Raw genomic sequence first — 56841 nt, 5'->3', positions numbered from 1 at the left:
CGGCTTCGAGTCCCAGGGAATCGTTGACGGCCTTGAAGCGGTCGATATCCACAATAATCACTGCCGCCACGTTTTCACTGCTGTTACACAGCTGCACCGAAGCCTCCAGGCGTTCAAGGAGCAGCATCCGGTTGGGTAGTGAGGTCAGGGAATCGTACCAGGTCAGGAAATCGATGGTGTTCTGGGTCTTTTTGGTCGATGAAATGTCACTGAAGACCGATACATAGTGAGAGGTCCGGCCCTGTTCATCAGAGACTGCACGAATGGTTCGCAGCTCCGGGTACGTTTCCCCGCTCTTGCGCAGGTTGATCAGCTCACCTTGCCAGTAGCCGGTTTTTTGTACTCGCTCCCAGATTTCCGCTGACAGCTCGGGGCGTTTCAAACCCTTTCTAAGTTCTTCCTGGGTTCGATTGAGTACGTCCTCGGACGTGTAGCCGGTAATGCGGGTAAAGGCCGGGTTCACCGCCTTAATGGCGCCTGAAGCATCGGTCACCGTGATGCCCTCCATGGCCTGACTGAACACGGCGTCAAGCAGGACACCCTGGGGCGAGAAGGCCGGGCCATCGGGCCCTGCCCGCCCGGTCTGCACTTCGCTGGCTATGGAGGCGTCCAGCTTGGAGGCGGTATGAGACAAGCGCTCCATCATGCCATGTACCGAGAGGTGAGAGCGGATTCTGGCCATGACGACGGAGCGGTTGTATGGCTTGTGGATATAGTCCACAGCGCCCATCCGAAAGCCCTTTTCTTCGGACTCGCTGTCGGTGGCGGCAGTGACAAACAACACCGGGATGTGGCTGTAGTCCGGATTGCTCTTCAGGGCCTGGCAGACCTGGTAACCGTCCATGCCCGGCATCATCACATCCAGCAGGATGAGGTCCGGCATGGAGTCGCTTTCGATGAACTGCAGCGCATTGGCACCGCTCGTTGCGATGGCCAGTTCGTAGTCAAAGCGCAAGGTATCGGTCAGGATTCGCAGGTTGTTGGGTTCATCGTCGACCAGCAATATCAGGGGCTTGTCCGGCAATTTGCTGTCGTCCATGGCAAATCTCCAAAGTTGTACGTTTGTGCCATTAGTAAAGGTTAGACCATTTTCTGCCAGTGCCAATCATTTGGGCTCACCTTCAAGGTGACGAACAATGTCGTTCAGGGTGACAAGGGCACTCTGATATCGGAATTCGTCCAGTTCCATCAACAGGGTCCGGAACTGCTTACCCAGTACTGGGTGATTCACCTGGCTTTTCAGGCCACTGATATGTTCCGCCTTGGGCAGGCGGGAACGGATGATCTGTTGCTCAATGTCCGTCAATTGGAGTTGGATGTCGGTCTCCGCCATCGGCGCCGACTGATCCTGCTGGAGCTCCTGTGCCTGCTTAAGCCAGGGCTTCAACACTGACACTACGCGCTTCAGCTCTTCCTCCAGCAAAGGGAAGTGCATAACCCCTTCGCGGCAGCTCTTTTCAGCGGATTTGGTCAACTCTGTCAGTGGCTGCAGGCTGAGTGTGGCCGCCGAACCTTTCAGGGTATGCAGTACCCGGGGCATTTCGTCGGCGGAACCGTCCGAATGGCTTGAGGGCAAGCCGTCACCGTACTGGTTTACAAAGCTGGCGAGGAGTCGGATGGTCAGCTCATTATCGCCCTGGAAGCGGTCCAACAGATCCTGTGAATTGACCCCGAGACCGGCAGGAAGGACCAGTGGTGGGGTATTTGACATGGAGCCGGACAGCGCTGGCATGGGCGTTCCGGGGTGCTGGCTACCAAGCCAGCGGCAGAGTGTTGTGGCCAATACCTGAAAGTCGATGGGCTTGGCGATGTGGCCATTCATGCCGGCGGTTTTGGCCTGTTTGACGTCTTCCTCCATAACGGCCGCGGTCATGGCAATGATTGGCAGGTCCCGGTACGAGTACTCCTTGCGCAGCTGCCGACAGGCTTCGAAACCGTCCATATCCGGCATGTGCAGATCCATCAGGATCAGGTCATAGTCCTGCTGGTTAACCAGTTTCAGGGCCTCTTCGCCATTGCCGGCCGTATCCGCTGTCAGTCCCAGCTTGGCCAGCAGGGACAGCGCGACCTCCTGGTTCAGCTCGTTGTCCTCCACCAGCAGCAAACGGCTTCCGGCCACCATCGACTGCATGGTTGCCAGGTCGTAGGTGGGGTCTTGGGTGGCTGACAGAGCGGAGGAAGTCAGCAGATTCTGGCCGAGTTGGGTCAGGGTATTGAACAGGGCTGACGGGGTGATGGGTTTGATCAGGATCGATGGCAGGGTGGTGACTGGCGGTGTCAGAACCCGGCTCAGTGCCTGCTCCAGTTGCTCCTGTTCGTGGGCGGTTACTACGATAATCACCGGCAGCGGTGCTTCGGGCGACAGGTGGTTTTGCAGGGTGTTGACCAGCCAGACTCCGTCGTTGCCCGGCAGGATCCAGTCCACCAGGATCGCTTCGAAGGGAGAACCTGCCCGGACCGAGTCCAGGTAACGAGTAAGGCCGTCCTCTGCGGTGGCGACGTGTTCACAGACCACATTCCACGACGCCAGATAGGACATCAGCAGTGCTGCCGATGCCGGGTTGTCTTCAATCAGCAGCATTCGTCGCACGGGTGGCGTCCGGTTGCTCCAGTCGGTCACGGATTCCACGATCGGGAAAGAGAGGTCGAAGTGGAAGTCACTGCCGGCATTGGGTTTGCTCTCGAGCTGAATCGCGCCGCCCATGAGCTGCACCAGATTCTTGCAGATGGCCAGCCCGAGCCCGGAGCCGCCGTACTTGCGCGTGGTGGAGTTGTCGGCCTGGTCAAACGCTTCGAACAGATAGCCCTGTTTGTCGGCGGCGATACCAATGCCGGTATCCTTGACCGAGAAGTGGACGCGAGCGGTGTTGTTCTCCTGCGCTGCCAGCGTCGCCGACAAGGTTACCGACCCGGTTTCGGTGAACTTCAGGGCATTGCCGAGGAGATTGTTGAGTACCTGGCTGAGGCGGTGTTCATCACCCAATACGGTTCTTGGAAGTGCCGGGTCAATCCACACCAGTTGTTCGAGTTGCTTGTTGGCGAAGCCAAGCTCAAACAGCTGCATGGACTTTTTCATGACCTCCTCAATGGACATCTTTTGGGGGTTTACAGTCAGTTTGCCGGCTTCCAGTTTTGACAGGTCGAGAATGTCATTCAGCACCTGCAACAGCGCTTTGCCGGCGCCGCTGATCTTGTCGACGTAGTCCTGTTGAAGCCGGGTCAGCCCCGTGTCAGCAAGGATGGACAGCAGGCCGAGAACGGCGTTCATCGGGGTGCGGATTTCGTGGCTCATATTGGCGAGGAAGGCACTCTTCACCTCGGCCGCATGTTCAGCCGCCAGCGATCGTTCGCGCAAGGTGGTGTTCAGGGACTGGAGGGTTTGCCGAACCTGCATTGATTCGGTCATATCGGTGGTTAGGGAGATGAAGCCCTGGCGTTGACCCTGGCTGTCGACAAAGGGAATCAGGTTGACCTGAACCGCTCGATCCCGATTGTCGGCAAGACGTAGGGAAAGCTCAAAACTTTGTTTTTTCCCTTCATGAACACCGTCGAGGTGGTAGCGGTATCGCAGATAGGTGGATGAGCCCAGAACCTCTGCCAGGCTCATGCCCCGGAGTGTTTTGGGGCTGAGGCCAAGCCATTCCTCATGGGGCGCATTGGCGTACAGGCAACAGTCGGCATTGTCCCAGACCGACACCAGCCCGGGCAGGGCATTGGCCAGGGTCTTGATAAACAGGTTGTAGTCGGTCAATTCCTGTGTCTGTTGCTCGAGTTCGTGCTGTAACTGGTGAGCTTGCACCTGCCGCCGGTAGAACATCAGGGCGGGAATTGAAAACACCACCAGCAGCCCTATAAGTGCGGTGCCTGCCACTCGCCGGGCACTGGTATTGCGGGCAGCAATGGCAGCCGGGGGCTCGTTGATCAACAGGTAGAAGGTGGGCAGGCTGCCAGGATTGGGGGAGTCTGCCTCTGCGGGGGCTGGCGTTACTGATGACCAGAACCAGCGTCCGGAAGCCAGGCTGGCGGTCCCGTTGTTCTTGGATTGCAGTGCTTGCCACAGTTGGGGGGCGGTGTTTGCAAGGGTGTTATCGTGCTTCAGGACCGAGGCCCAGGGCTGGCTGGGGTCGGGGTGCAACAGCCAGTCGCTGCTGTTGCTGGCCACCAGGATACTGAAATCGCTACTGGTGAATTCGTTCAGGCGCGCGAGCACGTGGCCGATGTCGATGTTGATGATCAGATAACCATTATCCTGACCTGCGCCTTCGGGCAACCGAAGCGCGACCCTCAGGGCAGGGCGAAACGGTGTTTCCAGAATACCGTGTTCACGATTCAGGTCCGGCTTGGAGACGTAGACCTGATACGGAGCCAGCGCCATGGTTTCACGGTGGTAGCTATTGTCGCCTTTGTCCTGGAGGGCTGAGGAGGGCGTTTCTTCGACCGTGGTGTGGTCGGGGCTGATATCCAGGCGTACACCTTCCAGCCCATCAGACCGAATCCAGCGTACCTGGAAATAGTCGGGGTTCTGGTAGGCCAGCGGGTACAGGACCTGGGTAAGCAGCTCCCGTTTCCGTTGCAGGTCCGGTTCGTCAATCGCGGCCTGAACCAGGGGAGACTTCACAATGCCAGTGAGGTCTCGCAATGGCACGCTCAGGGCATCCCGCAAATGAGTACGGCTCTCGGCCAGCAGACGAGACGCGGTATAGTTTGCTTCCAGCTCTGCCTGTTGCCGCGATTGCTGATAGGTCTGCCATGTAATTAACAGAATCAGTGCCAGCATGGGAATGCACAGCAACAGTATCTGCGGCAACGTTTGCTGGTTTATGCCCTTGAGCATAGCGACGCCTCCCTGCGTAAACGTAGGTCAATCCTTTGGACGCAAGTCGTCAGATTTATCTGTAACTATGGTCGGGATTGAGCCGTTTGCAACCGAAAGTCTGAATGCGATTGATTGACAGTTTGTTCATCGAATAGTCGTGGTTGCCTGCTTCTTTGGTGTCAGCTGCCCGGGGGCGGCGACACAGCCATTTCGTGATCTGTTAGTATGCCGGCGTTTTTGTCCCCCCAATTCACTCCGGCTCAGGTGAACTAGCCATGCCATCGACCGTCATGGGCGGTTTCGCCCACAACTTCCTGGGCAATGCGCCCGTCTGGTACAAGCAGATTATTATCCTGTTCCTGATCGCCAACCCGTTGGTGGTCTGGTTATTTGGCCCGGGTGTTGCCGGCTGGTTGCTGGTGGGTGAGTTCATATTCACCCTGGCCATGGCCCTGAAATGCTACCCGTTGCTGCCGGGTGGGTTGCTGGCGTTGGAAGCCCTGCTGATTGGTATGACCTCGCCAGAGGCGGTGTACCACGAGGTGCTCAATAACTTCCCAGTCATCCTGCTGCTGATGTTCATGGTGGCCGGCATCTACTTCATGAAGGATCTGTTGCTGGTGACTTTCACCCAGATCCTGGTTGGGGTGCGTTCAAAATCGGCACTGTCGCTGCTGTTTTGTGCCGCCGCGGCCCTGCTGTCGGCCTTCCTTGATGCCCTTACCGTGACCGCAGTGATCATCAGCGTGGCAGTGGGGTTCTACTCGGTGTATCACAAAGTGGCCTCTGGCAAGGGCTACCAGCACAAGGACCACAACGCTCAGAGCGATGACCACGTGATCGAATTGCACCGTGAGGATCTGGAGGACTTCCGGGCATTCCTGCGCAGCCTGTTGATGCACGGCGCCATCGGTACCGCTCTGGGCGGCGTGGCCACCATGGTGGGGGAACCGCAGAACCTGTTGATTGCCAAGGTGGTGGGCTGGGACTTTGTCGGTTTCTTCCAGGCCATGGCCCCGGTGAGCCTGCCGGTGCTGGTGGCGGGATTGACCACTTGCTGGTTGCTGGAGAAGCTGCGCTGGTTCGGCTACGGCACCCGTCTGCCGAAACCGGTTCGTCAGGTGCTGGAGGAATTCGCTGAAAACGAGCGGACCAAGCGCACCAAGGCCGATAAGGCCGCACTGTGGGTGCAGGCACTGGCAGCGGCCGTGCTGGTGGTCGGACTGGCCTTCCACCTCGCCGAAGTTGGACTGATTGGCCTGCTGGTGATTATCCTGATTACGTCCTTTACCGGGGTGACTGACGAGCACCAGATCGGCAAGGCGTTCCAGGAGTCGCTGCCGTTTACCTCATTGCTGGTGGTGTTTTTCGCCATTGTGGCGGTGATCCACGAACAACACCTGTTCAAACCGATCATCGAGGCGGTACTGAGCCTCCCGGAGGCGTCCCAGCCGGGCTGGTTCTTCATCGCTAACGGCGTCCTGTCCATGATCAGTGATAACGTCTTTGTGGCCACGGTGTATATCAGTGAGGTCAAGGCCGCGCTGGATGCCGGTGAAATCAGCGAAGACCATTTCCGGGCGCTGGCAGTGGCCATCAACACCGGCACCAATCTGCCCAGTGTCGCCACGCCGAACGGGCAGGCCGCGTTCCTGTTCCTGTTGACCTCGGCCATTGCTCCGCTGGTGCGGTTGTCCTATGGCCGGATGGTCGTGATGGCGGTGCCCTATACCCTGGTGATGGGCTCGGTTGGCCTGTTTAGTGTCATCCAGATGAGTTAAAATCTCACCTCTCTGAATGCCCGCCGCTGGTTAATCTGTGACCACCGGTGGGCATTGTTCGTTGTGTACCCCAGAAATTCCCGGAACCGGTTATGTTGAAAACCATTAATAACGAGTGGCTGTCGAACATTCGCGGCGACGTGCTCTCAGGCATTGTGGTGGCGCTGGCGCTGATCCCCGAAGCCATTGCCTTCTCCACCATTGCGGGCGTGGACCCCAAGGTTGGCCTGTACGCCTCCTTCTGTATTGCGGTGATCATTGCCTTTGTGGGCGGCCGCCCGGGTATGATTTCCGCGGCCACCGCCGCCATGGCGCTGCTGATGGTGGATCTGGTCAAGGATCATGGCCTGCAATACCTGCTGGCAGCGACCATCCTGACCGGTGTGCTCCAGATCATTGCCGGTTACCTGCGCTTGGGGGAACTGATGCGGTTTGTTTCCCGCTCGGTGGTGACCGGCTTCGTCAACGCCCTGGCGATCCTGATCTTCATGGCGCAGCTGCCGGAGCTGACTGACGTGACCTGGCATGTATACGCCATGACCGCTGCCGGTCTCGGCATCATCTACCTTTTCCCGTTGTTGCCCAAGGTCGGCAAGGTGCTGCCATCTCCGCTGGTGTGCATCATCGTACTGACGGTGTTTGCCTACTTTATCAACCTCGATGTCCGCACCGTTGGTGACCTGGGTGAGCTGCCAACAACCCTGCCTATCTTCTTGTGGCCGGATGTGCCGATGACCCTGGAAACCCTGTGGATCATTCTGCCGTATTCTGCATCGATGGCAGTTGTTGGCTTGTTGGAGTCGCTGATGACCGCGACTATTGTTGATGAACTGACCGACACCACCAGCAACCGCAACCGAGAGTGCCGTGGCCAGGGTATTGCCAACATCGGCGCGGGCCTGATCGGCGGAATGGCCGGCTGCGCCATGATTGGCCAGTCCATCATCAACGTGAAATCCGGAGGGCGGGCACGGTTGTCGACCCTCACCGCCGGTGTTGTGCTGCTGATCATGGTACTGGTGCTGGACGAGGTCCTGGTCCAGATTCCCATGGCGGCGCTGGTAGCGGTGATGATCATGGTGTCCATCGGTACCTTCAGTTGGGAATCGGTGGTTAACCTGCGCAAGCATCCGTTGTCCACCAATGTTGTCATGGTGGTGACCGTGGTGGTGGTGGTGGCCACCCACAACCTGGCCTTTGGGGTGTTTGCCGGTGTGCTGCTGGCGGCCTTGTTCTTTGCGAATAAGGTCGGGCACTTTATGCTGGTAACATCAACGCTGGACGAAGCCAGCCGTACCCGTACCTACACGGTGGTGGGGCAGGTGTTTTTCAGTTCTTCCGAGAAGTTCATGGCCTCATTCGACTTTAAGGAAGCGCTGGATCATGTTGTTATAGACCTGAGCCGTGCCCATTTCTGGGACATCACCGCCGTCGGGGCCTTGGACAAGGCGGTGATCAAGTTCCGTCGTGAAGGTGCCGAGGTGCAGGTGCTTGGCCTGAATGAAGCCAGTGCTACCATCGTTGACCGCTTCGGTGTTCATGACAAGCCGGAAGCGGTGGATCAGTTGATGGGTCACTGACCGGCTAGCCCAGAGCGCTAACATGAACCCTGACAAGCCAGCTAATGAGGTTGCCATGAAACAAGTGGTTGGATGCATAGATGGATCAAGGGCTGCCACTGCGGTGTGCGACTATGGCGCATGGGCCAGCCAGCGGCTGGAAGCACCCCTGACCCTGTTTCATGTGTTGGACCAGGAGCGGTACCCGGCTGAAACCGACCTTGCCGGGAGTATTGGCCTGGGCAGCCGGGAGCACCTGCTGCAGGAACTGGCTGAACTGGACCAGCGTCGCAGCCGGGTGGCGATGGAGCAGGGCCGCCACATGCTCGAAGCCGCTGAAGTCCGGGTGCGGGAGCAGGGGGTGGAGGACGTGCATCTGCGTCAGCGCCATGGCGATCTGGCGGATTCTCTGCTGGCAATCGAGGAGACGACACGGTTGCTGGTGATGGGCCTGCACGGGGAAAGCAGCAGTGACCGTGATATTCACGTCGGCAGCCAGCTTGAGACGGTGATTCGCAGTGTGCACCGGCCAATCATGCTGGTGCCGGACGCCTTCGCGCCGCCGCGCAGTGCGCTGTTCGCCTTCGATGGCAGTCCGACCACCCTCAAAGCCTTGGAAATGCTCGCGCAGAGCCCGATTCTTCGGGGCTTGCCTGTTCATGTGGTGATGGTTGGTGCCGATACCGCCGACCGCTGGGAGCAGTTGCGACAGGCTGAGCAGGCGCTGTCAGCGCTGGGTTCTGACATCCATCTGGCGATTCGTGCCGGGGATGTTGAGAAAGAGCTGCACCGCTATCAACGTGAGCAGGACATTGACCTGCTGATCATGGGGGCCTATGGCCACTCACGGATTCGCCAGTTTCTGGTGGGCAGCACCACTACCCACATGCTGAAAACCTCGACAACGCCGTTGATTATTCTGCGGTGAAATGAGGGTGTTGAGCGCACATTTGTACGCCAAATATGATCTGGTTGGCCGCTTTTGCGAACCGATCTGTTAATCTTCCGACACTGCACCATAATAACGATAACCGGGGTAACGTGTGACCATCAGGATGAAGGCAGGCTTCTCGAAGGGATTTCGGTGGCGAAGGAGGCTCAGTTGGCCCGCGTTGCTGATTGCCCTGATGGCCTCGCTGTCCGGTACGGTGGCTGCAACGACGGTTGATACCCCGCTGATGATGGCGCCGCGCACCGAGTTGACGGTGGCCTATGTTGAGTTCCCCCCGCTGGAATACATCACCGAAGACGGCGAGCCGGCGGGCGAATTCGTCGAACTGACCCGCAAAGTGGCCGAAGAAGCCGGCTATGACCTGAAATTCATCTACTTACCCATCAGCCGTACCTACTTCTATCTCCGTAACGGCATGGTGGATATGTGGATGGGACTGACCGGAATCCCGGCACTGGATGGCTATGTCCTGGAGAGTGCCGTCAGCCCGATTTCAGCCACCCTGTCGGTGTGGTCTACGCCGCAAACCCCGCCGGTCACCCGTTACGAAAGCTTCCACGACAAAATCCTGATCCTGATTTCCGGCTACACCTACGGCGGCCTGCTTTATCAGCTGGAAGCCGATAACGACGTCAGCCTGACCTTTGCGCCCAACCATCTGGCGGCCCTCAAGATGTTGGAACGAGGCCGGGGCCATTACCTGCTGGACTACCAGCTTCCGGTCCGTGAAATCCTCAAACAGGAACCTTTCGAAGGTCTGCGGGAGCAGCCGGTTCGCACTCGCCATACGTCGTGGTTGTTCACCCGCAATAACCCGGACAGCAGTGCGCTACGGGACGCGTTTGACCAGGCCTTTCGCCGCCTGGTCGCCCGCGGGGAAGTGCCGCCGGAAGAAGGGCGGGTTCCGGACTTTAGTCTGCCGGGGCTACCGGTTGATCACTGACCGGCAGGGGTGAACTCGAGACGGATATCGCCATACCATGCGGTGGCGGATTCCCCGGTATTGTCAGCGTCTGACATGATGCCAATGCCTACAATGGCCGGCGGTGCCTTGCCAAACGCCTGCTGATAGTCAGCGACAATGTCCCGCTCCACGGTCACCCACTGGCCGGTCTGGGCCGGGCCGCTGTTGACGGCCACCATAACGGTTTCTTCGGCATAGGGGTTGGCAACGAATTCGCCTTCCGGCAGCCGGTTGGCCCAGATGTAATTGAGCGCATTCCCTGGCAGCTCCTCGCCAAACAACGCCTTCACCGCACCGCGCTTCACTCGCTCGAAGAAGCCGGCCTCGTCCTCCTCAAACTCGAACGCAACGTAAATCCGCGCCGGGTAATCATCTCCGGACTTACGGCGGGCGTCTCCAGCCTCATAGACATTGGATACTTTCCAGCGCCAGCTCAGGATCAACCGCTCACCGGGCTGAACGGACACCCGCGCGATCAGTCCCGAGGCACTGTTGTCTGCACGCGCCATCACCACCTGGGCATCGCCATCGGTGACCAGCTGGTACTGGCTGTGGCGGTCGATTTTGGGAAACTCGAGGGGTTCCCAGCTGTCGTTCAGTGTTGTGGCAGTTGAAAAAGGCTGAACCAGATGTGAGGGCTCAGCGACGGAGATCAGCGAAAACAGCGCGAAAAATGCCAATAGCGAGCAGCGTGTCATAGCCTCTTCAAACCAGTAGCGGGAAGGTGGGGGTCATTGCCCCCAAATATTGTCAGTCAAGGATAACATGGGGAAGGTATCGGGAAAGGTCCTGTGTGATAGGGCCTTGGTCTTCTCGTAGCGATATGCCTGCCGGCTGGTCGTCCACAAGCCATGAGCCAACGAGAGTATAGTGGCTGTCGAAGCGGGGGAGTGGATGATAGGCCTGAAAGATATGACCCTCGGCGCCGTAAGGGCCGTCGGCCTTGCGAACAGGCCTACCCTCCCGAAATATGGTGATGTTGGCCCCCTCTCGGGAAAACAGCGGCTTACGGACATATTCCCTAAGGTGTGTCCGGGCTTCTTCTTCGGTGAAGAAGGCCGGTAACAGGTTGGGGTGGTCAGGGAACAGAGCCCACAGTGCAGGCAGCAGAGCTTTGTTTGAAAGAATGGCTTTCCACGGCGGTTCCAGCCATTGGCACTCATTGCCCCCCAAATGATCAGCAAACTCTTCCCGTAGCATGAACTCCCACGGATACAGTTTGAATATCCAGTCTATGACTCGGTCATTGTTGTCAGTAAAGCGATTCTGGGCATCAATGCCAATTTCGTCGATGTAAAGAAACTCAGTCTCGATGCCTGCATCGCGAGCGCAATCTTCGAGGTAGGTGACCGTTCCTCGATCCTCGTCACTGTCGCGGCAGCATGATAAGTGCAAGACCTGTCCCTGCCTTTGCCTGGCGATATCAGCGAAGCGGGCTATCAGTTTTTCCTGCAAGCTGTTGAACTGGTCGCAGTCCCGCCGCAGCCGGCCTTGATCGACATTGTCCTCCAGCCATAGCCATTGCCAGAATCCCGACTCGTAAAGGCTAGTGGGGGTATCGGCATTGTTCTCGTACAACTTGGCGGGGTTGCGACCGTCGTAAGCGAAGTCCAGTCTGGAATAGAGACTGGGGTCCTGGCGTTCCCAGCTACGGCGGATAGTATCCCAGTGATGCGTGGGAATCTTGAACTTCTCCAGCCACTGCTCAGACTGAACCACCCGATCCACCACATGCAGGCACATTTGGTGGAGTTCGGCGGAGGGGGCTTCGAGATGCTGCTCAATCTGGTTCAGGCTGAACTGATAGTATGCCCGCTCGTCCCAGTAAGGCTGGCCGTATAGGGTGTGGAAATTGAAACCAAAATCCTTGGCCAGTTCACGCCAGTCGGTGCGTTCGGCGATTGGGTGTCGAAACATTTAGCCGCCCCAGCTCCAGCCGCCGCTACGGGAACTGCTGCCTGAACTCCAACTGCTGCTGCGGGAACTGCTCATACGGCTAACCGTTTGGCCAAACCCTCCCCGGGACAATGTGTGAGAACTTGTACTAAATGAGCGAGTTCCATAGCGTTGGGCATGGTCAACCTCACCCATGTTGTTAAGTTCGACCTTTTTTCCATCAATGGTATAGCGGCCAAATCCAGAGCGGGAGCCTTGGTCGTATCGAAGTAGTGGTTCTGCGACGAGGCTGGTCGAGCCTTTATAAAGGGGGCGGGCGAGAAACCCGCTCATTCGTGGTTGGGAGTAGTTGGTGTATGAATAATAACTCGAGCTGGGGCGTGTATAGTTATCGCAATTGCCTTCGCCAAATTCTGATTCGCAGTCTTCGTTGTTGCCATAGCGAGGCGCATAACGCGAGGCGGATTGCAGCGCTTCTTTGTAGACATACTCACATTGATTTGCCTGCTGGGGTAACCGTGCAGTGCAGTCCGCCGCAGTATTGAACACATAACCCCGCAGATTTTCCTCAGAACTGCAACCGCTGAGGATAACGCCGATAGCGGCGCTTAACGGCGCCAATGACCGTGCCCGGAACTGTTTGCGCATCCGGTGCAGGTTGATCGTGGATGTCCTTTTCATTTCAGCTCCCTCAGTAGCTCATACAGGCTGCGTTCAGCAGGCCAACAGCCACAGCGGTACCACCGGCAAGAACCCCGGCGCTAATTTCTCGTTCGACCAAGCGCTTGGAAAGACCTGGAATCATCAACCAGACAATGGCGTAAGCCACAATTTGAGCCACGAGAGCGATCGTCGCCCACACTAAAAAATCAAGAAACGAGCCCGAAAAGGCCGCTGCACCGCTCAGTGCAATACTGAACCCGAGGATGGCGCCGGTAAAAGCGATGGCTGCTGCAGTGTTACGCTCCTCTCGAACAAGCTGCCATTCCTTGTGTGGGGTTACCAGGGGATACACCCACTTGAACACTAATAACAGGAGCAGGGAGGTACCGAATGCCAGAAGGAAGTCGGAAATACCGGCGAGAGACTGGGGTAATGTAAATTCGTCCATAAATAGCTAGTTCCTTATTGGTCAGATAAAAACAGGGAGCCTGCGCTCAATTAGTTGGCCACCAACGCATTCCAGTCGGAAATGTCGATACGGTGGCTGGCGATGTAATAGATTCTGGTGCCGGGCTGGATGGTGTAATCGAGCTTTGGGTTGATCTCGATGGATTTGACCGTGGGCGCCTGGACACCAATGATCAGAGCGTCAAATTTTGCCTTTAATGGGTGCAACAGATCCCCGACCGTTACAGCGGGTAGGTCTTCGGGAACCGTCAGTGAAAACTGCGTCATTCCGCCTTCTACATTCAACAGGTCGTGATGAAGCGCGCTGGAGCCTGGATCAGCGGCGGCCTTTGCCAGCATTTCAACAGCAACTGATGGCGTACACTCGACGGTAGGACAGTGGTGGGTTAACAACTGACTTAATCGCTCGTTGTTAAAATAGGCGATCATATGAGCGGTCGGATTGAGCTGGTAGCAAAGCAGGGAACAGGTGAGGGTGATGTCATCTTCAGGTGTATCAATGATGATGCAGCTGGCCTTTCCCAGTCCGGTCCGTTGCAGTTCCTGCTCGTCGGTATACTGCTTCAGCCGGACAAATTGGATTCGCTCCGGCATGGGGTTTTCTTCGGGCGCACTCCCTGCCAGCACGATGGGCTTGTCCGTTTTACCCAGCAGCTGCTCCTTAAGCAGCAGCTCGAGCAGGTGGAGAGTGCGGGCGTCGTTCCAGCCAATCACAACGATATGGTCAGACAGTGTTTGGTAGTCCTTCAAGCCTTTAACTCCTTTTTGCCAGTGGTGCACGGCGAAGGCCCCGATACGACCAAGTGTGATCGCAAACAGGCTCAAGCCAGCAGGGATGATGAAGCCAGCGGTCCAGACCCTTCCAGACGCGGTAACCGGCGAAAAGTCGCCGTATCCAACCGTCGATGCCGTGACCACCAACCAGTAAATAAACCGGCTTGGTTGCACCAGGTCTGTTTCGCCGGCGATTAGCAATCCACACCACGCTAAGGCGATGTAACCCAGGAGCATCGCCGCGAGGTTATAGCCGGTGAGTTCTGTGAGGTAGCCGGACAAGAGCTTGCGTAGTTTACGAAGTATCGGCATCAGCAATGGTGCTTTCGGTGGCGGAAGAATGTCGTTATTGAGGACTGGCTTCGGCTTTTCCGGAGCACTGGGTAGGGACTAACGCCACACGTGGTGGAGTGAGTATGTGCGTGGTGTTGCACGCGAGGGAATACTGTCTGCATAGCCGAGTCCGTGGCCAGTTTGTTTACGCGGGTAAGCTCTCAATAAATCGAGCGGCGCTATTTCGCCGGAAACAGCGAATGGTGTCAAGGCGGCAGGTATCCTGGGTATTCTCGTACCCTGTCTTGTTGATCGTCCAGCTTGTGTATATAGTGTTTCAACCTTTGGTTATCTACTAGATGTTGTGGTTGTTTTGTGTGCAACGTCTGTAGCGGGAATCCGGTGAGACTCCGGAACTGACGCGCAGCGGTATTGGGGAACGAGCGAGGCATGGTGCCAGACACCAGACACTGACCGGACACGGTTGGGAAGTCGCCAAGCGAGGTGGTTCTGAAAACGAACCGAACCCCTGAGTCCGAAGACCTGCCAAGGGAACTAGGAGCCTCTGAATACTTCCTAGCGCGCCTCTGGCCGACAGGGCGTTTCACAATCAAGGCGCAACTTTGCCGGAATGTCGAGAACCTTCCAAAAAGTTGAAACGCAGAGTGTGGATCGCCCTGTCTGCCCCGCCGGGCGTGATTTTAAGCCTGCATCTGCAGCGTTGCAGCTCTTGCAAAGGGCTACGGCCATTTGCTGCGAACTGCGCCTTGCCCCTGCAGGCTTAAAATCACGCAGAGACGTACTAGGAAGTATCCAGAGGCTCCCTCTGCACCTTCGCGCTACAGGTGAGCAGGACAGGATTCAGCATGGGGTTTGCCTTTGTTTGGGGACAGATTTGAAATCTGTCCCCGCGCTGCTCTTGGATTCCTATCTCGCACTCCTGCCTACGCGAAGGCCTTGGACTACACGCGTATTCAGGAGACACAGCATGTCCACCGCCGCCCTGGCCGATTCCCAATCCCCGGCTTCATCCCTTCAGGTCATCAAACGCAATGGCACCCTGGTCAGTTTCGATCCGGCTAAGATTACCGTGGCCGTCACCAAGGCCTTCCTCGCCGTGGAGGGGCCGGAAGCGGTAGGCTCCGCGCGCATCCACGACAGCGTGGCACGGGTGACTGAGCAGGTGGTGCAGGCGATCAGCCGTCGCCTCAAGGCCGGTGGTAAGGTGCACATCGAAGACATCCAGGATCATGTTGAACTGGCGCTGATGCGGGCCGAAGAGCAAAAGGTGGCCCGAGCCTATGTGCTCTACCGGGAAGCCCATGCCCAGGAGCGAGCCAGCCGCGAGACTCTGGTGGAAGCACATCCGAGCCTGACGGTGAAGCAGGCCAACGGCCTGGTGGCGCCGCTGGATCTGGGGTTGATGAAATACCAGGTGGAGCAGGCCTGTGAGGGGCTGGACGGTGTGGACGCCGGCTCGGTGGTGGACGATGCCCTGAGAGGCCTCTACGATGGCATCCCCGAGGCCGATGTGCTGTCCGCCCTGGTGATGACCGCCCGTGGCCGCATCGAACAGGAGCCCGCCTACAGTCAGGTCACCGCCCGATTGTTGTTGGAACAGCTGCGCATCGAAGCTGGCGGAGCCCTGGAACTGCCCCGTCAGGAGCCGCTGCAGTCGGTTTATCCACAGGCCCTGAATGCCTTTATCCAGGCCGGTATACGGTACGAACTGCTGGACGAGGCTCTGGCCGCCTTCGACCTGGAGCGCCTGGGCGCCGCCCTGAAGCCCGAGCGGGACCAGCAGTTTGGCTTCCTCGGCCTGCAAACCCTGTACGACCGTTACTTCCTGCACTGGCAGGGCCAACGCCTGGAACTGCCCCAGGTGTTCTTCATGCGGGTGGCCATGGGGCTCGCGCTGCGGGAAGACGATCCCAACGCCCGCGCCATCGAGTTCTACAACCTGTTGTCGTCGTTCGATTACATGGCATCGACGCCAACGCTGTTCAACAGCGGCACCCGCCACTCCCAGTTGTCGTCCTGCTACCTCACCACCGTCGGCGACGACCTGGAAGAGATCTACGGCGTCATCCGCGACAACGCCCTGCTGTCCAAATGGGCGGGTGGTCTTGGCAACGACTGGACACCGGTCAGAGCACTGGGTTCCCACATCAAGGGCACTAACGGCCAGAGCCAGGGCGTGGTGCCGTTCCTGAAAGTGGTCAACGACACCGCGGTGGCGGTGAACCAGGGCGGTAAGCGCAAGGGCGCGGTGTGCGCCTACCTGGAAAGCTGGCACCTGGACATCGAAGAATTCCTCGAGCTGCGCAAGAACACCGGCGATGAGCGCCGCCGCACCCACGACATGAACACCGCCAACTGGGTACCGGACTTGCTGATCGAGCGCATGCGCAAGGATCAGGACTGGACCCTGTTCAGCCCCAGCGATACCCCCGACCTGCACGACCTCTACGGCAACGCCTTCCGCACCCGCTACGAGGCATACGAGGCCATGGCCGCCCGTGGCGAACTGCCGCTGCATAAAACCATCCCCGCCAAACAGCTGTGGCGCAAGATGCTGACCGTGCTGTTCGAGACCGGCCATCCCTGGATCACCTTCAAGGACCCCTGCAACCTGCGTTCACCCCAGCAGCACCAGGGTGTGGTGCATTCCTCCAACCTGTGCACCGAGATCACCCTCAACACCAGTGCCGAGGAAATCGCCGTCTGTAACCTGGGCTCGGTCAACCTGGCCGCCCACATCAAGGACGGCGAGCTGGATGTGCAACGTCTGGAACGCACCGTGAACACCGCGGTGCGCATGCTCGACAACGTCATCGACATTAACTTCTACGCCGTGCCCCAGGCTCGCAATTCCAACCTGCGCCATCGCCCGGTGGGTATGGGCGTGATGGGCTTCCAGGACGCCCTCTACCAGCTCAAGCTGGCCTATTCCAGCGCCGAGGCGGTGGAATTCGCCGACCTGGCCATGGAACAGATCAGCTACTTCGCCATTCGCGCCTCCGCCGAGCTGGCCGGGGAGCGGGGCGCCTACGAGACCTACGAAGGTTCCCTGTGGTCTCAGGGTATCCTGCCCATCGACTCCATCCAGTTGCTGGCGGACGCCCGCCAGGACGGCGACCTCACCCTCAACACCGAGGCCAAGCTGGACTGGGCACCGGTGCGTGAGCTGGTGGCCAAGCACGGCATGCGTAACTCCAACGTCATGGCCATTGCCCCCACCGCCACCATTTCCAACATCGTCGGCGTGTCCCAGTCCATCGAGCCGGCCTACCAGAACCTGTTCGTGAAATCGAACCTGTCTGGCGAGTTCACCGTGGTCAACCCGTCCCTGGTGGCGGACCTCAAAGCCGAAGGGTTGTGGGACAACGTCATGGTCAACGACCTCAAGTACTTCGACGGCTCCGTGCAGCAGATCGAACGAATCCCGGAGCAGATCAAGGCCCGCTACGCCACCGCCTTCGAGATGGACGCCCGCTGGCTGGTGGAAGCCGCCGCCCGTCGCCAGAAGTGGCTGGACCAGGCCCAGAGCCTCAACCTGTATATGGCCGAACCTTCCGGCAAGAAGCTGGATGCCCTCTACCAGCTGGCGTGGGAGCGGGGCCTGAAAACCACCTACTACCTGCGTTCCCTGGGGGCCACCGGCGCCGAAAAGAGTGCCCCGGTACAGGCCGCCCCGGCCCCGCAGGTCTGCTCCATCGACAACCCGGACTGTGAGGCTTGTCAGTAAGTCGAATCTGTTATCGGAGAAGGCGGTCTGATTCCGGAGCTGGAAGCAGGCCGGGGGGGCTCTTTCGGGACACGCCCACAAGTACGTCCCTGTAGGGCTCGACGCTGGCCGTCCATGGCCAGCGACGGTCCCGAAAGAGCCCCCCCGGCCAACTTCTCCGCACATCTCAGCTACCGCCCGAATGCCAGCCACATAAATTTTGAGGACGAACACCATGCTCGATTGGGACGACGACTCCACCCCCAAGCAACCACAAGCCAGCAACCCGGACGGCCCACGCCCGGTCAACGTTGACGACAAGCGCGTCATCAACGGCGAAACCGACATCAACCAGCTGGCGCCGTTCAAGTACCCCTGGGCCTGGGAGTACTTCATGAACGCCAACAAGAACCACTGGACCCCGTTGGACATCAACATGGCCCAGGACGTCCACGACTACCACCACCGCCTGACCCCGCCGGAGAAGCACGTTTACGAGAACGTGCTGGCCTACCTCACCACCTCCGACATCCTCGCCATGCGTAACATCGGCCTGGCGGTGATGGAGAAGATGAGCGCCCCGGAACTGCAGATCTACCAGGCCCGCCAGGTCTACGAAGAAGCACTGCACACGTGGACCTACCAGCACTGCATCGAGACCCTCAACCTCGACCAGAGCGAGATCTACAACCGCTACCGGGTGGTGCCCCAGATCAACCAGAAAATCCAGGTGGCCAACCGCCGTCTCGACGCCGCCATGCGCTCCGACATGAACCTGCGCAACCCGGATGACCTGCAGGAATTCATCATGTCCTACCTGTTCTTCGCGGCGGTGTTTGAAGGCTGCTGGTTCTATAACGGCTTCAGCCCCATCTTCGCCTTGCAGCGCCGGGGCCTGATGCGCGGTACCGGGGAGCAGTTGCAGTACATCCTGCGGGACGAAGCCATGCACTTTTCCTTCGGCCTCAAGGTGGTCAACCAGATCCTGGAAGAGGAAAACCTCACCCTCGACCCGAAAGCCGTGCGCGAGATGTGGGACGAGTCCGAAGCCGCCGAGAAAGCCTACGCCAACTACATCCTCCGCGACCCGATCCTCGGCTATTCCGCCGAATACCACAGCGAACAGTTCCGTTTCGTCGCCAACCGCCGCGCCCGCACCGTCGGCCTGGAAGAACCGTTCCCCGGCGCCAAAAACGTCTCCCCCTGGCTGGACGAGCAGGCGACTATGCGCAAGGAGAAGAACTTCTTCGAGACCCGGGTGATCGAGTATCAGACCGGGGCGTCGCTGGAGTGGTAAGCGCTTACTGACCGTCAACCCAAGGGGCTGCGCACGCCTGCAAAGCCCTGGCCCAGCACATGGGTGTAAATCTGGGTGGTGCGCAGATCCGCGTGGCCGAGCAGATCCTGTACGGTGCGGATGTCATTGCCACGTTTCAGTAACTCAGTGGCAAAGGTGTGCCTGAAGGTATGGCATCCCGCCCGTTTGCCAACCCCTGCTTCACTTACCGCCCGACGAACTGCCCGTTGTACGGAAGAAATGTGGCGGTGGTGGCGGGCAACATTACCCAGGTTGTCGGTACTGAGTGACGGCGATGGAAATAGCCATTGCCACTCCAAAGAGTTACCGGCGTTAGGGTATTTCCTGGCCAAAGCGTACGGCAAGCTGACCGGGTGCTGGTACAACTCATCCTTCTGCTTCCAGGCCTTCTGCAAGTCGCCAATATGCTTTTGCAGCGGCACAACAAGTGGTGTCGGTAGCAACGTCGTCCTGTCTTTCGCACCCTTGCCGTCACGCACTGTAATTACCTGGTGATTGAAGTCCAGGTCTTTGATCCTGAGACGACAGGCTTCGGTCACCCGTAGACCGGAGCCGTACATCAACGAGGCAATAAGGTGATCAGGATGATTTAGCCTCTCAATAATGCGCATGGCTTCGTCATGGGTAAGGACCACAGGCAATTTTCGAGGCTTTTTCGACCGAACCACATCACCAATATCGCCCAAAGGCCTGTCCAAAACCTTGTCATAAAGGAACACCAGCGAGTTCAAAGCCTGGTCTTGGGTAGCTGCTGCAACGTGCCGATGTACAGCAAGCCAGGTTAGGAATTCATTGATCTCCCTGGAGCCCATATCCAGTGGGTGCTTCATCTGGTGGAAGCGAATGAAATACCGAATCCAGTACCAGTAGGACTTTTCAGTACGAATGCTGTAGTGATTGACGCGAATAACGTCGCGGAACTGATCACGCAAACGAAGTTGTTTCCCTTCCATGGGACGATCTCCGGTATCTGTATATTTATACAGTATTATTGTGAGAACAAATCGTGGAAGTCAAATGATTCCATAGCGAAGCGCTTAGTGATTGGCTAAGCTCATGTTTTAACTGAAACTTGGTAGGGTGCTGTTGCTATGAAATTGCGTAATCATGACGCAGTCAATTTTGTGCAATATCGAAGCGCGCTATCTAATTGCTGTTAGTGTTCTATAGCTATGAAGATCATCGTAATTTTTCTGACGTTACTCATGTCAGCATGTGCTTTTGTAAAGGAAACTACTTCTGATCATGGGTTCGCGATCGCATACGGTAATCTTAAAGTGGAGTTGCTTCATTCAACTCAGCCTGATGGTGGGCTAAGTATTTCATTTGTAGATGAAAATGGTAGAGAACTTTCAGGTATCGCTGAAGTAACTAAAGCGGACGGCAAGACTGTCATATCATTTGATCCAAATTGGGGCAAAGAATATGCTAGCACCACCGAGTGCTTGAGTTATCGTGGTGAAAAATACTGTCGCTCGTATTCTACAAAAATAAAATTTGAAGAGTATCTTGTGGTTAAAGCCGTAAATTTACGCACTCAACAATATTTAATTTCGGACCTCAAAGATTGCGTGCTTCCTGGCCTGCTGTGTGAGAACCCGCTTGGCGGAGGTAGGGTGGTAACTTTAGATCCCGCAGTGGGGCAACACTAACAATCAGCGGCAGAGCGACAGCCAACGCTACGCACCTTTTGTGTTACTCGCTGGCGCTCAAACATTAACACAAAATGCGCTCCGCGCTGGCTGCGCCTGCGCTGGGCGTTATGTGATCACCACACAGGTCTTATTAAATTTCATTAATGGTGTCAGTCGGCACAGTTACCAGCAAAAAATTCTCCGTTAAGAAAATCTGGTATGGTCAAAAAGATCCAGGTTTACGGAGGTTTCAAATGGAAGTAGGCAAAACTTACAATGTAGTTTTCTCAACGGGCCGCTATGAAATCGAGTACGAAAACCGCGTTAAATGCATAAAAGAGACACCGAAATCATATCGTGTTGAGAGAACTGACGGCAGTACAAGGCTGGTAGGGCAGGACTCAATTATTAAGCTGGAAGAAATATCTGGCCACACATAACCAGGCCAGTCACGGCGACGCCTACTACATTGCGGCTTCGCCTCCATTCCGCAGCCGCGCATGCTGGCTGGCGTTAACTCGTGGAACCACTATGAACCTGATACTAGAGCGGAGTGACCAAGTACGCTTTTTCACAAATATGCGTGAAGTCATAGTGGCGTTGGGCATTAGCAGCTCTGATTACGATTGGTATGTGAGTGATGTCGAGACGAATGGCTTTCAGTTTGACGAGGGATGGCATTCCGGCAGTGAGCTCGAGCTCCAGATAGCAAGCGAAGACATCCAGTTCATCTGGGCCGTCTTTAGCGCCTTTCCTAGGGGAGAGAGACCAACTGTAGGGGAGGCCCCCTATGTTGATGGTAATCCGTATTACTGGGATGGCTCTGAACTCGAGCCTCAGCTGGACGGGGCTAGCTTTGAAATCGCGTGCTGGGACAGCAGCGCAACAATCCTCGTTGGGTTGGATGAAGAAAAGGCTAGATGTTATCGGTCTACTTTTCCTGCTGCGGTGGATCTGAAATCCATTGCCCGGAAATGAGTTAACAAGCGGCGGCAGGCGGACCCATTTTCCGCTCGTTCCTCGCTACAACTGGCCCGCTGCGCCGGACGTTATAACGCAGGCATATAGATATGAGTGACTGTGCTGTGTCTGGGATTGCAATCACAATTGCCTTGGTCAGTCTCGGCGTCTCGGTCATTGTTGCCTTCCGAGATCGAGGGACAATAACGGCAGCTGCGAGATACCTGGAAAGCTATCAGCATATGTCAGATGGGGTTTACGTCCATATCGTCAATTCAGGGCGACGCCCAGTCACAATACGGCGCTTGTTGATTACCACCGAGGATGGCAAAGAGATAGAACGTCGTATTGGAGAAAACGGCAATCCGGTTAGGCTCCTGGAAAGCGAAGATTGTGAGTTCCAGCTGAACACACAGAACTCAGAACTCCAAGAGTGGAGTTCGTCAGTCATCAAAAAGGCGGTTGTTGAGGATTCTCGAGGCAAGCAGTACGAGGTATCGGGCCTAGTAGAGGCCATCAACCAGAATGCTGAACATTTGCGGCAGGCGTTATAACCAATCGCAGCAGTACGCGGCCGGTGGCCGCCGGACGCCCTTTACGTGGCTCCTTCGTCGCCACTCCAAGGTCGCCGCTGTGCTCGGCGTTATGTGCGAAAACTGGTACCAAATATGTACAAAGAAGAAGATATAAAGGTTTTGAAAGGTAAAGATGTAATCAAAAAAAGACCAGAGATGTATTTTGGTAGTAGAGGAATTAACCCAGACACAATTTGTTCGGCTATTATAGAAACTGCTTTAATTTTTGGTGCTAAGAAAACTCAAGTTAATGTAATTAACGGTTGGCAATTTATCTGTTCAGATTTAGATTGGATGGTGGCAAAAAATGTTGTCGCCGAGGTAAATGAAGATTCATTATTTGAAAACATATTTGGGTTTCCAGAAATGGGGGTTAATTGTCTAAGGTGGGAAGCGTTCACCACATATTTCTCAGATGCTACGCTTACTACGAATCAATTTGGTACAAAGGTAATTTCTGGTTCAAACACTGATAAAAATGAATATGAATCTTTGGTAAAAGATTTTATACAATGGGGAAGGATCATAGGCTTTAAATTTAATGCTGAAGCATAATATTATGTACAGTCTAATCAAAAACAACATAACAAGTGACTGTGGTGTCAAACCATATATTTAAGCCAATTGTTCCTGCCACGATACTTGGTTTTTCACCATTGTGTTGAGCACCACAATCATCTTTCTCATGCACGCGATGAGCGCCACTTTCGGCAGTTTGCCCTGGGCTTTCAAACGCTCATAGAAGCTCTTGAATACCGGGTTGCACTGGATAGCTGAGAGCATGGCCATGAACATCACGGTGCGTATCCGGTGCCGTCCTCCTCGGATGCGTCGCTTCCCTTTCAGGGCTCCACTGTCCCGGTTCATCGGAGCGACCCCGACCAGGGCGGCGATCTCTTTGCGGTTCAGTTGCCCCAGCTCTGGCAAGTCACTGAGCAAGGTATAGGCGAGGACTTTGCCGACTCCGGGAACGCTGGTGAGGATCTCGGTTTTGGTTTTCCATTGCTCAACCTTGGCGACTTCCTTCTCAATCTGTTGGGTGATGGATTGGATCTGGGTTTGTAGGGATTTGAGCAGTGTCTTGATGGAGCGGTGCAGAGCCTTGGGGAGAATCTGTAAACGGTTTTTCTCCATGGTAGCCATCTCCAGGAGCTGGGTTCGACGAACCAGTAAGTCTTTGATTAGCTGGCTCTGATTGTCTGGAATGGGTTTTATCTCAGGCTGAATGGTGGCAGCGTAGCGAGCAATCACCTGGGCATCGATCTTGTCGGTTTTGGCGAGTACGCCGATGGCTTGGGCGTACCTGCGAACACTGATGGGATTGACGACGATGATGGGAAGTTGTGCATCCCGACAGGCATTCACAAAGGGCTGTTCATAGCGCCCTGTCGCTCCCACGACGATCCGTTGAATGGGGTAGCCGGACAGGATTTTGATGGCTTTACGGATGTGGGCGGCGGAGTTGGGGATGGTGAAATGTTGATTGGTGGGATGAAGGGCGATATCGAGTTGAGCCTTGCCGACGTCGACACCAATGTTGAGGGACATTTGGTTTTCCGTGTTGTTCATAATAAGCTGACTCTGCCTTGCTATACGGGCTCGAGGCCCCGATGACTGTTCGAGTTATCGCTTGAGAGTCATGCAGCGCTACCCACTTGTTATCGGTCTCTCGTAAGAGGAGCCGGCGCAACACCGAGCTACTGCATGAAGGCCCCCAGCGGCCACTGGGGGTGGGCCTCAATTTACCCAGAACACGGATGGAATTGTCCATACAAGTTGCTGCATAGGAAATTTTTTAGTTGGCGACTTTTTCGCGCTGACGCAGCAAAAAAGTCGCCAACTAAAAAATTTCCATGAGCAATGCGTTATGCAGAAACGTCCGTCTTGACGTACGTACTTATAGGCGTACAGTTGGTTAAAAGTTAAACACGCAAGAGGTGCGTCATGACCGGAATCACAGCAACTGAGGCGCGCAGTAACCTTTATCGGTTGATTGACGAAACTGCCGAGTCCCACCAACCAATCGTCATCATGGGTAAGCGGAACAAAGCTGTTCTGGTTTCCGAGGAAGACTGGTCTGCAATTCAGGAGACACTTTACCTGCTCTCCGTACCAGGTATGCGGGAGTCTATTCGTGAGGGGATGGATACCCCCGTGGATGAATGCGATGAGGAGCTGGACTGGTGACATGGAAGTTGGTTTACACCAAGCAAGCCCAAAAAGATGCAAGGAAGTTGGCCTCCAGCGGCCTCAAACCAAAAGCCCAGGAACTGTTAGCGCTGCTAGCGGAAGATCCATACCGCAAGCCGCCTCCGTTTGAGAAGCTCATTGGTGATCTTGCGGGGGCCTATTCACGCCGCATTAATATTCAGCATCGTCTGGTCTACCAAGTGCTAGAGGACGAGCGTGTGGTGAAAGTCCTCAGACTCTGGAGCCACTACGAATAATGCATAACCAGCCGCTGTTGCCGGATAATTTTTCCACCGCTTCGCGGCTCCAAAATTGCCGCAAAGCTTCGCGTTAGAAATCCAGAGATGAAAATCTATCAACCAGGAAACAATGTTCATCCAAAACTTGTCTCGATTTTCCCGTTCGGCCTAGGCATATTTGGATTTCTGCTACCAGGGATTAAGAATAATAATTATTTCCTGTCAGCTATTGGCGTTGTATTAATAATTTTTGGAATAGTTACGTTCTTCGCCAGATCAGAAAGATTTATAGATACGGAGCTCGGATTGGTGATAAAGCGCAAACGGTGGCTTTTCTTCCAGTCCAAGGAGGAAATTCCGTTGCGGTTTTTCAAGTATATTTGCGTTATTGAAAATTCAGAATACAAATCGGGATTGGCTGGCGGTGGAGGTGGCGATTCTACGCGGCATTTTTACGATGTGAACTTGGTTGGAAAGAATAGTTCAAGTGACCATGCCGAAGGCTTTGAAATAAATATGTTTTTGGGCCAATACCCAATGACAGAAGCAGGTAGATCGAAAGCAATGGAGTTCGGAGGTATGGTGGCCTCTCAGGTTGGCCTGCCACTGCGCGCTGATAAGAATTTATGACAAGTCACGGAAGGCGGACGCGTGAAACGCGCTGCTTCGTTCATCGTTATGTGTGCAAGATAGAACGGAGGAACTGATGAAATCCATTAAGACCTCGCTCATGTTTGTCGGGGAACAGGCAGGAAAAGCTGAGGAGGCGATCAAATTTTATACCTCTCTATTCCCTCGTTCAAAGGTCATTGATCTTCAGCGCTACAAAGCTAGCGAGCAGGAGCCAGAAGGCTCTACCAAGATGGCCAGGTTTACGATAAACGGCACCGAGTTTATTGCGCTGGACAGCCATCTTGAACACCAATTTACCTTTACACCTTCGATGTCATTGTACGTTGAGTGTGAATCAATGAGCGAAATAGAGAGGGTATTTCGGGCCCTCGCCGAAGGAGGCTCAGAGCTAATGCCTTTGGATGACTACGGTTTTAGCCAAAGATTTGGATGGTTGAATGATAGGTATGGTGTTTCCTGGCAGCTCAATTTGTCGAACTCGGGTGTGCAGGTAGCATAATGAACCAAGTGTATAGCCTGAGACATCTGGGCTTTTTCTCAAAGCACCTTCTCACCGTGACCGAGGAGGGCTTTTACTACAAAGATACCCTCTACACCCATGATGACGTGAAAAAACTCTTTGTCTCAAATGGGGGAGCAGGCCCCAAAAGAATGTGCCTCCACCGGACGCCCTAGTCGGGAGTCATAATGGCTATGAGTCATAGCATGTATCCACTTATACCGAAGAAAGCGTCAGACGTTAAAGAAGGGGATTTTTACTACATTCCACTAAGTAATGGCTGGTTCGCCTGTGGGCGTCTTCTTGAAATCGAAAAGAAGAGTGGTAGGAAAACTAAAAGTATTCTTGTCGGTTTACATGATTGGACTGGGAGTGAGAAACCAACGGCTAAAGACATTCATAACTGCCCAATCATTGAACAAGGTGTTATGCATATAAATTCAATTGGCCATGTTGGTGGTGAAGTTGTTGGCTTTAAGCCATTAGGGGATGATGGTTTGAGACCATTGCCACAATTCGAGGCCGGAAATCTTATCCAGGGCTTCAAGAATTTGGGGCCATTGCCGCAAGAAGAATATGACAAATATAGCCGGCGTTTTACTTACGGCTTGAAAGTGCTTCTCCTATTAGCGGAGCAACACTTTGTCAAGAACTCATAACAAACCAAAGCCGCCGATACAAAATGCACGCGGCTGTTTGAAGCGTTAGCACCACAATCCTAGGGGCTAGTAAATTGAGAAAAGTATTAATGAGTGCCTGCCTTTTAGGGAGAAAGGTTAGATACGACGGTGGAAGCCTTTCGGTGCATGATCAGCTTGTAGAGAGGTGGATATCCGAAGGCCGGGTTGTTTCAGTTTGCCCGGAAGTTGAGGCCGGAATGAGCATCCCCAGGAAACCTGCGGAAATTTTCGGAGGTAACGGGAATATGGTGTTAGAGGGTGAAACCGACGTTGTTGAAAAGGGCGGAAATGTCGTCACCGACGATTTTATTGCAGGTGCCGCTATTGCCTTGGAACTGTGTAAAAAGTTCAACATTGATATAGCGGTATTGGCTGAGTCCAGTCCTTCATGCGGTAGTTCATTTATCTATGACGGTGGTTTTTCAGGTAACCGGACTCCCGGTATGGGAGTTACGGTCGCGTTGCTGCGTCGGCATGGTATTCAAGTGTTTAGCCAACATGAGATTGCGGATGCTAACAAGGCGATCCACGCGACGAGTGCGTGATGGCGGGCGCTACGAGTACCTGGGAGAAACTAAATGATTCGTGATTATCGAGCAGCCGATATCGATCAAATCTTGGCAATCTGGCTATCTGCATCGATTAAAGCCCATGACTTCATCGAATCTGCGTTTTGGGAATCGAAGATTAGCGCGATGCGTGATGTATACATCCCTGCATCGGAGACGTTTGTGTATGAAGCTGAGGAAGCGGTCGTTGGGTTCTATAGCCTCTATGAAAACAATCTTGCTGCAATCTTTGTGACACCAGGCTCACAGGGCAAGGGGGTGGGCTCAGTGCTGATTGATGACGCTAAGAACAAACGAGATAGCTTGCAGCTCACTGTTTACAAAGAAAATACATCGAGCATCAAGTTCTATGAGAAGCACGGATTCGCTGTACTTGGAGAGCAAATCGATGAGCACACCGGGCACCCTGAGCTCATGATGGAGTATCACTCGTAACAAGAGGGTGATTACCACCGTGGGCTTCCATTCACTGTTAGGCAGACGAGATATGACGCAAGCAGGCTCAAAAAAATACATTGAGTGCCTGAATGACTTAATGGACTACTTTATCCTGGCGGATATTCAGCGGTTATCTCGGTTCGTTGCGGACCATTCGTTGTCTGATGACCTGATCACTGAGTTCACTACAACCGATTACGGTGATCTCGCCGTGAATCAAGGTGTGATGATCCCCCTGCGGGGGATCGAGAACTTTCCTTACACGGTCTATTTCAACCAATCGTCAAAGAGTGCCTTTTCCGCACTGGAAAGTGACGTTCAACATCGGAAGGCGGGGTATGTTCTGGAGGTAACGGGATCGCGCCTGTACCTTCTGACGATGCCGTTATTAAGGCACTGGTCTAAAAACGTCGAATTTATACAGGCCAACAGGCCGTATTTCGATCTTGAAAATGGCTGGTACAGCGTGGAAATCCTATGCGGCGAGACCTTGCAGGACAGCGGTTGGGAACCGACCATCGAATTTCTTTTGGAGCGGAAAGAATCCAAGCCTGATTATCACGCGGATTTTACCTACCCGTTTACAGTCACCAGTAGAGAGTACTAACGCGTAGCCTGACAATGTCCTGTCCCCCTCGTTGCTGCCCCAGGCCCACGGGCGGTTGGCATAACGGAATGCCAGTTGTGTCGGGGTGATGAACGGGGGGTTAGTTCGAAGGAGAGCCGCTGATACCATGAAAGACATCGCATTTTCGAGAGAACAGAAGGAGCGCATGGTAAGTAAGATAAAAACTTACTTCAGCGACGAATTGCAGCAGGACATCGGCGGGTTTGAGGCGGAGTTTCTGATCGATTTCCTTTCCAAGGAGCTGGGGCCCCATTTCTACAACCGTGGTCTCCTTGATGCCCAACAGGTGCTTAACGAGAAAATGGACGAGGTGGGTTACGTCCTGCAGGAGCTGGAACAACCGGAAGGTTACTAGGGCAGGCAGGCGCCGGTTACTCTTGTTCCAGGTAACCATGATGTTGGAGTATGAACGCGTTATGCTGATTCAGCGCGCACCGTATTAATCGCCCATGGGGAGGTTCCTTGTGTCAGTCGAACTCTGGTTTGCCTTTGCCGTTGCGTCTTCGGTTCTGCTGGTTATTCCCGGGCCGACGATTCTCACGGTGATCAGCTACTCCATCGCCCATGGCCGGAGCGCGAATACTCCGCTTGTTGCTGCGGTTGCATTGGGGGATTCCACCGCCTTGCTGTTCTCCATTCTCGGGCTTGGTGCGGTTCTGGCGGCCTCGGCCTTTTGGTTTACGGTGGTGAAGTGGGTGGGCGGTTTGTATCTTTTGTTCATGGGGGTCAGGCTCTTGCTCGCAGGCTTGTCACCCACCGAGTTATCCACAGGGGCCACGCCGAACTCGCGCTGGAAACTGTTTGCCAACACCTACCTTGTGACAGCGCTGAACCCGAAGGGGATCGTGTTCTTTGTGGCTTTCCTGCCCCAGTTCATCAGTCCAAACGCCGATACTGGGCATCAGCTTTGGATTCTGGCGGCCACCTTCGTCGGCTTGGCCACCTTGAATGCAACGCTGTACACCGTGTTTGCGGCTTCTGCCCGCAAAGCCCTCATATCGCCAAAGGCCCGGCTTCGCTTCAACGTGATTGGGGGCTCGCTGCTGTCGTCCGCCGGGGTTTGGGCGCTGCTTTCCCGGCGGCCCGTTTGAGGATGCGCTGGCTCATAGCTACTGAAAGGAGATGCCATGACAACCAAAGGATCATGCCTCTGTGGTGAGGTGACGTTTGATATTGACGGTGAATTCGAGAGTTTCTTTTTGTGCCACTGCTCGCACTGCCGTAAGGACACCGGTTCCGCCCATGGGGCAAACCTCTTCTCAAGCAAAGCCACGCTGACGTGGCTTTCGGGAGCCGACCGGGTAACCACCTATCGGTTGCCATCAAGCCGCCACACCAAGAGCTTCTGCTCGACCTGCGGTTCGGCGGTTCCGACTGAGCAGGCGGAACTCAACTTCATCGTGGTGCCTGCCGGCAGCCTTGATGACGCTATCGCCATCCGGCCCACGGCCCATATTTTCATGGGCAGCAAGGCGGGTTGGGACGGTGGCCTGGAGCAGGTTCCGGCCTTTGACGGCCTGCCAGTTGCTGGCTGACCATCACGCGGTGATCAGGGGTCTGGCTGGTCGGCGTGCGCCGACAGGGTCCGCACCCGTTCAAAGTCGTCGCTGGTGAACACACCGTTCACGCCGGAGATGGCCGCCAGTTTCATGCCGTGTTTCAGGCCCAGCTTGTAGATCTCCCGGACGTTTTCCCATTCGATGTTGCGGCCAAGGGTGAAGTTTTCGAAGCGGGCTTCCAGGGCGAGTACGATGGTCTCCGCCAGACAGGCATAGGCGATGCCCTTGGGCAGGCCAATATCCTTCATCTGAACATCCCCCGGCAGCTGGATTTCGCCGGATTCGATCACCAGAACGTCGGGCCGTTTGGCAACGTCCTCAGCGGGAATATCAAGGGGACGGGCGACGTCGGTGATGACGCAGCCGGGCTTGACCTTCATGATGTCGAGAATGCGTTTGCCGGCACCGGAGGTGGCGGTGACGATCATGTCCATATCTGCCACGTCGCGGTCGGCGGAGCCGGCGATGTGCACCGTCGCGCCTGGGGTTTCCTGCTCAATGCTTTCTTTCAGCGCCAGCAGCTTGGCCGGTTCCGGGGCGGCCAGGTAGATTTCATCCACCGCCTTGGCCAGCAGCCGGGCGCAGACCGAGCCAATGGCGCCGGTGGCGCCGACCACCATGGCCTTGCCCGCCATCTTGCCGCTGTCACCAATATGCACCCGGCCGATCCGTTGGGCTGCGTCGTGGGCTGCCCATAACGCCCCGGAGGCACTGTAGCTGTTGCCGGTGGTAATGGGCAGCGGGGCTCGTTTGGCAACCGTGATGCCGGCATCGCCCACCACCTTGGTGAAGGCCCCAAGCCCCATGATCTGGGCGCCCAGTTTCTTGGCCAGCCTGGCGGCCGCGAGCAGTCGGCTATAGGTGAACTCAGGACCATGGGCCATGATTTCCCGGGGTGTGCCGCCCACGGTAATCAGCCAGCCTTCCACCTCGTCGCCGGTAGGCGAGCGTATGCCCGATATCTTGGAGTAGACGAAGGGTGGGGTATACGCGACTGCCTTTTCCACCAGGTTCATGACGGTGGGTGGTGAGACCTGGGCAATCCAGTCCAGCGGCGGGGTTTTGGTCAGATACTGCTGGGACAGGGGGTGGATCACAAAGGCAAACCGATTCACCCGGCGGTACCCGTTGGGGTAGAGCACCCGCGGTTCAATGCCCAGGGCTTCGATCACCTCCAGGTAGTCGTCCGGGCCAAGCTGCTCAGGGCTGCGGGAGAGGGCGGCGCTGATCATCGCTTCGAGCACGTTGACCCCCACCGGGCGCCCTTCCAGCCAGGGGCTGTAATCCACCACCATGGCTACACGGCGTTCCCGCAGCCAGTCCATGGCGGCTTCGGTCACCCGTGAGGTGATCACGGTTTTGCCATCGAGTTCCTGGTGGCCAAACGGTTCCAGGTCCGTGATGCTGGCGACGATGACGTGGGAATCCTTGACCGCGTTGTGCAGCGAACCCTGGATCAGACCCTCGCCGAGTCGATACAGGGGGCTGTGCAGGACCGAATCGATCACCCGGTTCGCCAGTGGCTGGACGGTGATGGGGGCGGTGAGGCGGGTGTAGCTGTCGAGCTGTTTCAGGGAGGTCAGCAGTCGCGGTACGCCAAAGTCAGTGTAGGGGTCGGCGAAGAACAGGTTGTCGGTGTGCTCACTCAGGGATTTGGCAATGCGATAGCCGGACTGGCCATTCATGAACAGAACCCGGGCATTGTCGAAGAAGTGGCCCAGGGTTGACTGGATGTGGCGAATGGCCCACTCCTGGAGAATGCCACGCAGGGCCGTTCCGGTGGTCACCGAGACGTCGGGGACGGTCGCCTTGAGTCGGGCCGTGTCCGGATGCTCGTGCTGTTGCTGGCCGGTATGGTAGTGGTCGTTGGCCAGGCTCAGGCCGACGGCATCGGCCTGGGGGTGGATCGACTGAAGCAGCGCTTCGGCCTGATCAAGATCGCCATTGGCGCCTATCCGGATAACCCGCAGGGCGTGCCCCAGGATGTCCGTTTCCAGGGTGTAGTCGTCGTCGGATGTACCCAGGCTGATGCTGAAGACCGTTTTCATAGTCAGTCCCTTGTTATCGATATTCTTATACTCTCCAGAGTAAGATAGGGCGGTCGTGTCTGCCTTATCTCAGATCAATTTTTGTTCATGGGTGGATGCCCCGTCCAATGAACCTGTGCACCAGGGAGCCGGAATGCCAGACCTGATTCTTTACCATTACGCGATGTCGCCCTTCTCCGAAAAGATCCGGGCGATGCTTGGGTACGCCGGGTTGGAGTGGTATTCGGTGACAACCCGGGAAATGCCCCCCCGGCCCCAGCTGGAGCGTTTAACCGGCGGTTACCGCAAGATCCCGGTGGCCCAGCGGGGTGCTGATGTGTTCTGCGATACCCGTACGATTGCCACGGAAATTGCCAGGTTATCCGGCAAGCCGGAACTGGCGCTGGAAAACTGTGATCCCGAAATCCAGGCCTACGTGCAGAACGTCGATCTGGAGGTGTTTCTCTGCTGCCTGATGACCAGTGGCTCCTGGGCGCTGTCGCGAAAGGTGCTGGCGTCGATGTCGTTGCTGGATGTCGGGCGTTTGCTGTGGGATCGCATAAAGGTAGGCCGGCAGTCATCGGTGAAGGCCCGCGGGCTGCGCAACCCCAAAGCCCGGGTGCGGGAGCACTTGTTGGCCACCGAAGAGCGTCTTCGTGACCAGCCCTTCCTGTTTGGGGAATCGCCTTGCCACGCCGACTTCGCCACTTACCACTCGCTTTGGTTTATGCGGGAATACGCCGAATCGCCCCAACTGGATGGCTTTGATCACCTGTTGGCGTGGATGGACCGTATTCGCGACTTCGGTCATGGTGGGCGTCAGGAGCTGACAGCGGAGCAGGCGCTGGCGTTTGCCTCGGAGGCCGAGCCGGAAGCGGTGCCCCATGACTGGCGCCGGGGCCGGCTGATTGGCCGGGAAGTCAGCATCGCGCCGTCTGACTACGCGCAGGAGCCAACCTACGGAGTACTGGTTGCGGAAGGTCCCGATCAGTGGATTCTGGAGCGAAACCAGGACGACCTAGGCCGGCTCCACGTCCACCTGCCCAGCCATGGCTACACCCTGGCTCCGGTCTGGCCTGAGCCGGGAACCGAGAGCGCAGGGTGAGATCTGTCCGTGGTGCCCTGCTCTTACTGGTGTTGCTGCTGACGGCCTGCACCAGTGCCGAGCCGGAGCTGGATCTTGACCTGACTCCGGAGCAACTGGATTGGGTCGGGCAACAGATCTTCCAGAATGAATGCAGTGGTCGGTTGGCCTGCCTGGTGCACTGGAATGACGGGGAAGCGTTTCCCTCCCTCGGGATCGGTCATTTCATCTGGTATCCCGCCGGTGTGGACGACCGCTTTGTCGAAAGCTTCCCAGCGCTGGTCGCCTTTATGGACTCGCGTTCGGTCAACCTACCTGGCTGGCTGAAAAACCTGGAGCCCTTCGATGCACCCTGGCCGGACCGGGCCTCCTTCCTGGCGGCTCAGGAGGCCGGGGAGGTAACGTCGCTACGGCAGTTCCTGGGCGAGACCCGGGGTGAGCAGGTCGCGTTTATCTTTGAGCGGGCCAAGGCGTCGCTTGTTCACATCGTGGCGGCGGCGCCGGAATCACGCCGGGACCAGCTCCTGCGGAACCTTGAGGCGCTGGCGGCTACTCCGGGCGGAGTTTACGCGTTGATGGACTACGTCAACTTCAAGGGCGAGGGGTTGTCGCCGGATGAGACCTATCAGGGCGAAGGCTGGGGGCTGCTTCAGGTCTTGCTGGCCATGCCTCAGGACCCGGACCTAACCGCCCTGGCAGCATTTCGTCAGGGCGCCGCCGAGGTGCTGACCCGCCGTGCCGATCATGCCGAGAGGGCGATAGAGCGGGAGCGCTGGCTGCCCGGCTGGTTGGCACGGCTGGAAACCTACCGTGAGCCGGAAGGGATTTAACCGGCGGCTTTAGAACAGGAGAGTGCTTGATGAAACAACCCGCCCTGGTGATCGGTTCCTACCTGTCGCCCTACGTTCGGAAAGTCCTGGCGGTACTGGAGTTCAAAGGGATTCCGTATCAGATCGACCCCATCGTGCCCTTTTTCGGCAATGACGCGTTTACCGAGCTGAATCCGGCCCGCCGTATCCCGGTGCTGATTGACGGCGACAACACCGTGCTGGATTCCAGCGTCATTATCGAGTACCTCAACGAACAGTACCCGGAGCCGCCCCTGCTGCCGACCGCTGCGGCCGACAGAGCCCGCGCCCGCTGGCTGGAGGAATATGCCGACTCGGTGATGGGAGAGGTGTTTATCTGGCGCTACTACAATCAGGTGGTGATCAACCGATTTGTGTGGGGGAACAGTCCTGATGAGGCCGTTCTGCGGCAGACTGCAGAGCAGGACTTGCCCCAGGTCTTTGACTTCCTTGAGAGCCAGCTACCCGAGACGGGGGCGGTGCTGGGTGCGCTGTCGACCGCGGATATCGCGCTGGCGTCGTTTTTCCGGAACCTGCAGTTTGCCCGCTACCCCTTTGATGAAGCGCGTTGGCCACGCACGGCGGCGTTTGTGACCCGGACCCTGGCGTTGCCCTGCTTCTCGGCCCTGCGGCCTTATGAGGAACTTTGTATGCGCACCGCCATTCCTCAGCACCGCGAGGCCCTGCAGGACGCCGGGGCGCCCATCAGCGCCCAGAGCTATGGCAGCGAACGCCCCCGAAAAGGCATCCTGAGCGTATGACCGCCCCTGAGGTTCTGCTGGTCTACGACAAGGAGTGCCCGGCTTGTGATAACTATTGCCGGGTGGTGCGAATCCGCAAGGACATCGGTACCTTGCGGCTGGTGGATGCGCGGGAAGACAGCGAGGTAATGGCTGAAATTACCGCACGGGGCCTCGATATCGATCAGGGCATGGTGCTGAAACTCGACGGACAGCTGTACTACGGCGCCGATGCCATTCATGCGCTGGCGTTGATCAGCAGTCGCTCCGGTGTGCTCAACCGGTTGAATTACTGGATGTTCCGGTCGCCCCGGTTGTCAGCGGTGGCTTATCCCATCCTGCGATGGGCTCGTAACCTGCTGCTGAAACTGCTGGGCAAGCGCAAAATCAACAACCTGAAACAGCCGGGCAACGAGCGGTTTTGACCTTGGGGCGTTCCCCGGTATCCTGAGCGCCCCAGACATTGACCCGGCGAAGCCATGACTGTTACCCCCTTCCAAGCCCTTACCTGCCCACTGGATGGCGACCCCCTGTCCCGTGAGGGTGTCAGCTGGCGGTGCCCGGCTGGCCATAGCTTTGACCAGGCCCGCCAGGGCTATCTCCATCTCCTGCCGGTGCAGAACAAGCGTTCCCGCGACCCCGGTGACAGCAAGGACATGGTGGCGGCCCGGCGTCGCTTTCTCAATGCCGGTCATTACCAGCCGATTGCCGAAGCGGTGAACCGACGGGTGCTGGCGGCCACACCCGATAACACCCTGAGCTGTCTCGATGCCGGTTGTGGCGAAGGCTATTACCTGCGACAGCTGGCCGAAGCCGCGGAAAGCGGGCCCGAACTGGCGCTGCTGGGGCTGGATATCTCCAAGTGGGCGGTGCTGGCGGCGGCAAAACAGGACAAACGCACCGCGTGGGTGGTGGGCAGTAATGCCAACCTGCCGGTGGAAGCGGCATCCCTGGACCGGCTGTTGTGCCTGTTCGGTTTTCCGGTGTACCAGGAGTTTGCCCGGGTGCTGAAGCCTGGTGGCTTGCTGGTTCAGGTGGATGCGGGCCCGGATCATCTGAGGGAGCTGCGGGAGATTGTCTACCCAGAACTCAGGTCGAAACCGGCTGTGGATAATGTCGAGCCGGAAGGGTTTCGGCTCACCAGCACAGAGATTGTACGCTTTGATCTGACACTGACCGACGCTGGCGCCATTGCCGATTTGCTGGCGATGACTCCCCACCTGTACCGGGCGAAACCAGAAGGAAGGGCGAGGGCGGCGGCGTTGACGGAGCTGACCGTCACCGTGGAGGTGCGGCTGACCTGCTGGCAGCGGCACCCGACACAGACGGGCTGAGCCATGGTAATCTGGCAGGATGCAGCCTGAGTAAAGGATGAGCCGACCATGATGGATTCAAATAAGCCGGTGTTCTGGCGTGACGATCGCATGCCCCATGTGGAGCTGCGCAAAGTCCAGGACGGTCGTAAGGTCTGTTATGCCCCCCACAGTCATACCCAGTGGTCCATCGGGGCCATCACTGGTGGCGAGAGTACGTTTGTCTATCGGGACGACCGCTACCATGTCCGTACCGGCACCCTAGTGCTGATGAACCCGGACTGGGTCCACGCCTGTAACCCCATTGATGACCAGCCCTGGTCCTACCTGATGTTGTATGTGGATACCGACTGGCTGACCCGGTTACGGGTTGATGCGGGCGTGCTCGGTACCGCCGAATGGCAGGATATCGCCACCCCGATGGTCACCGCGCCGCTGTGGTATGAAGGTTATTGCCAGATGGCGGATTGCCTGTTGGACCCGCAGCGGGACCTGCTGGACAAGCAGACCGAAGTGGTGGAATACCTGTCCGGTTTGATGCAGGAACTGGCCGGGCAGCCGGTTCAGTCATCGGCCAGGACCCCGGAAGGGATCTTGGCGCTGGCGACGTATCTCGACGAGAATGTGGCCGAGGAGGTCTCTCTGGATGCGCTGTGTGAACGTTCAGGGTACAGCGCCAGCCATCTGATTCGGGCCTTTCGCCAGCACTTCGGGCTCACGCCCCACGCCTACCTGATCAATCGCCGGGTCCAGCTCGGGCAGCAGGAGCTCAAACGTGGCACCCCCATTGCGGAAGCGGCACTGAACGCCGGTTTTACCGACCAGCCCCACTTCCAGCGCACCTTCAAACGGCTGGTGGCGGCCACTCCGAATCAATACCGGCAGTCGGTACTCAAACGGTAGTGGCCGCCGGGCAGCTTACTGCAAGCGGACCGCCCGGATGGTGCGCAGCTCGACCGGAACATCCATCACGCCGCCATAGAGGTGGCGGCGCAGCTGAAGGTTGCCACCGCTGACGGACTGGATACGACCATCCAGGATACGGCCGTCTGTCAGGGTCAGCACCACCGTTTTATTGAGGTGCTGGTTCAGGGTGCTGACGGTAATCGCGGCCGGTCCGGTGGAGGCGGCTGCAGGCGCAGGGGTGGCCTCGCGATCACTTGGGTTGTTGGCGGTTGCGGTGGTTTCCGCGTTCTCACTATGCTCTGCCGTCGCAACGGTGAAGGCTGCCAGCGGCTGGTTATCACTGCCAATTTTCGGGTTGAGGCGCTGGGTCAGGTATTCCGGATTGGAACTCAGATAGTTGTCGTCCATATCCAGGGGCGGGTAGGGCTCGATCTCCAGGGTAATGGTGTTGCCAGGATTGTCGATGTAGTCCTCATAGACGGAATGGACATTGTCGCTTGGGAGCAGTGCCAGCTTGTTGGTCCAGACGTTGCGCCAGGCGGCCAGGTGATGGTCGCGGTAGGCTGCACTGTCCAGACCGGTCTTGCGGGCGCAGAAATCGCGGGTACGCATCATGTAGCCATCGTCGCGGTAGCTGATGCGGGCAGACACCAAGCGGACTGACTCGACCAGTTCCGGAGAGAAGGTCAGGTGATTTACGGTCAGGCTCTGGCTGAACACGGTATCCAGGTGAATGGCGCCCTGATCCTCTGATTCCAGGTTGCCATTCAGGAACAGGCGTGCGCCACCCTGATCAAGCCGGTAGTCGAAATCCACGTTCCAGCGCATCTCGGTGTACCCCATGGCCTTCCAGTCCTGAACGCTGAAGAAGCGCTGGTCCCCGCAGCCGATGGCTTCGAAGTGGCGAAGCGGGTTGTCGTTCTGGCCCTGTTCGGCAGGGTTACCGCTCTCGCCGAGCAGGGTATCCAGATCCACCGCCATACCGTCGATCCGGACATGGAGTTTTTCCGGAATCTGGCGCTGCTCGACCTGGCTGGTGAAGTTGAGCAAATCCAGCGGGTTGCCGGTGCCCAGGGCGACCTGATCAATGCTGAGCTTATCGCCAGTGGGGCTGAGGAAGGTCAGACCGCTGACCTGAAGGTCGCCGTTGGGGGCGATGGATACGCCTTCGTAGATCAGCCGGGCGCCCATCATTGCCATGGCGGCGTTGGCGTTATCCAGGCCTTCTTTGACGGAGCTGGTGACCTTGTAATAGGCCAGGCCCAGCCCAGCGACAAGGGTGACAACAACAACGAGCAGAATGCGCTTCATGGGACTCCTTTCTCAACCGTTTCCTGAGTGAATATGTCGCCTTATCTTACTCAATTTTCCGGAAACGTCGATAAAGAGTGGGGCAGGTTGTTGAGAAATAAAGTGAAATCATAGCAGCCTGTGGAGAGTGTCACGGTGAGAGGCCGCTATCAACGAGGTAAAGGCAACTGGCCGCAAGTAAGACCGCCAGTATCCGGTTAACGGAGCGCAGGACCACCGGTCGTTGGACGTAGCGGCGCAGGAATGCACCGGCATAGACCCAGGTACCCAGGGATAGCCAGCAGATGGGCAGGTACACCGAAGCAAACAGCGTGACCTGAGACAGGTTGTTGCCATCGGTGTAGGCGGCTATGCCAGAAGCCGAAGCCAGCCAGGCCTTGGGGTTTAGCCATTGCATCAGGGCGCCGGTCATGAAGCCGGGAGCCTGGCTGCTGTCGCTTGTGGATAACTCCCCGTTATCGAATGCCAGCCGGTAGCTCAGGTAAAGCAGGAAGGCGACTCCCCCCCAGCGCAGCAGGTCCTGCAGGCCGGGCACCAGTGCCAATAGCGAATACAGTCCCATGCCGACGGCGATGAACAGGGCAATAAACCCCAGGGTAGCGCCGGTGACGAAAATCAGACCCTGGGACAGGCGGTAGCGGGTACCGCTGCTCAGGCACATCAGATTCACCGGACCTGGTGAAATGGACGCCGCAAGGGCAAATGCCGACATCGGCAAAATCATGGACAGGCTCATGGTCATCCTCCTTACTGGCCATGGCCGAAGTCTGCAGCAGTGGTTGGGTGGGGTATTGAATAAAATTGCGGTACTGGTGATGAACGGTCCGTTTTTGTACCTACAGCCCTGAAATAGGTTTGAGTTTTGTCGTTTGCCCTGATGATATGTGCCTGTTTTTCATGGCATTTGTCTGATTTTTGATCAGACTGGCCGGTTGTTGAAAAGACTCAGGACCCAATTATGCGCTGCACAGTCACAGCCTTGACCGCCTCGGCTATCCTGTCTGCCACTGCCCTGCCGGTGATGGCCGATACCGAAACCCTGTTCTATTGCATCACTGAAGACAGCAAGGAACTGCGCCTGCTTGCCGACGGCGACACACTGATCTACCAGTACGGTGATGACATCGACACGCCGGAACTGGAACTGAGTCGCCAGCGTGATGAAGTCGGAGTCCAGAACGTGCTGCTGCCAGGGCCCGCCTGGCAGCAGAGCTTGACGTTCAGTAATGGCCAGTACGACTACCAGATTATGGTCGAGGCCCATCGCCCGATGGAAGGTGACTATCGGGATTTGGCGGGGGTGCAAGTGTCTTTGAACAAGTCTATGTTGGCAGACAAGAACTGCACCCCCAAGAACATGGTCCAGAGGCTTCTGGTCGTCGAGGGCATTCGCCCCTGGGGTTACGTTCCGGACCAGGAATCCGGTCGCTAACGGGGGCATGACAGGTATGAAACGACCGCTATGGAATGCTTTGGTCTGGGCTGCATTGGTTACGGCCACTCCGGTGCTGGCTGCTGATGAGCCTTTGTTCTATTGCATGACCGACGACGACAAGGCGCTTCGGGTACTCGAAGACGGCAATGAACTGGTCTATCAGTTTGGCGCGGATCTGACCGCACCCGAGATGGAACTGCGTCGTCCACGTTCCGAGGTCATTGTCCGTAATGTGCTCAAACCGGGGCCGATCATGACTCGGTCACTGAGCTTCACAAACGGGATTTACCGTTATGCGGTGGAAGTTCATGCCGTTCGCATCCCGCTCAAGTACGACCACGATGAGGGCGGTGTCGAGGTGTATCACGGCACCACCGGTTTGGGTGGGCCTCATTGTGCCGGGGGCGTTCAGCAACGGATCTTGTATATCCAAGGGTTGCCTCCGGAGGCCGTTCCGGTGGCGGACTGACGGGGGCAGCATTGGATGGCCTGAGGGTGTATGGTGATCCTGTTGGGGTAATCCGGGGAGGGCTGCCGGTTGGACAGATCGGATGCTCGGTTGAGACGGTGTGGGCTTTGGGGCGGCTTTGCCATAGGGGTGGCTGCCCTGATGGGAGCTGGTTGTGTCGGCAAAGACATATCGTCCTTGGCGGACGAACAGCGCCGATACGAATGCCGCTTCGTTACGCCCCCGGAGGCCTACCTTCAGTGCCTGAAATATGGACCCGAACCCTGGCCGGAGCGAACGCTTCCGCGGATGCCAGCCGGTCGGTCAGATATCGAATAGGTATTTCCTATCGGTCGCCTAAAAACTATCAATTTGAGCCTTTTCTGATAACCGCCTAAGGTTAGAACCCAAGTTAACCAACCAACCTGACTAATCGGAGTTATTGGACATGGGTATCATCAACAGCGAAATCAAACCGTTCAACGCCACTGCCTTCAAACAGGGTGAGTTCGTTGAAATCTCTGAAGCCAACGTTAAAGGCAAGTGGGCCGTTTTCTTCTTCTACCCGGCTGACTTCACCTTCGTTTGCCCGACTGAGCTGGGCGACGTTGCTGACAAGTACGAAGAGCTGCAGAAGCTGGGCGTGGAAGTGTTCTCTGTGTCTACCGACACCCACTTCACCCACAAAGCGTGGCACGACACTTCCGACACCATCGGCAAGATCAACTACTACATGGTGGGCGACCAGACCGGCACCATCACCAACAACTTTGGTGTGATGCGTGAAGGCCAGGGCCTGGCAGACCGCGCCACCTTCCTGATCGATCCGGATGGCGTGATTCAGGCCATGGAAATCACCGCCGAAGGTATCGGCCGTGATGCAGACGACCTGATGCGTAAGGTCAAGGCTGCCCAGTACGTTCGCAACCATCCGGGTGAAGTGTGCCCGGCCAAGTGGAAAGAAGGCGAGGAGACTCTGGCTCCTTCCCTGGACCTGGTTGGCAAGATCTAAGGCGGGTTTTAATACTGCCTTGCAAGGAGGGCCCGCAGCGCGGGCCCTTTTTTGTGGCGCCACGAACTTCTATAGATAATTGCTATGGTATTTTTTGCGTCAATTAATTAGATCAAATAGAAGTGGCGCCGTATCCTAGTCACAACTTCAAGGTACTGACCATTTTCACGACCGTATCCAGCGGATGCGGACCGCTATATAAGGGGACAACGACATGTTGGAAGCCAATCTCAAGGATCAACTGAAAGCCTATCTCGAGAACGTCAAACAGCCTATTGAGCTGGTTGCTGCACTGGATGACAGTGACAAGTCCCGGGAACTGCATACCCTGTTGCAGGAGATTGCCTCCCTGTCCGGGCAGATTACTGTGCGTGAAGACGGGGACACCGACGTACGCCGTCCCTCCTTTGCCATCAACCGGGTGGGTACCGACATCGGGGTTCGTTTCGCGGGCATTCCCATGGGTCACGAGTTCACCTCGCTGGTGCTGGCGTTGCTGCAGGTTGGGGGGCACCCCTCCAAGGCGGCACAGGCACTGATTGAGCAGGTGCAGGGCCTGGACGGTGAGTTCGAGTTTGAAACCTACTTCTCCCTGTCTTGCCAGAACTGCCCGGACGTTGTGCAGGCGCTGAACCTGATGAGCGTACTCAACCCGAACATCCGGCACACCTCGATCGACGGTGCCCTGTTCCAGGATGAGGTGGAGCAGCGGGAAGTGATGGCGGTACCGAGTGTGTACCTTAATGGCCAGCCCTGGGGCCAGGGCCGCATGACCCTGGAAGAGATCGTCGCCAGGCTGGATACCAACTCTGACGCTCGCGAGGCCGAGAAGATCAACGCCAAGGCACCGTTTGAAGTGCTGGTGATCGGTGGTGGTCCGGCCGGCTCCGCAGCGGCCATCTATGCGGCCCGTAAAGGCATCGCAACCGGTATCGCCGCTGAGCGTTTCGGTGGCCAGGTCGGCGACACCATGGGTATCGAAAACCTGATCTCGGTGCCCTATACCGAGGGTCCGAAACTGGTGGCGGCGATGGAACAGCACGTTGCTGAGTATGAAGTGGATGTGATGAACCTGCAGCGCGCCGAAAAGCTCATACCGGCGGCACAGCCCGGTGGCTACCACGAGGTTCGTCTGGCCAATGGTGCAACGCTCAAGTCCCGTAGCGTGATCCTGTCCACCGGAGCCCGGTGGCGTCAGCTGGGTGTTCCCGGTGAAGCCGAGTACCGCAACAAGGGCGTGGCTTACTGCCCCCACTGCGATGGCCCACTGTTCAAGGGCAAGCGGGTGGCGGTGATTGGCGGCGGAAACTCAGGCGTTGAGGCCGCCATCGACCTGGCCGGTATTGTCGGCCACGTCACCCTGATTGAATTCGGTGACCAGATGCGGGCCGACGAGGTGTTGCAGAAAAAGCTGCGCAGCCTGCCCAATGTGGACATTCGCGTGTCGGCCCAGACAACGGAGATCCTCGGTACCGATGGCAAGGTCAGTGGTCTGAGCTACACCGACCGCGCCAGCGGTGAAAGCCATCAGGTGGAACTGGAAGGGGTGTTCGTTCAGATCGGCCTGGTGCCTAACACCGAGTGGCTGAAGGGCGACCTGGAGTTGAGTCAGCACGGAGAGATCATCATCAACGATCGCGGCGAGACCTCTGTACCCGGGGTGTTCGCAGCCGGGGACGCGACCACGGTGCCTTACAAGCAGATTGTGATCTCGATGGGTGAGGGCGCCAAGGCGGCGCTGAGTGCATTCGACTACCTGATCCGAAACTCGGCTCCAGAATAAGCGAGCGGCAAAAAGGGTGGCCCGGTATTACCCCGGACCACCAGAGGAGACGGTAATGCCTAGGAGGCTGGGCGTTACCGTCGTGGGGCAAGTAGCTTGAGGGTCACCGGGCGGCCTGTTCGTTGACGGCGTCGTGGGCCCGTTTGACGATGTAGCTGCGGACCTGCTCGATGTCCGCGTCGGTTAACAGGTCGTCGAATGCGGGCATGTAGGTGCCCGGGCGGCCATAGCGCACCGTTGGTTCGAAGCCCGCATGGAGCAGAGGGCTGTGGCGCAGGTCGGGGATGTCGTCCATCAGTCCGGCGACGGCACCTTCACCGTGACAGCGCATGCAGTACCGGTTATAGAGGGCGCGGCCTGAATCCACGTTCGCTGCGTCGGCGGTCTGCTCCGGAGGGCTCAGGGGTGGTTGTGGCCGGCGTTCTGGCACCGGTGGGTTGGCTGCCGTGCCGCCCAGCCGGAATGTGTAGATCCGGTTACTGTGGCGGGCCTGGTAGGCTGCTGCAAAGGGGCCGGCAATCCGGGACAGGGCCCCACCAACGCCGGTCAGCACACTCACATATTCCTCACCATCGATGGCATACACGGCCGGGGCTGCTACGATGCCAATGCCCACGTCATAGCTCCAGACCCTTTCACCGGTATCCGCCCGGTAGGCGTAAAGCTGGCCGGTGGGAGTCCCTTGGAACACCAGGTTGCCTGCGGTGGTGACGGTGCCGCCATTCCATATGGTTGGGTACTCCACTTCCCAGGCCTTCTGCTGGGTGACTGGGTCCCAGGCCACAAGGCTGCCCTTGATCAGTGGCAGCACCTGCTGCAGCACCTCGGGGTCTTCCGGGAAATCCGGCCATTTCAGGCCAAGGTTGAAGACATTGCCTGGCCTGGCCTGATAGTTCTCGTCATCGCTGTACACCCAAGGCACCTGCTGGTGCGGAATGTATACCAGTCCGGTCTGGGGGTTGTAGCTCATCGGGTGCCAGTTGTGGGCGCCGAACGGCGACGGAAAGGCCAGCTGAGGGCCGTTGTCATAACGGGCGTTTTCGGTCTCCACAGGCCGGCCCGTGGTCATGTCGATATGGGACGCCCAGGTTACCTTGGTGAAGTTGTTGGCGGACAGCAGCTCGCCGGTATGGCGGTCAAGGACGTAGAAAAAGCCGTTCTTGGGAGCTTGCATAATCACTTCACGGGACTTGCCATCCAGTTCCAGGGTGGCCAGCACCAGCGGTTGGGTGGCGGTGTAGTCCCAGGACTCTCCGGGGGTGGTCTGATAGTGCCAGAGGTACTCTCCGGTCCTGGCGTTGACCGCCACAATCGAGGACAGGTAGAGGTTGTCACCACCTTCGGGGCTGCGGATACGCCGGTTCCAGGGCGAGCCATTGCCGGTGCCAAGGTAGATCACATCGGTCGTGGGGTCGAAGACCATGGAATCCCATACCGTTCCGCCACCGCCCTGTGTCCACCAGTCGCCACTCCAGGTTTCGGCGGCATCGGCCATGGCCTGGTTCTCGAAGCCCTGCTCAGGGTTGCCGGGTACGGTGTAGAAGCGCCACAGCTGTTTGCCATTCTCGGCATCATAGGCCGTGACGTAACCGCGCACACCAAACTCGGCACCACCATGGCCAATGATGACGCGGCCATTGGCTACCCGCGGCGCGCCGGTGATGGTACGCCGGGCGTTGTTGTCCTCGTTGGTGTCCTCTTCCCAGACCACGGCACCGGTTTGGGCATCGAGGGCGATCAGGCGAGCATCGAAGGCGCCGACGTACACCTTACCCTGGTACACCGCAAGGCCGCGGTTGGTCACCCCGCAACAGCCGCGGGCACCGGCCTCGGCGTTCACCCGGGGATCGTAGGTCCATAGCGGTTTACCGGCCACCGCATCCAGTGCATAGACTTTGCCCCAGGGGCCGGTGATATACATCACGCCATCCACCACCACCGGAGTGGCGGAGCCTCCCTGTTTTGAGCCCATGTCATAGACCCAGGCCAGACCCAGGTCCGCCACATTGTCGGCGCTGACCTGGGTGAGCGGGCTGAAACGTTGCTCCTCGAAGGTTCGACCCACCCCCAGCCAGTTCTGGGGCTCCTGGTCTGCCTGTCGCCAGCGGGTGTCGGTTACACCAGCGGGGGCGGCGATCGTATTGCCATTGCTGGTTGTGGTTTGCTGTTCGGCGACCGGGCTGCAACCCACTGCAAGGGTAAGTGAAAGCAGGCTGGCGACTGGCCATAGTCGTGCTGTTCTTGTCATTGTTTTTACCTCGTTGTTGACCGGGGATAGCGTCAGTGACCGGCTGCCGCCGTTCGGTTCATATTGATCACTTTCAGGGTGGTGAACTCTTCAAGCCCCTGCTGTCCCCACTCGACCCCGATACCGGACGCCCGGGTGGTGGGCATCGGAATGTGAGGCCCAAAGGCGCAGTGCTGGTTGATCCATACCGTGCCGGTATCCAGCTGGTTAGCCACCGACTCGGCGCGGGCCAGACTGGATGACCACACCGAGCCGCCAAGGCCGTAGGGAGAGCGGTTGAGGCTGGCAACAACCTGGTCTAGGTCGCTGTAGCGCACGATGGGCAGGAGAGGGCCAAAAGCTTCCTCATCGACCACCGGATTGCCGTCTTTGATGTCTCTCACCACCGTCAGCGGGATGACGAAGCCTGGCTGGTCTGGCACCTCGCCACCGGCGATGATGGTGCCGTGGCGCCTGGCTTCGTGCAGGTAGCCGCAAACCTTGTCGAACTGAGCACGGTTCTGCACCGGCCCGTACTGACTGGCGGGGTTCATACCATTGCCCACCACCGCGTTGGCCGCGAGAGTAGCAATGGCGTCGCAGAACGGATCGTAAATGCTGTCGGGCACATAGACGCGCTTGATGGCCACACAGACCTGGCCGCTGTTGATGAAGGCGGCGCTGAAAATACCCTCGGCCACGGAGGCGACATCAACGTCGTCCAGTACAAGTGCGGCGTCATTGCCGCCAAGTTCCAGGGTGAGTCGCTTGAGCGTGGCAGCGGCGCTGGACATCACCGCCTTGCCGGTCTCGGTGGAACCGGTAAAGGAGACTTTCCGGATATCCGGGTGCCGGGTCAGCACCGGCCCGAGATCGTTATTGTCGGTGATGATGTTGACCACGCCCGGGGGGAAGATATTCAGGATGGCTTCACCGAGTTTCAGGGTTGCCAGCGGGGTAGTCGGTGCCGGCTTCAGCACCAGTGTATTACCGGCGAGAAGGGCTGGTGCAATCTTGTAACAGGCAATCAGGAGCGGGAAATTCCAGGGCGTGATGGCGGCGACCACACCCAGTGGGCGGCGTTGCAGTTCAACGTGCTGCTGGTCGTTATCAATCAATCGCTCGGAGTCCAGCCGCATGTCCGCAATGGTGCGGCAAAACGCCTGGGCGTAATCGACCTCTGCCCGCGCCTGGGCCAAGGGCTTGCCCTGCTCGCCAGTCAACAGCAGCGCCAACTCTTCCTTGTGGATTTGAAGGGCGTTGGCCATGAGGATCAATTGCACACGGCGTTCTGCAATGGGTGTGCGGCTCCACGAGGGGAAGGCTTGCTTAGCCGCCTGAACAGCCTGCTCCAGTTGTTCTATGGAGGCCTTTGGACAGTGCGCAAGCACGCTTTCGTCGGCAGGGTTGATTACCTCGATGGTTTCCCGGGCCGGCACCAGCCGACCGTTAATGAGCAGCCTGAAATTTTGCATGGTGAGTTCTCCTTGGGGGGCTTGGCTGGCCTTACAGCCCGAACAGGTGAAGGAAACGGAGCTGGAAGGCGTTGAGTTCAGGGCCGTAATCGCTGACGTCCAGGTCTCTCACGTATTGGGCCTGAAACTGCAACTTGCCGGGCACCAGCCAGTGGTTGAGGCCGACAGTGATGGTGGAGGTGTCGACCTCGTTGCCCATGGCTACCCCGTCCAGATGGGTTTCATCACCGCTGCGCCAGCTGTAGCGCAGGCTGGGGTAGGTGGTGGGGGTGAGGTCATAGGACAGCATGGCCTGAACCTGGTAGGCCTCGTCCTGCTTCAGGCGATTGCCTCCCAGAGGGTCGGAGTTGGTGCCGTACCATTGCACGTCGGCGACGAGATCCAGGGCGAGCTTCTCGGTTAGCCGGGTCATATAGCCCGCCTGCAGAATATAGCTCCAGCGATTGGTGCCAAGGTTGACCGCCTTGTCGGCGTCGTATTCGCCAGTGGGAGCGATCACATAAGGGGTGATTCCGAAGTAACTCTGTTTTTCCGGATCTTCATGGAGCCAGACGGTTGCTGCGAAGATGGCGTCGCCCATGCCTGAACTGGAGTCATCCAGCAAGCCAATTTCCTGGGTGCCGAAGGGCACCAGCACCTGGGGATCGACCGTCAGGCCCATCACCTTGGTAAAGTGAACGTAGCGATAGATACCGATCGTGGCATCAAGATCCAGGTCGTCGGTTACTGACTGGCCGTTGACGTTCAGGTCATCGGCAGACAGTTGGCGGGCATACAGGACGTTGAGGTTGGCGCCTTCCGGCAGGGCGGTGTAGTCCCTGGGATCGACATCGATGGCCAGGCTACTCGCAGGTGTCAGCAGGGGCAGGGTCGCAATGGCGCAGCAAAGGTTACGGACAGATGTGTTCATTGTGATTCACCGTTGTTGTTATTGGGGTGACCGGAATCATTGATTCTGGCGGTCTGCCCCGAAACGTTAACAATGGCAATCGGTGAGGGCTTGCTGGTGGCGGACACCGGACTTGTGTCAGAACGACATAGCCGGTGTCAGCACCCTCAGTGTCCGGTCAAATGCTGTGTGCGGTACTGGGATGGCGGGACACCGTAGTAGTCCTTGAAGACCCGGCTGAAGTGCGCACAGTCCTTGAAGCCCCAGTAAAAAGCCACCGAGGTAACGTCCACATGGGCCAGCCTGGGATCAGTGAGGTCGCTGGCGCAGGCGCACAGGCGGTGTTCACGTATCAGTTTGTTGAATGACGTACCGAGGGTCTTGAAGATCCTCTGCAAGTGGCGGGGCGAGATGCCCAGATGGTCTGCCACCGTCTTCGTGGTGATGGCTTCATTGCGGAGATTGCGTTCAATGAACGTCATCGCTTTCTGCAGGTAAATGGAATGGTATTCCTTGGCCCGGTCACGGGTTTGGGTAAACAGGGGTTGTACCAGGCTAAGCACGGCGTTGAGCAGGCAGTCTTCGGTGTTTCCTGACGGGCTGGTATGTCCGACGACGGCGGTCTTTTGCAGCAGCGGCGTGACCAGAGAGGCGAGGTCGGTTTCCGCGGATACTTTTTCGGCTGTCAGAATCCGGGTGTGGCGCCAGTTGCGCAGGGCCATCTCACGGGGAATATGGAAACAGTATTGGTAGCCATGATCCGGGTACTCGATGGAGAAAGGCTGGTTGGAATCAAGCAGCACCAGGTCGCCTCGGCGCATGGCGGCCTGGCTGTGGCGCTGCTGCACCCGGGCGGAACCGTCACGCTGGTAGATGAGGTAGAAATACTGGTTGTCGCGGTTGTCCGCGTCGTGGCGTTGCCGTTGCAGGGTCAGCCCACTGGCCCGTAGCTTGGTGAATTCCATGCCGTAGGAGCAGAACCGGCGAATCTGGCCATCAAAGAGCTCGCGGTTCCGCACTTGGGTGCAAAGGCCGCCCACCGCTGTAGCAATGGACTGGTTCCAGGTTTCGACACGCTGATCTATGGTACTGACGCTTGTTGTTTTTATCATCGCAGCCTCGTTGCTTTTACGATGGTACTTCGCGCATGACTCCGTGCTTGTCGCTGAAAACCTCTTTTACCGACATGAAGTTGCAGTTACGAAGTATCCCGTCATAGTAATCGGGGCAGTCGAGCCTGTCACCTGGCTCGGGGCGGATGTCGCTGTCAGTCAACCGGGATGTCCGTTAAAGGCAAGCCTGTGCTTGCCTTTTTCAGTGGATCTTCAGTTTTCCGGTTGCTGGAGCTGCTGCAGGAACCCTTTAAGCTCCTGTTCCATGTCCGCCACGCGCTGCTGCCATTCGGCCTTGTAGCCAGCGAATTCGTTACCGAGGCGGCTCAGGTCGAGCTGAGTCTCTGCTGCCACCTGTGTGCTTTCGGCCACGGCCTGCAGGTTGGGTTCGTCCAGCTGCTGTTTTTGCTCGTCGAGCCGGATCACTGCCTGGTTGAGGGTGCGGCGATCATTGGGGGCTGCCGACGGGTTTTCTTTCAGAGCCTCCTCAATGGAGCGGGACAGGTCGTCCAGGTGCTGCTCCAGCTGTTCGCCGTATTGCTCCAGCAGAATCGAGAAGCGTTCGTTGGCCTGTTGGGCCTGCTGTTCCAGCTCCTGCGTCATGCGTTCGATGTCTACGGCCATCTGGTCGGATTCCCGGGCCCAGCGGGCCTGCAGATCCTGCCCCAGCTGTTCCAGCTTGCCGAGCATGTTGCCGAACAGTGGTTGCTGGTCCAGGGCGTCACCGGTGCGGTAATAGTCCACCAGCCATTCATCGTCTTTCTTCACCAGGTAAGTGGTGGCCTCCAGGGCTTCGCTGTTGCCCTCAAGACCTTCAATAACGGTATCGACAGACGCTTCGTTGCCATCGATGACCACCCGTCCCCACTGGATGTCCACACCCTGCCAGTCGCGTTCGAAACTGTCGAAGGCGGCATCGTTGACGAGGGTGGAGTAACCGTTGGCGTCTGAGGCGTTGCCGTCGATGACGGATTGCCAGAAGGCCTGGCTGACCTCCTCCGGGGTTTCCGGGCCTGAACAACCGGTGATCAGCAGGGAACCGGCCAGAACCGCGGTGAATAAGTGATGCTTGGTCATGGAATGCGATCTCATCAGTAACGTTTACCCCAAATCGTAACCGATTTGATGATGACCCGGGGTATCACTTGGTTACAGGGCTTTCATTTGAGACAGACCAAGGGCAATGAAAAAAATGTGCTGGCATTGTCGATTGCAGTGGCGCTGGAACGACTAACCTATCGAAACCCAGTCACAATCACGGAGAGACGATCATGAAATTCATGTTGATTCGCAAAGCGGATGATCAGACAGAGCAGGGCGTCATGCCATCGGAAGGCTTGTTGCAGGCCATGGTTGACTACAATGAACGGATGGTGAAAGCCGGGGTATTCGTTACTGGGGATGGGCTGAAACCCAGCTCTGATGGTTATCGCATCGAGTTTACCCATGGCCGGCCCCAAGTGATTGCCGGCCCTTTTACTGAGCCTGCAGGCCTGGTGGCCGGCTATACGGTGCTTGAGGTCGGATCGCCGGAGGAGGCGATTGAGTGGGCCCGACAATGGCCGGTTGAGGACAGCGACGGCAACGTCCGCCTGGAACTGCGCCGGTACTTCGAGCTGGACGATTTCGCACCGGGCGCAGCGATCGACAAACACCGTGAGCTTTGTGATCAGCTCAGCCGCCGACCGACGGCCGTCTGCAGTCATGTGACGTTTTCCGGCAACTGCCGTGAGGCCATGGCGTTCTATGCGGAGCTGATGGGTGGCGAGGTTCGTGCCATGCTGGCCTTCAGCGATACCCCTATGGCGGAAGAGGTTCCGGAGTCATTCCGGGACCGCATCTGCCACGCCGAGCTGGTGATTGGCAGCTACACGGTGATGGGGGCAGACACGATGGCGGCTGACATTATCGAGGATGGATACCAGGCACCGGCAGGCCATGACCTCTGTTTGCAGTTCGACGATGTGGCTCAGGGGGAGCAGATCTTCCAGGCCCTCGCCCAGGGCGGTACGGTGCGGATGCCGTTCGAGGAAACCTTCTGGGCTCAGGGCTTCGGGATGGTTGTGGACCGGTTTGGGGTCGGGTGGATGATCAACTGCGGCATCAAGACGTCAGCAGACTGCCCGTCACAGTAGTCCGTGGTGGTATCTTTTGGCTTGAGGGTAATAACAGGGACAGGACTGCTTCATTCATGGATCTTGAAGACGACTACCGGCGTTACTCGCGGCGTGTGCTGGCCACCTTGATTCGGCTGGTTGGGGATTTTGACCTCGCGGAAGAGGTGATGCAGGAGGCATTTTTGGCCGCATCGCTCCAGTGGCCGGTGGACGGTGTACCTGACAAGCCGCTGGCCTGGCTGATTCGCTGTGGTCGTAATAAGGCGATTGACCAGATCCGCCGCCGGCAGACGGCGGATCACCATCGCCTGTTGATTCAGGCGGAAGCCAGCGAAGCCGTACCGGACACGAGCGCTGCACTGGACGCGCTGCCGGATGACCCCTTGCGGCTGATCTTCACCTGCTGCCACCCGACGTTGTCCGAGGAAGCTCAGCTGGCGATGACCTTGCGGGAAATGTGTGGGCTGACTACCGAGCAGGTAGCACGGGCGTTGTTGCAGAAGCCGGCCACCATTGCCCAGCGGATTGTCCGGGCTAAACGCAAGATCCGTGACGCCGGTATTCCCTATGAAGTGCCTGAGGGCAGACAGCTGCCGCAACGACTGCGTTCGGTTCTGCGGGTCATCTACCTGCTGTTCAACGAGGGCTATGGCACCAGTGACGGCGACCGGCTGCTGGACGCCAGCCTGAGTGGTGAAGCGATCCGTCTGGCGGAAACCCTGACTCAATTGCAGCAGGATAGCGAGGTGTTCGGGTTGCTGGCCCTGATGCTGTTGCATGATGCCCGTCGTTTGGCGCGACAGAACCAGGCCGGGGACCTGGTGACCCTGGAGGATCAGGACCGAAGCCTCTGGAACCGTTCGCAGATTGAGCGGGGCACGGACTGGCTGATGCAGGCGTTACAGCGTCCACCGGTGGGGCCCTATACCCTGCAGGCGGCGATTGCCGCGGTTCATGCTGAGGCACCGCAGCCTGCAGACACCGATTGGCCCCAGATTGTCGGGCTCTATGACGTGCTTTATCGGCAGGAGCCCTCCCCGGTGATTGCCCTTAACCGTGCGGTGGCGGTTGCCATGCGCGATGGCCCGGCGGCCGGGCTGGCACTGCTTGATGGGCTGGCGGGTCAGAAGCTGATCCAGTCTTACCACCTTTACCACGCCGCCCGGGCCGATCTGCTGCGCAGGCAGGGCGATAGCCGGGAGGCCGCCAAAGCCTATCAGCGGGCGCTGACCCTGACCCGGCAGGCGCCGGAACGGCGCTTTCTGGAACGGCGGCTGGCTGAACTGGGGTTGGGAGGCTCTGAAGAAATAAGTTGAGGGTGGTGTCGAAATGGCGGTGTCCGGCACGACTTACTGGAAACTGTTGTCATACAAGGAGGCTTGAACCATGAAATACCTGGCCCTGGTGTACTACCAGGAAAGCATCATCAACGCCATGTCGGACCAGCAATGGCATGACCTCAACCAGAAATGCATCGGCTGCGTCGAGCGCCTGAGTGAACAGGGCCACTTCCTCGCCGGCCAGGCCCTGCAGCCGGTTGAGATGGCAACCACGGTCAGGGTCCGGGACGGAGAAGTGCTGGTGTCTGACGGCCCATTTGCTGAAACCAAGGAGCAGCTGGCTGGTTTTTATCTGCTGGATGCTCGTGACCTCAATGAAGCTGTCCAGCTGGCCAGCCGCATCCCACCGGCACAACTCGGCAGTATTGAGGTGCGGCCGATCCGGGAACTACCGCCCAAAGATTGAAGGAGGAATAGACCATGTCTTACGTTGATGGTTTTGTTGCTGCAGTACCGACGGCCAATAAGGCCGCCTACATTGAGCATGCCCGCATTGCGGCCGGGGTTTTTCGTGCCCATGGGGCACTTGAGGTGGTCGAGTGCTGGGGCGATGACGTGCCGGAGGGCACGGTCACCTCGTTCCCGATGGCTGTGAAGTGCCAGCCGGAGGAGACGGTGGTGTTTTCCTGGATTGTCTGGCCATCCCGGGCGGTGAGGGATACCGGTTTACCAAAAGTCATGGCCGACCCGCGTCTGCAGCCGGATACCAACCCCATGCCGTTTGATGGCAAACGAATGATCTTTGGCGGATTTGACATGGTGGTTCAGGAGAGCTGAGCGCAGCAAGCTCGGAATTGTCCGAGAGGGTGAGCCGGGCTCCGACACCCGTCTGGAGCCTGGGTCACCGTAGGGGTCAGAAGGTGAAAGCCGCACCGACGGAGAAATAGTCGATATCCACCTCATCAAGGTCGAACAGCTCGTACTCGGCCCGAACCTGGAAGGACATCAACTGAAACTTGGCGCCAATCCCATACAAGGGGTCTGTGCCGTCATCGGAACCGCTACCAACACTGCCGTCGATATCGCCGTCCCAGTCAATGGCGCCGACTTTGGCAAACAGGCCCACTGGCCCGAGGTTGACTCCGGCCAGTCCGGCCAGGGTCCAGCCGGTCACCTCCAGGTCGTTGCCGCCTACGTTGTTGATCTTGCCGCCAAATTCGCCAAAGTCCACATAGGCGCCTTCAACGGCGACATCAACCAGGGGAACGAACCCAAGGTTGTAACCGGCAAAGATCTTGTAACCGGCATCATCGTCGTCGAAATCAACTTCACCCAGATCGGGGTCGTTGTCGCTGTAATCCAGCTGTGAAGAACCTACCGATGCACCAACGTACAGGCCACTGTCACTGCCTGCAAACACCGCACCGGACATCAGGAGAAACGTGAATGCTGTCATCGAACAAATGGATCGAATCATCAGCCTGGTCTCCTATGCCAAGTTGAGTCTAAAAAAGCCCTGAACTGGCCCTGTCAGAACAGCTACTGTGCCGTTCAGAGGCTTATTAACGTTTAGACTGTCGCTGAGCGTTTGTCCATTTCCCCGGTGGCTCGCAGACGCACCCGCTGCAACGTGCGGGATGAACGGAACCTGCTAAGTTATAGGAAACGCAACTGCGGAAGTGGGTGATTGCCATGGCTGACGACTCGGGGGCTAGCCAAACACCGGCCGATGTTGGTGACCGGATTTCGTCAAAACGGCTGATGGCCATTGTACTGGGCCCGGTCTTGATGCTGGTCCTGCTGGCAATTCCCGGGCCTCAGGCGCTGTCTCCGGAAGCCTGGCGGTTGGTGGCACTGGCGTCCTGGATGGTGGTCTGGTGGATGACGGAGGCGGTTCCAGTCCCGGTGACAGCGCTATTGCCAATCACCCTGATGCCGATGCTGGGCATCGCCGACCAGAAAGCGGTGGGTGCCAGTTACGGTAACCCGCTGGTGTTTCTCTTCCTTGGTGGCTTCCTCATCGCCGCAGCCATGCAGCGTTGGGGCCTGCACCGGCGGATCGCCCTGAGCATCGTCAAGGTGGTAGGCACCAGTCCCTCCGGCATTATTGCCGGGTTCATGCTGGCAACGGCGTTCCTTTCCATGTGGATTTCCAATACGGCGACCACCGTCATGATGTACGCCGTGGCCATCTCCATTGTCGAGTTCATGGCCAGTCGTACCGACGATCGCGCCCTGGCTCGCCGGTTTGGTATTGCCTTGTTGTTGGGGGTGGCCTACAGCGCTTCCATTGGTGGGGTGGGCACGCTGATTGGCACCCCGCCGAATACCTTGCTCGCCAGTTTCCTCAATGACAGCTACGGCATTCGCATCGATTTCGGTACCTGGATGCTGGTGGGCATTCCGCTGGTTGTGATCATGCTGCCGCTAACCTGGTTGCTGCTGTGTCGCGTGGTCTTCCCGGTGCGGGGGCTGGATCTGTCCGGTGCCGGTGGGTTGATCAAGCAGGAGCTGGACGCGCTCGGGCCTATGTCGAAAGGCGAAAAAATTGTCATGGTGGTGTTCCTGACAACCGCGGCCCTGTGGATGACCCGCAAGTTTCTTGTGGATATCACCGGGCTGCCCATCAGTGATACCTCCATTGCTTTGGCGTCGGCGACGGTGCTGTTTATGCTGCCCGCCTCCATCGAGAAAGGGCATTTTACGGTGGAGTGGTCGGCGGCGAAGATGGTGCCCTGGGGCGTGCTGCTGTTATTTGGCGGCGGTCTTGCCCTGGCGGCTGCGTTCAAGTCCACCGGTTTGGCGGAGGCCATTGGGGAGGGCGTCGGTGGCCTGTCGGGTATTGCCATTGGTTGGATAGTGTTGGCCACCATTGCGGCGATTATCTTCCTGACGGAAATCACCTCCAATACGGCAACCACGGCCACCTTCCTGCCGATTATGGGAGCGGTTGCCGTGGGCCTGGGTCAGAGCCCGATGGTGCTGGCGGTTCCGGTAGCCCTGTCGGCCTCGATGGCCTTCATGATGCCAGTCGCGACACCGCCTAACGCCATTGTGTTTTCCTATGAGGAAATGCAGATCGCCGACATGATGAAAGCGGGTTTCTGGCTGAACCTGCTTACCATTGCACTGGTCTACCTGGCCATGTGGACCCTGGTGCCATTGGTGTTTGAGCTCTCTCTGTAAGGGGACTGGGTGCCCTGCACGGTCACAGGCTCGACCCGTTCACGAACATACATTCCCTTACAAAAAAGCAGGCATCCAACGCTATCTCCCAAGTGCTCCAGTTCCTAAACTGGCACACTTACCCCAAGCTGAAGTGGACGGAGTTGTGGCTATCCAGTTCCTGTTGTCCCGTTTATTCAGCCTGCGCCTGTTACTTGTGATTCTTGCGGTTACCCTGGTGTTGTTACCAGGAGGGTTGCCTGGCTTTTCGCTGCCTGACCGGTTGCTCTTCGAGCTGACTCATCCGGCGGCGGCGCAGGCGATCGCGATGCCGACAACGGCAATGTCCGATGCGGCTTTCGCCGCCCTGGTACAGGATCAAGGCTTTGCTATTCCTGCCTGGAGCCCCTTGGCTGGTCAGGTCGGTGTGCTGTTGTGCCTGCTGTTCCTGGTGTGGCTGTTGCCGCAACTGGGCACCACCATGGCTACGCTGGCCACCTTTACCCTGCTGACCGCGCTTGTGGTCAGTCAGCTGGTGGTCATGCTGTACCAGTCGCTATGGCTGCCGTTGGGCCAGGTAATGACGTTCCTGGCCGCAGGCTTTATCACCATGCTGTTCTGGTTCCAGCCCCGCCGTATGATCCGGCGCCTCGAAACGACCGTGCGTGAGCGTAGTCTGCAACTTGGCCGGATGCTGCTAGACCAGGGCGATGCCGACGGCGCGCTGGCGGTGGTTGACGGGTGTCCCGTGGACGATGACTCCCTGACTTTGCGTTACGACGCTGGCATTCACCAGGAGCGTCGGCGTCAGTACGACCAGGCGCGTCAGACCTTTCAGGCCATTCAACACGACCGCAAACGCTATCGTGACGTGGCCGAGCGTCTTGAGGCAATCGCAAGGCTGACCGGCGAGGCGGCGGGTGCGACCGATTTTGAGGCGACCCGAACGCTGGTGATGCCGGAGCTGGCGGTCAGCCGGCCCACGCTGGGCCGCTATGAAATCCAGCGGGAACTGGGCCGGGGCGCCATGGGCGTAGTGTACCTGGGCAAGGACCCGAAAATTGCCCGCACCGTTGCCATCAAGACCCTGAGCTACAGCCAGTACGACCCCGGTGAACTGCCGGAACTCAAAGCCCGTTTCTTTCGTGAAGCGGAGGCTGCCGGCCGTCTCAACCACCCGGCGATCGTGACCGTTTTTGATGTGGGTGAGGAAGCGGACCTGGCCTTTATCGCGATGGATTTTGCCGCCGGCAAGCCGCTGAGCACCTATAGCCGGAGTGACTCTTTACTGCCGTTGCCGGTGGTGCTGACACTGATGGCGCAGGCCGCGGAGGCGTTGGACTACGCCCATAGCCAGAAGATCGTTCACCGGGACATCAAGCCGGCAAACCTGATCTACGATGCCGCCGGTGGCCAGCTCAAGGTCACCGACTTTGGTATCGCCAAGATCACCGATGATGCCCATACCCGCACTGGCAGTGTGATGGGAAGTCCCCTGTATATGTCGCCGGAGCAGCTCAAGGGGCAGAAGGTGACCGGTGCCTCGGATATCTACAGCCTCGGGGTGACCCTGTACAAGTTGGTCAGCGGCGAAACGCCCTACGCTGGTGACACCCTGGCCAACCTGACCTATCAAATCCTCAACAAACGCCCCCGCAGTGTGAAGACCTTTAACCCGGACCTGCCACCGGCGGTGGTCCGCTTGATCAACAAGGCCATTCAGTCTGACCCGGCCAAGCGCTTTGCCAGCGCAGGTGAAATGGCCCAGGCCCTGAATCGGGCGGCGAGCCGGGAAACCAGCAAGGGGGTGGCCGGATGAGCCTCAGTATTGCCGGAATAACCCATGTCGGCTGCCGTCGCAGCAGCAATCAGGA

Annotated in this window: 56 protein-coding genes and 1 riboswitch (2 of these 57 cut by a window edge); of the genes, 38 read left to right on the top strand and 18 right to left on the bottom strand. The window is 57.7% G+C overall.

From position 1 onward, the window contains the following. Positions 1-1039, bottom strand: partial view of a two-component system response regulator gene (locus tag BMZ67_RS02785; protein WP_092020376.1) — the start only. It extends 1160 nt beyond the left edge of the window; only the first 1039 of its 2199 coding nucleotides appear in the window; its start codon is at positions 1037-1039; its stop codon lies off the left edge, out of view. Positions 1040-1105: 66 nt separating this feature from the next. Beyond that, complete coding sequence (locus BMZ67_RS02780) at positions 1106-4834, bottom strand: response regulator (protein ID WP_092020375.1); 3729 nt, start codon at positions 4832-4834, stop codon at positions 1106-1108. Positions 4835-5091: 257 nt separating this feature from the next. Here BMZ67_RS02780 and nhaB point away from each other — a divergent pair, with 257 nt between their 5' ends. The 4 genes from nhaB to BMZ67_RS02760 all read left to right on the top strand — a co-directional run bounded on the left by nhaB (position 5092) and on the right by BMZ67_RS02760 (position 10051). Continuing rightward, positions 5092-6597 (top strand): sodium/proton antiporter NhaB, encoded by a 1506-nt coding sequence (nhaB, locus tag BMZ67_RS02775; protein ID WP_092020374.1) that lies wholly within the window; start codon positions 5092-5094, stop codon positions 6595-6597. Between the two features lie 92 nt (positions 6598-6689). Beyond that, positions 6690-8177, top strand: coding sequence for a SulP family inorganic anion transporter (locus tag BMZ67_RS02770; protein WP_092020373.1), 1488 nt, complete (start codon positions 6690-6692; stop codon positions 8175-8177). A gap of 55 nt (positions 8178-8232) precedes the next feature. Continuing rightward, a complete protein-coding gene (locus BMZ67_RS02765; RefSeq protein WP_092020907.1) occupies positions 8233-9084 on the top strand; it encodes a universal stress protein in 852 nt (283 codons plus the stop codon). Between the two features lie 115 nt (positions 9085-9199). Continuing rightward, entirely contained in the window at positions 9200-10051 is an 852-nt protein-coding gene (locus BMZ67_RS02760) for a substrate-binding periplasmic protein (RefSeq protein ID WP_245749846.1), read from the top strand. Here the strand turns inward: BMZ67_RS02760 and BMZ67_RS02755 are convergent. The 5 genes from BMZ67_RS02755 to BMZ67_RS02735 are packed head-to-tail and all read right to left on the bottom strand — an operon-like array spanning position 10045 to position 14185. Then, entirely contained in the window at positions 10045-10770 is a 726-nt protein-coding gene (locus tag BMZ67_RS02755; protein WP_092020372.1) for a DUF3047 domain-containing protein, read from the bottom strand. The two genes, BMZ67_RS02760 and BMZ67_RS02755, sit on opposite strands and share 7 nt — an antisense overlap. Positions 10771-10822: 52 nt before the next feature. Continuing rightward, positions 10823-11989 carry a glutathionylspermidine synthase family protein gene (locus tag BMZ67_RS02750; protein ID WP_092020371.1) on the bottom strand — a complete coding sequence of 389 codons (1167 nt, stop codon included), beginning with the start codon at positions 11987-11989 and terminating at the stop codon, positions 10823-10825. After that, positions 11990-12649 carry a DUF1190 domain-containing protein gene (locus BMZ67_RS02745; RefSeq protein WP_092020370.1) on the bottom strand — a complete coding sequence of 220 codons (660 nt, stop codon included), beginning with the start codon at positions 12647-12649 and terminating at the stop codon, positions 11990-11992. Positions 12650-12659: 10 nt separating this feature from the next. Further along, the gene (locus BMZ67_RS02740) at positions 12660-13079 is read right to left on the bottom strand and encodes a DUF350 domain-containing protein (protein WP_092020369.1); all 420 of its coding nucleotides are present in this window, start codon (positions 13077-13079) and stop codon (positions 12660-12662) included. A 50-nt stretch (positions 13080-13129) separates the two neighbouring features. Beyond that, a complete protein-coding gene (locus BMZ67_RS02735; RefSeq protein ID WP_092020368.1) occupies positions 13130-14185 on the bottom strand; it encodes an ion channel in 1056 nt (351 codons plus the stop codon). Positions 14186-14494: 309 nt separating this feature from the next. Beyond that, positions 14495-14711: riboswitch (cobalamin riboswitch) on the top strand. A 423-nt stretch (positions 14712-15134) separates the two neighbouring features. Between BMZ67_RS02735 and BMZ67_RS02730 the strand changes: the two genes are divergently transcribed. Together BMZ67_RS02730 and BMZ67_RS02725 are read left to right on the top strand one after the other, a co-directional pair. Then, positions 15135-17894: a ribonucleoside-diphosphate reductase subunit alpha gene (locus BMZ67_RS02730; RefSeq protein WP_092020367.1), complete on the top strand. Its 2760-nt coding sequence runs from the start codon at positions 15135-15137 to the stop codon at positions 17892-17894. Between the two features lie 214 nt (positions 17895-18108). Beyond that, positions 18109-19170: a ribonucleotide-diphosphate reductase subunit beta gene (locus BMZ67_RS02725; RefSeq protein WP_092020366.1), complete on the top strand. Its 1062-nt coding sequence runs from the start codon at positions 18109-18111 to the stop codon at positions 19168-19170. 14 nt (positions 19171-19184) lie between these two features. Here the strand turns inward: BMZ67_RS02725 and BMZ67_RS02720 are convergent, their stop codons facing one another. Next, entirely contained in the window at positions 19185-20144 is a 960-nt protein-coding gene (locus BMZ67_RS02720) for an integron integrase (protein WP_092020365.1), read from the bottom strand. A 219-nt stretch (positions 20145-20363) separates the two neighbouring features. Between BMZ67_RS02720 and BMZ67_RS18460 the strand changes: the two genes are divergently transcribed. From BMZ67_RS18460 to BMZ67_RS02700, 4 genes are all read left to right on the top strand, one after another. Next, on the top strand, positions 20364-20843 hold the full coding sequence (locus BMZ67_RS18460; RefSeq protein WP_139214321.1) for a hypothetical protein: 480 nt from the start codon (positions 20364-20366) through the stop codon (positions 20841-20843). A gap of 513 nt (positions 20844-21356) precedes the next feature. After that, positions 21357-21803, top strand: coding sequence for a hypothetical protein (locus BMZ67_RS02710; protein WP_092020363.1), 447 nt, complete (start codon positions 21357-21359; stop codon positions 21801-21803). Positions 21804-21895: 92 nt separating this feature from the next. Further along, positions 21896-22339, top strand: a complete 444-nt coding sequence (locus BMZ67_RS02705; RefSeq protein ID WP_092020362.1) for a hypothetical protein — start codon at positions 21896-21898, stop codon at positions 22337-22339. A 114-nt stretch (positions 22340-22453) separates the two neighbouring features. Then, on the top strand, positions 22454-22915 hold the full coding sequence (locus BMZ67_RS02700) for a hypothetical protein (protein WP_092020361.1): 462 nt from the start codon (positions 22454-22456) through the stop codon (positions 22913-22915). A 60-nt stretch (positions 22916-22975) separates the two neighbouring features. Here the strand turns inward: BMZ67_RS02700 and BMZ67_RS02695 are convergent, their stop codons facing one another. Further along, the gene (locus BMZ67_RS02695) at positions 22976-23929 is read right to left on the bottom strand and encodes an IS110 family RNA-guided transposase (RefSeq protein ID WP_092020360.1); all 954 of its coding nucleotides are present in this window, start codon (positions 23927-23929) and stop codon (positions 22976-22978) included. A 375-nt stretch (positions 23930-24304) separates the two neighbouring features. Between BMZ67_RS02695 and BMZ67_RS02690 the strand changes: the two genes are divergently transcribed. The 11 genes from BMZ67_RS02690 (at position 24305) to BMZ67_RS02640 (ending at position 29771) form a co-directional block, all read left to right on the top strand. Next, entirely contained in the window at positions 24305-24547 is a 243-nt protein-coding gene (locus BMZ67_RS02690; protein ID WP_058092928.1) for a type II toxin-antitoxin system Phd/YefM family antitoxin, read from the top strand. Beyond that, a complete protein-coding gene (locus tag BMZ67_RS02685; protein WP_092020359.1) occupies positions 24544-24807 on the top strand; it encodes a Txe/YoeB family addiction module toxin in 264 nt (87 codons plus the stop codon). Before BMZ67_RS02690 ends, BMZ67_RS02685 begins: the two co-directional genes overlap by 4 nt. Positions 24808-24894: 87 nt before the next feature. Next, positions 24895-25419, top strand: a complete 525-nt coding sequence (locus BMZ67_RS02680) for a hypothetical protein (protein ID WP_092020358.1) — start codon at positions 24895-24897, stop codon at positions 25417-25419. A gap of 76 nt (positions 25420-25495) precedes the next feature. Then, entirely contained in the window at positions 25496-25921 is a 426-nt protein-coding gene (locus tag BMZ67_RS02675) for a VOC family protein (RefSeq protein WP_092020357.1), read from the top strand. A gap of 188 nt (positions 25922-26109) precedes the next feature. Further along, positions 26110-26580, top strand: a complete 471-nt coding sequence (locus BMZ67_RS18455) for an Imm26 family immunity protein (RefSeq protein WP_139214320.1) — start codon at positions 26110-26112, stop codon at positions 26578-26580. 74 nt (positions 26581-26654) lie between these two features. Next, complete coding sequence (locus BMZ67_RS02665; protein WP_245749845.1) at positions 26655-27146, top strand: 2-thiouracil desulfurase family protein; 492 nt, start codon at positions 26655-26657, stop codon at positions 27144-27146. Positions 27147-27179: 33 nt separating this feature from the next. Beyond that, complete coding sequence (locus BMZ67_RS02660; protein WP_092020355.1) at positions 27180-27605, top strand: N-acetyltransferase; 426 nt, start codon at positions 27180-27182, stop codon at positions 27603-27605. Positions 27606-27657: 52 nt separating this feature from the next. Then, on the top strand, positions 27658-28215 hold the full coding sequence (locus BMZ67_RS02655; RefSeq protein ID WP_092020354.1) for a hypothetical protein: 558 nt from the start codon (positions 27658-27660) through the stop codon (positions 28213-28215). 88 nt (positions 28216-28303) lie between these two features. Next, positions 28304-28591: a DUF2164 domain-containing protein gene (locus BMZ67_RS02650; RefSeq protein WP_342712853.1), complete on the top strand. Its 288-nt coding sequence runs from the start codon at positions 28304-28306 to the stop codon at positions 28589-28591. 109 nt (positions 28592-28700) lie between these two features. Next, complete coding sequence (locus BMZ67_RS02645; RefSeq protein WP_092020352.1) at positions 28701-29327, top strand: LysE family translocator; 627 nt, start codon at positions 28701-28703, stop codon at positions 29325-29327. A 36-nt stretch (positions 29328-29363) separates the two neighbouring features. Continuing rightward, positions 29364-29771, top strand: coding sequence for a GFA family protein (locus BMZ67_RS02640; protein WP_092020351.1), 408 nt, complete (start codon positions 29364-29366; stop codon positions 29769-29771). A 14-nt stretch (positions 29772-29785) separates the two neighbouring features. On the opposite strand, the gene BMZ67_RS02635 is transcribed toward BMZ67_RS02640, so the two are convergent. Continuing rightward, complete coding sequence (locus tag BMZ67_RS02635; protein ID WP_092020350.1) at positions 29786-31843, bottom strand: dehydrogenase; 2058 nt, start codon at positions 31841-31843, stop codon at positions 29786-29788. A 133-nt stretch (positions 31844-31976) separates the two neighbouring features. Here BMZ67_RS02635 and BMZ67_RS02630 point away from each other — a divergent pair, with 133 nt between their 5' ends. Genes BMZ67_RS02630 through BMZ67_RS02605 form a run of 6 tightly spaced genes read left to right on the top strand, consistent with a single transcriptional unit; the run spans position 31977 to position 36710 of the window. Next, positions 31977-32927 (top strand): glutathione S-transferase family protein, encoded by a 951-nt coding sequence (locus tag BMZ67_RS02630; RefSeq protein WP_092020349.1) that lies wholly within the window; start codon positions 31977-31979, stop codon positions 32925-32927. Next, positions 32924-33736, top strand: coding sequence for a hypothetical protein (locus BMZ67_RS02625; RefSeq protein WP_092020348.1), 813 nt, complete (start codon positions 32924-32926; stop codon positions 33734-33736). The genes BMZ67_RS02630 and BMZ67_RS02625 overlap by 4 nt, the downstream gene beginning before the upstream one ends. Before the next feature lie 29 nt (positions 33737-33765). Then, the gene (locus BMZ67_RS02620) at positions 33766-34515 is read left to right on the top strand and encodes a glutathione S-transferase family protein (RefSeq protein ID WP_092020347.1); all 750 of its coding nucleotides are present in this window, start codon (positions 33766-33768) and stop codon (positions 34513-34515) included. Then, a complete protein-coding gene (locus BMZ67_RS02615) occupies positions 34512-34919 on the top strand; it encodes a DCC1-like thiol-disulfide oxidoreductase family protein (protein WP_092020346.1) in 408 nt (135 codons plus the stop codon). The genes BMZ67_RS02620 and BMZ67_RS02615 overlap by 4 nt, the downstream gene beginning before the upstream one ends. Before the next feature lie 54 nt (positions 34920-34973). Next, the gene (locus tag BMZ67_RS02610; RefSeq protein WP_092020345.1) at positions 34974-35828 is read left to right on the top strand and encodes a putative RNA methyltransferase; all 855 of its coding nucleotides are present in this window, start codon (positions 34974-34976) and stop codon (positions 35826-35828) included. A gap of 48 nt (positions 35829-35876) precedes the next feature. Then, the gene (locus BMZ67_RS02605) at positions 35877-36710 is read left to right on the top strand and encodes an AraC family transcriptional regulator (protein WP_092020344.1); all 834 of its coding nucleotides are present in this window, start codon (positions 35877-35879) and stop codon (positions 36708-36710) included. Positions 36711-36725: 15 nt separating this feature from the next. Here BMZ67_RS02605 and BMZ67_RS02600 read toward each other — a convergent pair whose 3' ends face one another. Both BMZ67_RS02600 and BMZ67_RS02595 read right to left on the bottom strand, forming a co-directional pair. Next, entirely contained in the window at positions 36726-38024 is a 1299-nt protein-coding gene (locus BMZ67_RS02600; protein ID WP_092020343.1) for a hypothetical protein, read from the bottom strand. A gap of 130 nt (positions 38025-38154) precedes the next feature. Then, complete coding sequence (locus BMZ67_RS02595) at positions 38155-38760, bottom strand: LysE family translocator (protein ID WP_175481816.1); 606 nt, start codon at positions 38758-38760, stop codon at positions 38155-38157. A gap of 222 nt (positions 38761-38982) precedes the next feature. Here BMZ67_RS02595 and BMZ67_RS02590 point away from each other — a divergent pair, with 222 nt between their 5' ends. The 4 genes from BMZ67_RS02590 to ahpF all read left to right on the top strand — a co-directional run bounded on the left by BMZ67_RS02590 (position 38983) and on the right by ahpF (position 42702). Beyond that, positions 38983-39456, top strand: coding sequence for a hypothetical protein (locus BMZ67_RS02590; protein WP_092020342.1), 474 nt, complete (start codon positions 38983-38985; stop codon positions 39454-39456). A 16-nt stretch (positions 39457-39472) separates the two neighbouring features. Then, entirely contained in the window at positions 39473-39928 is a 456-nt protein-coding gene (locus BMZ67_RS02585) for a hypothetical protein (RefSeq protein WP_092020341.1), read from the top strand. A 427-nt stretch (positions 39929-40355) separates the two neighbouring features. Then, positions 40356-40919 (top strand): alkyl hydroperoxide reductase subunit C, encoded by a 564-nt coding sequence (gene ahpC, locus BMZ67_RS02580; protein ID WP_092020340.1) that lies wholly within the window; start codon positions 40356-40358, stop codon positions 40917-40919. 214 nt (positions 40920-41133) lie between these two features. Continuing rightward, the gene (ahpF, locus tag BMZ67_RS02575) at positions 41134-42702 is read left to right on the top strand and encodes an alkyl hydroperoxide reductase subunit F (protein WP_092020339.1); all 1569 of its coding nucleotides are present in this window, start codon (positions 41134-41136) and stop codon (positions 42700-42702) included. 103 nt (positions 42703-42805) lie between these two features. On the opposite strand, the gene BMZ67_RS02570 is transcribed toward ahpF, so the two are convergent. From BMZ67_RS02570 to BMZ67_RS02550, 5 genes are all read right to left on the bottom strand, one after another. Then, positions 42806-44950, bottom strand: a complete 2145-nt coding sequence (locus BMZ67_RS02570) for a PQQ-dependent dehydrogenase, methanol/ethanol family (protein WP_092020338.1) — start codon at positions 44948-44950, stop codon at positions 42806-42808. 32 nt (positions 44951-44982) lie between these two features. Then, positions 44983-46404 (bottom strand): aldehyde dehydrogenase family protein, encoded by a 1422-nt coding sequence (locus BMZ67_RS02565; protein WP_092020337.1) that lies wholly within the window; start codon positions 46402-46404, stop codon positions 44983-44985. A gap of 31 nt (positions 46405-46435) precedes the next feature. Then, positions 46436-47314 (bottom strand): transporter, encoded by an 879-nt coding sequence (locus BMZ67_RS02560; RefSeq protein WP_092020336.1) that lies wholly within the window; start codon positions 47312-47314, stop codon positions 46436-46438. A 146-nt stretch (positions 47315-47460) separates the two neighbouring features. Next, positions 47461-48405 carry a transcriptional regulator FeaR gene (gene feaR / locus BMZ67_RS02555; protein ID WP_092020335.1) on the bottom strand — a complete coding sequence of 315 codons (945 nt, stop codon included), beginning with the start codon at positions 48403-48405 and terminating at the stop codon, positions 47461-47463. A gap of 213 nt (positions 48406-48618) precedes the next feature. Next, on the bottom strand, positions 48619-49482 hold the full coding sequence (locus tag BMZ67_RS02550; RefSeq protein WP_092020334.1) for a hypothetical protein: 864 nt from the start codon (positions 49480-49482) through the stop codon (positions 48619-48621). Positions 49483-49676: 194 nt separating this feature from the next. Between BMZ67_RS02550 and BMZ67_RS02545 the strand changes: the two genes are divergently transcribed. The 4 genes from BMZ67_RS02545 (at position 49677) to BMZ67_RS02530 (ending at position 52639) form a co-directional block, all read left to right on the top strand. Next, on the top strand, positions 49677-50540 hold the full coding sequence (locus tag BMZ67_RS02545; RefSeq protein WP_092020333.1) for a YciI family protein: 864 nt from the start codon (positions 49677-49679) through the stop codon (positions 50538-50540). 56 nt (positions 50541-50596) lie between these two features. Next, a complete protein-coding gene (locus BMZ67_RS02540; RefSeq protein ID WP_092020332.1) occupies positions 50597-51838 on the top strand; it encodes an RNA polymerase sigma factor in 1242 nt (413 codons plus the stop codon). A gap of 70 nt (positions 51839-51908) precedes the next feature. Continuing rightward, positions 51909-52268 carry a YciI family protein gene (locus BMZ67_RS02535; RefSeq protein WP_092020331.1) on the top strand — a complete coding sequence of 120 codons (360 nt, stop codon included), beginning with the start codon at positions 51909-51911 and terminating at the stop codon, positions 52266-52268. 14 nt (positions 52269-52282) lie between these two features. Then, positions 52283-52639 (top strand): DUF1428 domain-containing protein, encoded by a 357-nt coding sequence (locus BMZ67_RS02530; protein ID WP_092020330.1) that lies wholly within the window; start codon positions 52283-52285, stop codon positions 52637-52639. 76 nt (positions 52640-52715) lie between these two features. On the opposite strand, the gene BMZ67_RS02525 is transcribed toward BMZ67_RS02530, so the two are convergent. Continuing rightward, the gene (locus BMZ67_RS02525; RefSeq protein ID WP_092020329.1) at positions 52716-53279 is read right to left on the bottom strand and encodes an outer membrane beta-barrel protein; all 564 of its coding nucleotides are present in this window, start codon (positions 53277-53279) and stop codon (positions 52716-52718) included. A 215-nt stretch (positions 53280-53494) separates the two neighbouring features. On the opposite strand from BMZ67_RS02525, the gene BMZ67_RS02520 reads away from it, so the two are divergent. The 3 genes from BMZ67_RS02520 to BMZ67_RS02510 all read left to right on the top strand — a co-directional run. Beyond that, the gene (locus BMZ67_RS02520) at positions 53495-54988 is read left to right on the top strand and encodes an SLC13 family permease (RefSeq protein ID WP_092020328.1); all 1494 of its coding nucleotides are present in this window, start codon (positions 53495-53497) and stop codon (positions 54986-54988) included. A gap of 145 nt (positions 54989-55133) precedes the next feature. Beyond that, positions 55134-56786, top strand: coding sequence for a serine/threonine-protein kinase (locus BMZ67_RS02515; protein ID WP_092020327.1), 1653 nt, complete (start codon positions 55134-55136; stop codon positions 56784-56786). Further along, positions 56783-56841 carry the start of a PP2C family protein-serine/threonine phosphatase gene (locus BMZ67_RS02510; protein WP_092020326.1) on the top strand. The gene runs 685 nt beyond the window's last position, so 59 of the gene's 744 nt are visible here — the first part of the coding sequence; its start codon is at positions 56783-56785; its stop codon lies beyond the right edge, outside the window. Before BMZ67_RS02515 ends, BMZ67_RS02510 begins: the two co-directional genes overlap by 4 nt.

Source organism: Marinobacter zhejiangensis, assembly GCF_900114775.1.
Lineage (GTDB): Bacteria > Pseudomonadota > Gammaproteobacteria > Pseudomonadales > Oleiphilaceae > Marinobacter > Marinobacter zhejiangensis.
Note: the sequence above shows the minus strand (reverse complement) of the source record. Positions and strands in the feature narration are given on the sequence as shown.

Coding starts and splice junctions, on each gene's coding strand:
- BMZ67_RS02780 (WP_092020375.1), bottom strand. CDS start 4,834: ATGCTCAAGGGCATAAACCAGCAAACGTTGCCGCAGATACTGTTGCTG.
- nhaB (WP_092020374.1), top strand. CDS start 5,092: ATGCCATCGACCGTCATGGGCGGTTTCGCCCACAACTTCCTGGGCAAT.
- BMZ67_RS02770 (WP_092020373.1), top strand. CDS start 6,690: ATGTTGAAAACCATTAATAACGAGTGGCTGTCGAACATTCGCGGCGAC.
- BMZ67_RS02765 (WP_092020907.1), top strand. CDS start 8,233: ATGAAACAAGTGGTTGGATGCATAGATGGATCAAGGGCTGCCACTGCG.
- BMZ67_RS02755 (WP_092020372.1), bottom strand. CDS start 10,770: ATGACACGCTGCTCGCTATTGGCATTTTTCGCGCTGTTTTCGCTGATC.
- BMZ67_RS02750 (WP_092020371.1), bottom strand. CDS start 11,989: ATGTTTCGACACCCAATCGCCGAACGCACCGACTGGCGTGAACTGGCC.
- BMZ67_RS02745 (WP_092020370.1), bottom strand. CDS start 12,649: ATGAAAAGGACATCCACGATCAACCTGCACCGGATGCGCAAACAGTTC.
- BMZ67_RS02740 (WP_092020369.1), bottom strand. CDS start 13,079: ATGGACGAATTTACATTACCCCAGTCTCTCGCCGGTATTTCCGACTTC.
- BMZ67_RS02735 (WP_092020368.1), bottom strand. CDS start 14,185: ATGCCGATACTTCGTAAACTACGCAAGCTCTTGTCCGGCTACCTCACA.
- BMZ67_RS02730 (WP_092020367.1), top strand. CDS start 15,135: ATGTCCACCGCCGCCCTGGCCGATTCCCAATCCCCGGCTTCATCCCTT.
- BMZ67_RS02725 (WP_092020366.1), top strand. CDS start 18,109: ATGCTCGATTGGGACGACGACTCCACCCCCAAGCAACCACAAGCCAGC.
- BMZ67_RS02720 (WP_092020365.1), bottom strand. CDS start 20,144: ATGGAAGGGAAACAACTTCGTTTGCGTGATCAGTTCCGCGACGTTATT.
- BMZ67_RS18460 (WP_139214321.1), top strand. CDS start 20,364: ATGAAGATCATCGTAATTTTTCTGACGTTACTCATGTCAGCATGTGCT.
- BMZ67_RS02710 (WP_092020363.1), top strand. CDS start 21,357: ATGAACCTGATACTAGAGCGGAGTGACCAAGTACGCTTTTTCACAAAT.
- BMZ67_RS02705 (WP_092020362.1), top strand. CDS start 21,896: ATGAGTGACTGTGCTGTGTCTGGGATTGCAATCACAATTGCCTTGGTC.
- BMZ67_RS02700 (WP_092020361.1), top strand. CDS start 22,454: ATGTACAAAGAAGAAGATATAAAGGTTTTGAAAGGTAAAGATGTAATC.
- BMZ67_RS02695 (WP_092020360.1), bottom strand. CDS start 23,929: ATGAACAACACGGAAAACCAAATGTCCCTCAACATTGGTGTCGACGTC.
- BMZ67_RS02690 (WP_058092928.1), top strand. CDS start 24,305: ATGACCGGAATCACAGCAACTGAGGCGCGCAGTAACCTTTATCGGTTG.
- BMZ67_RS02680 (WP_092020358.1), top strand. CDS start 24,895: ATGAAAATCTATCAACCAGGAAACAATGTTCATCCAAAACTTGTCTCG.
- BMZ67_RS02675 (WP_092020357.1), top strand. CDS start 25,496: ATGAAATCCATTAAGACCTCGCTCATGTTTGTCGGGGAACAGGCAGGA.
- BMZ67_RS18455 (WP_139214320.1), top strand. CDS start 26,110: ATGGCTATGAGTCATAGCATGTATCCACTTATACCGAAGAAAGCGTCA.
- BMZ67_RS02660 (WP_092020355.1), top strand. CDS start 27,180: ATGATTCGTGATTATCGAGCAGCCGATATCGATCAAATCTTGGCAATC.
- BMZ67_RS02655 (WP_092020354.1), top strand. CDS start 27,658: ATGACGCAAGCAGGCTCAAAAAAATACATTGAGTGCCTGAATGACTTA.
- BMZ67_RS02650 (WP_342712853.1), top strand. CDS start 28,304: ATGAACGGGGGGTTAGTTCGAAGGAGAGCCGCTGATACCATGAAAGAC.
- BMZ67_RS02640 (WP_092020351.1), top strand. CDS start 29,364: ATGACAACCAAAGGATCATGCCTCTGTGGTGAGGTGACGTTTGATATT.
- BMZ67_RS02635 (WP_092020350.1), bottom strand. CDS start 31,843: ATGAAAACGGTCTTCAGCATCAGCCTGGGTACATCCGACGACGACTAC.
- BMZ67_RS02630 (WP_092020349.1), top strand. CDS start 31,977: ATGCCAGACCTGATTCTTTACCATTACGCGATGTCGCCCTTCTCCGAA.
- BMZ67_RS02620 (WP_092020347.1), top strand. CDS start 33,766: ATGAAACAACCCGCCCTGGTGATCGGTTCCTACCTGTCGCCCTACGTT.
- BMZ67_RS02615 (WP_092020346.1), top strand. CDS start 34,512: ATGACCGCCCCTGAGGTTCTGCTGGTCTACGACAAGGAGTGCCCGGCT.
- BMZ67_RS02610 (WP_092020345.1), top strand. CDS start 34,974: ATGACTGTTACCCCCTTCCAAGCCCTTACCTGCCCACTGGATGGCGAC.
- BMZ67_RS02605 (WP_092020344.1), top strand. CDS start 35,877: ATGATGGATTCAAATAAGCCGGTGTTCTGGCGTGACGATCGCATGCCC.
- BMZ67_RS02600 (WP_092020343.1), bottom strand. CDS start 38,024: ATGAAGCGCATTCTGCTCGTTGTTGTTGTCACCCTTGTCGCTGGGCTG.
- BMZ67_RS02595 (WP_175481816.1), bottom strand. CDS start 38,760: ATGAGCCTGTCCATGATTTTGCCGATGTCGGCATTTGCCCTTGCGGCG.
- BMZ67_RS02590 (WP_092020342.1), top strand. CDS start 38,983: ATGCGCTGCACAGTCACAGCCTTGACCGCCTCGGCTATCCTGTCTGCC.
- BMZ67_RS02585 (WP_092020341.1), top strand. CDS start 39,473: ATGAAACGACCGCTATGGAATGCTTTGGTCTGGGCTGCATTGGTTACG.
- ahpC (WP_092020340.1), top strand. CDS start 40,356: ATGGGTATCATCAACAGCGAAATCAAACCGTTCAACGCCACTGCCTTC.
- ahpF (WP_092020339.1), top strand. CDS start 41,134: ATGTTGGAAGCCAATCTCAAGGATCAACTGAAAGCCTATCTCGAGAAC.
- BMZ67_RS02570 (WP_092020338.1), bottom strand. CDS start 44,950: ATGACAAGAACAGCACGACTATGGCCAGTCGCCAGCCTGCTTTCACTT.
- BMZ67_RS02565 (WP_092020337.1), bottom strand. CDS start 46,404: ATGCAAAATTTCAGGCTGCTCATTAACGGTCGGCTGGTGCCGGCCCGG.
- BMZ67_RS02560 (WP_092020336.1), bottom strand. CDS start 47,314: ATGAACACATCTGTCCGTAACCTTTGCTGCGCCATTGCGACCCTGCCC.
- feaR (WP_092020335.1), bottom strand. CDS start 48,405: ATGATAAAAACAACAAGCGTCAGTACCATAGATCAGCGTGTCGAAACC.
- BMZ67_RS02550 (WP_092020334.1), bottom strand. CDS start 49,482: ATGACCAAGCATCACTTATTCACCGCGGTTCTGGCCGGTTCCCTGCTG.
- BMZ67_RS02545 (WP_092020333.1), top strand. CDS start 49,677: ATGAAATTCATGTTGATTCGCAAAGCGGATGATCAGACAGAGCAGGGC.
- BMZ67_RS02540 (WP_092020332.1), top strand. CDS start 50,597: ATGGATCTTGAAGACGACTACCGGCGTTACTCGCGGCGTGTGCTGGCC.
- BMZ67_RS02535 (WP_092020331.1), top strand. CDS start 51,909: ATGAAATACCTGGCCCTGGTGTACTACCAGGAAAGCATCATCAACGCC.
- BMZ67_RS02530 (WP_092020330.1), top strand. CDS start 52,283: ATGTCTTACGTTGATGGTTTTGTTGCTGCAGTACCGACGGCCAATAAG.
- BMZ67_RS02525 (WP_092020329.1), bottom strand. CDS start 53,279: ATGATTCGATCCATTTGTTCGATGACAGCATTCACGTTTCTCCTGATG.
- BMZ67_RS02520 (WP_092020328.1), top strand. CDS start 53,495: ATGGCTGACGACTCGGGGGCTAGCCAAACACCGGCCGATGTTGGTGAC.